This window comes from Streptomyces sp. NPDC000880 (assembly GCF_053599675.1).
This window is the reverse complement of sequence record NZ_JBSFMS010000024.1, coordinates 1-56300: the sequence shown is the minus strand read 5'-3', so window position 1 is coordinate 56300 and position 56300 is coordinate 1. Positions and strand designations below refer to the sequence as shown.

Below are 56300 nucleotides of genomic sequence, written 5' to 3'. Positions count from 1 at the left end.
GGTTTGGGTCTCGTCCTCAGTGTCCGGGTCGGTGTCGGTGTCGTACGAAGAGAGCTCCTGCGCGAGTGAGTCCAGCAGGGCCGCCGGGATCCGGCCGTCCATGGCGGTGGTCTCCCGGTGGGCGGCCGGCTCCGCCGGTTCCGGGATCTCGTCCTGCGCGGATGTCATCGGTCCGCTCCTCTCCTGGCGACGCGCGACGGAAGGCCGCGTGTCCATCATGCCCATGTGACGTCGGGCGGGACATCGGATTCGCCGATGGGTCATCTCCAGACCCGCCCGGCGCCCGGACGCCACGCCGTGCACCAGGCAGACGACGATGCTGTCCCGGTCACGGCAAGGACACCGACTACTGGCCTGGAAGGGCGGCCGGCTGTGCCGCCCGCTCGCACTGCGGCGGACCCGGCAGCGACGTGGCATTCGCCGTGCCGGGTCCGGGCGTCAGCCGCACCTACGGCCGTTATTGATGCAGCTCACTGCGTTCCTCATCAGCGACGAGGACATCACGTTGATGAAGTCGCCATGGTCCGTGACAGGCTTGTGCCACTGCTCAGGGAAGCTGTCGACGGCGAACACGGAGCCGGGCGAAAAGCGTGTCCAGTCCCTCCGGGCTGGTCGAGACCCGGTCGATTTCGGCGACGATACGGTCCAGAGTGCTGCGGCGCGGGGTCGACAGCGGATCCAACACCCGCGTACGCACCCAATTCTGGTCGGTTTCGCGCCACCCGCGGAGAGTTGCCCATAGGCAACTGCGACCTGGCTGTCCAGTTGCGCGAGTTCATTGTCCACAGCGGGCCGCGCCTCCTGCGGCACACTCGACAAACGGACTGCGATGTCAGGGCAGTTGATGGTCATCGGCACTTGCGCCGCCTCGCGTTCGCGTGCGAGCTCGCCCTCCAGGCGTACAGTGCCGCCGTAGTGGGCGACCGTGAGCGAGCCGGTCGCCTGCTGCAGTACAGCGCCGACACCGCACGAGGTGCCGTGTCACCGGCGCAACAGGTGTGCGAACTATACACCGCCCAGGACCTGGGAAGGATGCGCAGGGTCAGTCTCCTTCGTGTCCGGCCGTAGCCGGACCGTGATGCTCAAGTTCCCCTCAGATGTAATGACGGCGAGACAACAGAGTCCTTACTGTCCTGCCTACGCGACTCGCGCGCGACGCGACAACGATGATCGTCGTCACGCACGAGATGGGCTTCGCACGGTCCACCGTGAACCGGATCGTGCTCGTGGCCGACGGCAAGATCGCCGAAGAGGCTCGCCGGATGAGTTCTGCAACAACCCGCGCAGCGACCGGGCCAGGGACTTCCTGTCCTGGATCCTGACGCGCGACGTCCCGCGGCGACGCCCTTGTCCCCAACCGTCGAGTCTGCCGAATCTGTTGATATGAAGGATGTTTCAGGATGAAGCCCTGCAAGTCGGCCGTACTCGCGGCGATCGCTGTGCTTGCGGTCGCCCTCACGGCAACCGCCTGTGATGGCGAGTCCGGCACCGCCGGTGACAGGCCCACCGGCAGCCCGGACGGCGGGGACCAGCCGACGCTGCCCACCTACGAGGTCGCCACGGACGTCAGGATCGACTCCCCCACCCTGCGGAAGGCCCAGCAGGCGGGCAAGCTCGTCATCGGCTCCAAGAACGACCAGCCGTTCCTCGGCTTCGAGGACGCGGACGGCAAGCGGTCCGGCTTCGACATCGAGATCGCCAAGATGATCGCCGCCGACCTCGGGTTCTCGCCGGACGTGATCGAGTTCAAAACGGTCGACACCCGCAACCGCGAGGCCACCATCTCCAAGGGCGAGGTCGACCTGTACGTCGGCACGTACACGATCAACGACGAGCGCAAGAAGCAAGTTGGATTCGCCGGCCCGTGCTACACCGCGGGCGCCGACCTCCTGGTCCGCAAGGACGACAGGACGGTCAGCGGGCCGTACTCTCTCCAGGGCAAGACAGTCTGCTCGGTCAAGGGCTCGACCGCGATCCAGGAGATCAAGAAGCCCGATTACAACACCACGACCGTCGAGACGTCCAAGTACAACGAGTGCGTTCAGCAACTGCTGAACGACGAGGTCGATGCCGTCACCACGGACGATGCCATCCTCATGGGCTACGCCGCCCAGCGCCCGGAGAAGCTGAAGGTCGTCGGCAGCCCGTTCACCGAGGAACCCTATGGCGTCGGCATGAACAAGGATGACAAGGCGCTGCGTGACGCGGTTTCGGACGCCATCGAGGCGCACGACAAGAACGGCGATCACAAGAGGGCATACGACGCGACGCTTGGTCTGTCCGGCTCCAAATACGGCGGAGCGTCGATGGTCCAGCGCTACTGACACACCGACGGTGCCCATCGGCACCGTCGACGGCGACGGCGCCCGTCCCAGGCGCGTCGGGCACGCCAATGCCGTAGCCCCAGCGCGGCATTGGCCTCTGGACCTCAGCTGTTCGCGCTCCGCGTTCCACTACGTCGCCGGACCAGCAAGCCACCCAGAGCAGTGCGCTGGTGCAGGACCGCCCGTCCGGCGCGGACCGTGGTGATCAGGCCCGCGCCACGCAGCGCCGCGGTGTGGGCGGAAGCGGTGGCATTGCTGACGCCCAGCCGCCGGGCGAGCTCGCTGGTGGTGTGCTCCTCCGCGAGCAGGAGCAGTATGTCGACGCGGGTTCGCCCGAGCACCCCGGCCAGCGCGTCGTCTGTGCCGCCCGCCCCGGCCGGCGGGAGCAGCAATCCCGGACCGGCCGGGTAGGTCAGTGTCAGGGGGCGATCGGGCAGGTGTGTGATGAGGGGATGGCCGCTCCAGTGAAAGGTGGGCAGTAGCACCACGCCGCGACCGCGCAGTTTGATGTCCCACTCACTGGGCCCCTCGAACTCCCAGACGCCCTCGTGCAGTCGGGCGCCAGGGACGAGTGCGTCGAGTGCGGCGCCGATTCCGTACTCAGCCACGGCCAGGGCATGACGGGTGAACTCCGTCTGGTGCAAGTCCTGTACCAAGGGCCACACGGGGCGCAGTACCGTATCGAAGGCCGCATGCTGTGCGTGGCGGAGGAGTTGCCAGGCATCGGCGTCACCCCGGTGCAGGTCGCGGATCCACAGCGGAGCCGGGGACGGGCGTTTGGCATACACTTGCTCGATTTCGGAGCGGACCAGGTCCGGGCGCGAAGCTCGGACGGTGTCCAATCCCTCCTTCAGATTGTCGCTGATCACGTCGATGAAGTTGGGGGCCTCCCCCGCAGGGACCAGATCCCTCAGCGGCCCGACGGTGACCGGCAGGGACTGGAGCAACCGTCGTCTCCAGCGACCGAAAAGCAACTCGCCGTCGGGGCGGCACATCCTCATGAGGGCCACGTTCAGTTCTTGCAGCGGGGCCGGCCGGGACGCGAACCGGACCCGGGCTAAGTCGGCGGCCGTGAAATGGATCCGGATCACTAATCTCCCCAGCGGCGCTGCGCCATCCTTTCGGGCAGAGCCTAAATGATCGCCTGCACTCCCCGCTGGGCGCCAGCATTCAGGTCATGCCCTCTTCATTCACACGGGGGCCGCCTGAAGGCGCAAGGACTGAAGTCACAGAGTCACAAAGGGGAGCCATGTTCCGCAGAATGTTCGGCAACGGTGAGCGTGCAGGCCGAGCGTGTGCGCTCGAGCGAGGCATTGATGTCGTTCCCAGGGGTGAGGGTGGCGCCGAAGTGGACCGGCGGACCGTCACCAAGTCAGCTGTACTGGCCGCCGCGCTGCTGCTCGCGGGTGGCGGGGGCATCACCCAGGCGCGCGCCGCGGGCAACGTCACCGTGCGGTTGCCGGCGCCGACCGGCCCGTACCGGACCGGGGTCACCACGCTGTATCTGGTCGATCGCTCCAGGCGCGACCCGTGGGACAGCGCCATCCCGGTCCGCGAAGTAATGATCACGGTGTTCTATCCCGCCCGCACCGTCCGCGGCTGCGCGGTCGCACGACAGATGGCCAAGAAATCCGCGGAGTCGTTCACGGTGCTCGGCCCCATGGCGCACCCGGAGTTGCCGACGGCAGGTGTGAACTGGGCGGCCACCACGACGCATTCGCACAGGGGCGCGCCCGCACAGGCCGTACGGCGACCGGTGCTGTTGTACAGCCCGGGAGGCGGCGACCCGCGCACCATGGGCACCGGGATCGCCGAGGAACTGGCGAGCCACGGCTACGTGGTGGTGACCATCGATCACCCCGGGGATGCGACCGAGGTCGAGTTTCCCGGCAAGACGGCGTACAGGGACAACGTCCTCCGCGAGACAGTTTTCAGGGGAGATCCCGGGGCGGATCTGAAGCTCTTCCGCACCATGATCGACACCCGGATCGCGGATGCCCGGTTTGTACTGAACCAGCTGGAATTCCTGGCAGCCGGGCGTAACCCGGACGCGGAGGGACGCGCGTTGCCCCAGGACCTCGGCCGTGCGCTGGATCTGCGGCGGGTGGGCATCTACGGCCACTCGGCCGGCGGCACCACCGCGGCCGAGACGATGTACGAGGATCACCGCATCGACGCGGCGGTCAACTTGGAGGGCTTTCTGGACTACCCGCCGGAGACGCCCGGCCAGGAAGGGGAGCTGTTCCCGATTGCCCGGTACGGGGTGGACCGGCCGTTGCTCCTGCTGGGAACCGATGGCTTCCCCGACAAGAAGCGGTTGGAGCGTTCGTGGTCGGCCGTGCTCGCCCACCCGCAGGGACACGCCCGCCGGCGGCAGCTCAACAACGCTACGCACTGGGTGTTCACCGACTACGCAGCCATAGCGCCCCAGTTGCAAGCCACCGGGCTGATGACCGCGGACAACCGGATGAAGCTGGTCGGCGCGATCGACCCGGCCAAGTCGGTTCCCACGGTGCGCAACTACGTGCGCTCGTTCTTCGCCCGGCACCTGCCTTCACACTGACCGGCTTCGAGACTGTCCGCCGGACGCGGCGCGAACGGAAAATGCTGGTGCGCCAGGAGCCTTGCGGGCAACGCCCGCTTCACCGCGGCCGCGTCCGGGGATGATGGCGATCTTCCCCTGACCGAGGAAGAGTGGAACGGAGATCTTCGCCCCGAAGGTCACCAACCGCGGGCGACTGCGCGGACCTGGACCCGACGAAGCCCGGCCACAGCGAGGTCGGCAACGCCGCGCTCCACGACGACGTCCAGCGGGTACGCATCGACGGTTATCCGGTGACGCTGGAGAGCGCCGCCCAGGGCGCGTACCCGTACTGGCAGACCCAGTTCGCCTACGCCTACGGCGATCCGCCCGCCGACTCGGTCGCCGCCGGTTTCCTGCGCTACCTCGCCAACGAGGTCGGCAAGGACATCCTCCGCTCCCACGGAAACCGCCCCTGCTCGGAGTTGGCGAAGCCGCTGCTCTGCCGCCCCACGCGAGCCCGGTGCCCGGCGCGGTACGGTCGGCTGTCGGGGTGAACGGCCCCGCGTGAGGCCCTCACCACAGCCGCTCCGGAGGAGACTTCGTAGGCATGGAGAGCGATGAGCTCGTCATGTCAGAAAACTCGGTGAGGACCGCGATGAGAAAGATCATCTTGAGTATGTCGGTGTCCCTTGATGGCTTCATCGAGGGACCGGACCGCCAGATCGACTGGCACATGGTCGATGACGAGCTGCACAGCCATTTCAACGAGCAGCTCAGGGCGATGGGCGCCTTCCTGAGCGGACGTGTCACCCATGAGCTCATGGCCGGGTTCTGGCCGACCGCCGACACCGAACCATCAACTACGGGGCCCATGGTGGAGTTTGCCGGTATCTGGCGGGACATGCCCAAGATCGTGTTCTCCAGGACCCTGGAGCGGGCCGATTGGAACACCACCATCCTGCGGGACGTCGTCGTCGGGGAGATCATGGCGCTCAAGGCGCAGCCGGGCGGAGATCTGGCGCTCGGTGGTGCCGACCTCGCCGCGGCCTTCATGCAGCACGACTTGATCGACGAGTACCGCCTCTACATCCATCCGGTCCTCATTGGACGGGGCAGACCTCTCTTCCACGCGTCGGACGTCAAGATCCGTCTCCGGCTCGCCGAGACCCGGACCTTCGGCAACGGGGTCGTCCTCCTCCGTTACCAGCGCGCCGAGGCTTCCTCGCCGAAATGACCTGCGCGAAGCGGTGCCTCGCGCAGACTCAGGGTCAAGACGTCGGCGACCGCCGTGACCGGTGACGTGAGGCGTGCCTGTTCGGACGTGATGCTGCGGGCTGTGCGCACGAAGGCGTCACGGGTGGCAAGCGGTGGCCGTAAGCCCGCGCGAGCCGGCTGCGACACCGCAACCTCGATGTGGTGTTCCAGGGTTACGCCCCCGGGGCCGTTAGGAGAAGACCGCCACCGTCTGGGCCGCGCTCGCCCGGAAGATCGCCAGGGAGTGGTCGGCAAGCAGAGGCCCCCACGCCCCGGGGTGAGGTCATTGCGTGGACACACACCAGTCGACGAGTGATGTGCCGGATCACCCCCAGTCGGCGATCGGGTACGCGGGTGTGCTCCGCGACCTGCTTCCGATCGCGCTGTGGAGAGTCAACGCGGAGGGGCGCGTCGTGGAGTGGTCCCTCGCCGCCCAGGACCTGCTCGGCCACGTGCCGGAACAGCTGCTCGGCCGGTACGGGATCCCGATACTGGTCTCCCCGAGCCCAACTGGGAGCTGGCCGATCAGCTGACGCAGAAGGTCCTGGCGGGTGAGACGGTTGTCGGGACCCTCCCGGTGCGGCACCGCGACGGGCACCTCGTGACGATGGAGATGTGCATTTGCCCCTCTGCGGACCCGCAGGGAGGGACGGGCCTCCTGGCCATCGCCGTGGAGACCTCCGCGGTGCTGAGAATGCGGGATTCGCTGGCGGCCCTGGAAGGTCTGTTCACCCAGTCCCCCATCGGTCTGGCCACGCTCGGCCCCGATCTGCGCTTCTTGCGGGTCAACGACGCGCTGGCGCGGATGAACGGCGTCTCCGCGGCCGAGCACCTCGGCAAGCGGCCGGCCGAGGTCGCGCCAGGGGTCAACGCCGCGGCGCTGGAGACGGTGATGCGGCAGGTGCTGGACAGCGGTAAGGCGGTCGTCGACGTGCGCCGCACCGGTCGCACCCCGGCCGATCCCGATCACGACCGGACCTGGTCCTGCTCCTATGCTCCGCTGCTCGGCAGCGCCCGCCGGCCGCTGGGACTGATCGCTTCCCTCATCGACATCACCGAGGGGCAGCGGGCGCAGCTCGAGGCCGAGCAGGCACGGCAACGCTTCGTCCGGCTGGCCGAGGCCGGCGCACGGACAGGGACCACCTTGGACCTGCGGCAGACCGCCGAAGAAGTGGTGCAGGTGCTCGTGCCACAGCTGGCCGACTCAGCCGACGTACAACTGCTGGAAGAGGTACTCGACCCCGATGGGGTGGCCGCGTCAACCCACGGCATGGTTCGTCGTATAGCGGCCGCCTTCACCGATCCGTCCGCTCCCGCCGAGAAACTGACGGTAGGCATGACCTTCCAGGTCCCGCTCGGCTCGGTGTACGAGCAGGTCATCGCCGATGGGCATCCCATGAACCTCTACCTGGCCGACATCCCGGCGCTGATCAACGATCCCCACGCCGAGCGACTGCGTACGTACCTCGCTGCCCGTGTGCGCTCCGCCCGGCTGGTCCCGCTGGTCGCCCGCGGCAAAGTGCTCGGCGCCGTGGTGGTGACGCGTACCCGCAGCCGCGAGCCGCTCGACGAGCAGGACTGCCTGCTCATCGACGAGCTGGTCGCCCGGGCCGCTCTGAACATCGACAACGCGCGCATGTACACCAGGCAGCGAAAGGCGGCCCTCACTCTGCAGCGCAGCCTGACGAACAGCGCGCTACCGGAAGTGACCGGCCTGGAACTCACCAGGCGCTACCTCCCCGCCAGCGACCACGAGGTCGGCGGCGACTGGTTCGACGTCATCGCCCTGCCCGACGGCAGGACCGGGCTGGTCATCGGGGACGTCATGGGGCACGGAATCCATGCGGCGGCCGTCATGTGCCGTTGCCGATGACGTGGCTCTGCTCATCGCCCGTACCCGCGTCCTGGCGGCGGAGAAGGTGGCCACGTGGAAGCTGCCCGTGGAGGCAACCGCCGCTGCCCAGGCCCGGATGCTGACGGCACCCCAGCTGACCGAGTGGGGGCTGGAGGAGATGGCCTTCACCACCGAGCTGATCGTCAGCGAACTGGTCACCAACGCCTACCGGTACGGCAGCGGGCCGATCACCCTACGGCTCATCCGTGACGGCCACCTCATCTGCGAGGTGTCCGACACCGGCAGCACCTCACCACACCTCCGCCGGGCCCGCACCACCGACGAGGGCGGCCGCGGACTCTTCTGGTGGCCCAGCTCACCGAGCGGTGGGGCACCCGGTACACACGCGACGGCAAGACCATCTGGAGCGAACAGCCGCTTCTTACCGGCGCTCCAGAGAGCCTCGGATGAATGCTGCCTGGCCGGCGTGCTGCAGGTCGTCGGCGAGGACGCTGATCAGACGGACGCCCAGGGTGACCGGCGGGGACCAGGACTCGTCCACGACGCGGTCCAGCGCCACGTCGTCGAGCCCGCGCACGAACCGCATGGTCTGCTCGTGGACGGCATCGTAGTAGCCGAGCAGCAGCTCGGCCGACTGGACCTGCACCGCGGCGACCTGCCTGCTGGAGTGGCCAAACCCGGTCGCTCCCTTGGGAAAGGGCAGCTCGAAGCGGGCCGCCCAGTCCTGGGAGAACCACACCTGCTCCACTTCACTCGCATCAGCCACGTGATCGTCCTGGATGCGCGACAGATGCCACACGAGCCAGGCGATCGAATTCGCGTCGGCGTCCAGCCGGGCGTTGAGGTCATCCGGTGAAAGCCCCTCTACCGCGGCGTGTACTGCCTCCCGGACGCGCTCGAACGCATCTGCCAGCAAGTCTGCGCTGTTCATCCACTGATCCTTGGTCCTGGGCGGTCCCGGCGAGAGGTTGTGTCTCCCAAACCACCATGGACCGTCTCGAGTCCCGGCCATGCGGTCGACACGCGCACCGGCGCGCGCACAGGTGATCGCCAGACAATCGTCACCCGCCCGAGCGCGCCCAATGGCATCGTCGGGTCGGGTCGTCAAGGCAGTGGACGTCCGATCGGCGGTACGTCGGCGTACCGGGACGTGGTCCAGTGCCGGGCAGGGCTCACTGCTGTCCACGGGGGACGGCCAGGTCGGTGAGCAGCGCGGCGCCCGGTGCGAGAGCGGACCATGTGCCACGCCAGGTCAGCACGGCGATGGCGGACGTCGGGAACTTGGTCTGTGCGCGCTCCAGTGTGCCGCCGAGTGCCTCGCCGGCGAGCAGGAGGATCAGGTCCTGGAGGCCGGGGTTGTGTCCGACCAGTAGCAACGTCCCGACATCGGCGGGCACTTCGCGTACGACATCGAGAAGACTCTGGTCGTCCGCCGCGTAGAGGCGCGGCTCGTATCGCACCGGCGGGGTGGTGCCCAGCTCCACGGCGGCCAGTTCCCAGGTCTGGCGGGTGCGGCGGGCGGTGGAGCACAGGACAAGGTCGGGCAGGCAGTCGGCTTCTGCCAGCCAGCGGCCCGCGGCGGGGGCGTCGCGCAGGCCGCGCGGGGCGAGGGGCCGCTCGTGGTCGGGAACGCCCTCGGGCCGTGCGGCCTTGGCGTGCCGCAGGACGACCAGCCGCCGCAGCGGGCTCATGCCGGCGCTCCGGCGGGGTGCGGGTGGCCGGTCTCGCGGGCGAGTTCCAGGCCGAGGACGCGGTCCAGATGGGCGAAAGTCTCGAACTTCGCTCCGGCCGGCACGTCCGTCGCCGTCTCCAGATCCCGCAGCAGGTCGAGTACGGCGGGGGTGCCGAGCCTGTCCTCCAGCGCTGTATGGACCGGGCGCAGGCGGTCGGCGGGCATCGGCTTCGACGGCTGCTCTGCCCAATCGGCTACGGCACGCCGCCATCGAGCCAGCGTAAGGCGGGCCTCGTCGAGGTCTTCGGCACGCAGCGCGACCGGCTCATGATGGGCCCGGGAGAGCAGGAGCAGGCGTACGGCGAGCGGATCCTGCTCCTCAAGTCCCGCCTCAAGTCCCGCCAGGGACACGGAGGTATGTGCCTCCGCCACGTGGAGGGAGGCGCCACTTCCGCCCTCGTACGCGCGGTCGGTGAGGTGTACGCCGGGTGGGCCGCCGAGCATGTCGGCGATGTGGTCCGGGGTCCCCCGGGCGTCGGCCGGCCGGATGCCGGCAGCGGCGGCCGACGGGACCCTCGGGCCCGTCCGCCCCAGCAGGACCTGTCTGCCGCGCAGCTCGACGACGCGCGCAAGCACATCCGCGACCAGCAGCACGCGCAGACCGGTCAGGCTGCCCGGCCCGCCGCGCGGTGGCACGTGGGCGCAGATCCGCAGCGGCCCAGGGCCCGCCAGTCCGTCAACGATGCTCAGCACACAGCCGAGCCTAGGCGCCCCGACCCCGACTCCGCACCGCGAACGACGGGCCGGCTCCCCCCGGGGCGCCCGCGACGCCTCGCCCGCCGGTCCACGACGTCCCCGACATCGTGCCGCCCGCCCGCCGCTGCCCGCCTCCGCCGTCCGGCGGCGGGGCTGCGCGCGCGGCACTGGGTCCTGTCGGGTAACCGGGGGGCCGCGGGCCAGGTGGGCTTCGATGAGGAGGCCGCCCTAGCGGCTCCCTCGTTCGGGCCCACGGGAAGCCGAGCGCCTCGGCGTACTCGCGGCTGCCGCCCCCCAACCTCCGCGTAGGTCTTCGGGTCCGCCGTGGCGAGGCGCAGCGCGGCTGCCGCCCGGTCCTCGGGAGGGGTGCCGTCCTCCGGAAGGCTCCAGGTGAACTGCAGCCAGGGGCCGTCCTTGTCCCTCTGCCCGGCGGCGAGTCCCGGCCGGTACGTGAAGGACAGCACGGTCGCGTCCGGGTCGGTGAAGTCGGTGCCGATCCAGCCAGGCCGGGCGTCCCATCGGGTGAGGAGGTCCGGCCGGTCCCGCATGCCCGCGGCGATCAGCCGCGCGGTGCTCCGGGCCGGCCATGCCCATGAGTGGTCGCTCTCGGCACGCGCGATCTCGGCATCGTAGTCGGCCGCGTTGAAGCGGTACTCGGGGAGCTCGGGCGGGGGCAGCCGGGAAGGCGGCGGGGTCGGGCGGCGCCAGTCGCGCCACACGACGTGTTCCCCGTCGCGGCAGATGGTGCGCCCAGTTCGTGGAGGCGAAGTTGGACCTCGTCGGCAGCCCGGACTGTGTCCGGGGCGGTCAGCAGGGGGGCGAGGACCTCCCTTACGGCCGCTTGGGCCTCGGCCGGGCCGAGGCTGCCGCAACGCTGCGGCGGGTCGGGCACGGGGTAGCCGCCCCTGGGCAGGCGGCCGTCGGGCTCCGCACGATGCAGGCGCAGGGCGTATTCGTAGAGGGAAGGCTGACGGGTGAGCGCGCCGCGCTCTTCCGGGGCGCTCACCGGGTGGGGTGGGACTCGATTCCGTAGGTCATGCGGGGGATCCTGTCAGGCCCGTCCGGCCGTGCGCCAACGGATTTCACAGGTGAGGCGAGAGCGGGACCGTGGCGGCTGTTTCCGCTGGTTCAGCTCTGGGCGGTGGGCCGGAGGCGAGTTCGTTGACATCAACCTCCGTCCATCGGCTGATGGCCTCGAGTTCTGCGACGACAGACCCTAGCTAGGTCGCCGTGTCCGACCAGCTGTACGGCGGCCCGGCGCGCCCGCTCATCGATCCGGCGCCCACAGCCTCCAGGTCAGTGTCGGCCGCCCTCATCAGCTGCTGCGCGAGGTCCTTCATCGCACGGCTCGCCGAGAGTTCGTCGCCGATCGTGGGGATGTCCACGTCCTGAGGGTTGCAGCGGGCGACCCCATGACCGGTGAGCGTAACGGTACCGGTGTCCAGTACCGCGCGGGCTTTCGTCGTGCCGTCCTCCTCCAACAGGTGGAGGCGGACGCTCCACTCCAGCGTCCGAGTCATCGCACACCTCCTCGCCCGCGTCCGCCACCACGACGCGGTCCTGACTCCAGGATCCACCCACGGCCGCCCTCAGTGCGATGACCGCACGGGCCGAAGTCGCCGTCACGGGCCGGGGAGGCCGTGCCGTCGACGACCAGCGCCTGACGTGATCAAGGCCGTCGTTCCGATCCGCTGCTGGGGCGCAGTTGCGCCATATGCACGCAGCGGCAGGGAATCCTAACGAGTTCTTGATGCCTCTCTCCCCGTCGCAGTCGTGCTGCTGAGGGGGTGGCGCGACATACCCTCGCGCCGTGCTGAACGTGACGGGGATACTCAAACGGCTGGTCATCGGCCGGGCCATGCGCAGCGAGGAACTGGGCGGGACGCTGCTGCCCAAGCGCCTTGCTCTGCCGATCTTTGCTTCCGACCCGCTGTCCTCGGTTGCCTATGCCACGCAGGAGATCCTGCTGGTGCTCACGTTGGGCGGCCTGGCTTATCTGCACTTCACGCCCTGGATCGCGGCCGCGGTCGTGGCGCTGATGACCGTGGTGGTGCTCTCGTATCGCCAGGTGGTGCATGCGTATCCGAGCGGCGGCGGTTCGTACGAGGTCGCATCGACGAATCTGGGGCCGTCCGCCGGTCTGGTGGTCGCCGCCTCGCTGCTGGTCGACTACGTGATGACCGTGGCCGTCTCGGTCGCCTCCGGCGTGGACAACATCATCTCGGCGGTGCCCGCGCTGGTCGAACAACGGGTGCCGCTGGCGCTCATCTTCGTCGCCGTCCTGACCGCCATTAACCTGCGCGGCGTACGCGAGTCCGGCCGGGCGTTCGCGGCCCCGACGTATCTGTTCATCGGTGGCGTACTGATCATGGTCGGCACGGGCCTGTTCCGCTATCTGGTCGGTGACGCGCCGGTGGCCGAGAGCGCCTCGTACGGCATCGAGCCTGAGCCCGGGAATGCGAACCTGGCGGGACTGGCCCTGGTGATGCTGGTCCTGCGCGCGTTCTCCAGCGGCTGTACGGCGCTGACCGGCGTGGAGGCGATCTCCAACGGCGTGCCTGCCTTCCGCAAGCCCAAGTCCCAGAACGCCGCGGCCACCCTGGCCGCGATGGGCATCATCGCCATCACGATGTTCGTCGGCGTCACCACCCTGGCGATCGTCGCCAAGGTCCACATCGCCGAGGACCCCTGCCGGCTGACCGGCCTGACCGACTGTGACAACTACACCCAGCGCACCGTCATCGCCCAGCTCGCGGCCTCCGTCTTCGGCGGCGAGAACAGCGTCGGCTTCTACTTCATCCAGGCCGCCACCGCCCTTGTGCTGATCCTCGCCGCGAACACCGCCTTCAACGGCTTCCCACTGCTCGCCTCGATCCTCGCCCAACACCGCTACCTGCCACGCCAGCTCCACAACCGCGGCGACCGGCTCGCCTTCTCCAACGGCATCCTGGCCCTGGCAATCGTGGCCGGCCTGCTGCTGTGGGCGTACAAGGCCAACGTCACCAGCCTCATCCACCTGTACATCCTGGGCGTATTCACCTCCTTCACGCTCTCCCAGACGGGCATGGTCCGGCACTGGAACCGCGAGCTGCGCACCGAGACCGATCCGGGCCTGCGCCGCCGCCACCGGATGGCGCGCGTCGTGAATGGTGTGGGCGCGGTGATCACGGGACTTGTCCTGGTCATCGTGCTGGTCACCAAGTTCACCCAAGGCGCCTGGCTTGCGGTGCTCGCCGCGATCGTGCTCTGGGTGATGATGCAGGGCATCCGCCGTCACTACGACGCCATTTCGGCCGAGCTGGCGGTCACCGACCCCCGCAGCGAGATGGTGCCGCCCTCCCGCGTGCTGGCCATCGTCCTGGTCTCCACCATCCATAAACCGACGCTACGGGCACTGGCCTACGCCCGCGCCTTCCGACCGGACCACCTGGAAGCCCTCACCGTCGCGGTCGACCGCGACGCATCCGTCGCGCTCCAGCGCCAGTGGCAGGAGTACGGCATCGAGGTGCCGCTCAAGGTTCTCGACTCCCCCTACCGCGAGATCACCGGCTCCGTCCTGGAGTACGTCCGCTCCATCAGGCTCGACAGCCCGCGGGACGTGGTCGCCGTCTTCATCCCCGAGTACGTCGTCGGCCACTGGTGGGAGAACGTGCTGCACAACCAGTCCGCGCTCTGGCTCAAGAGCCGCCTGCTCTTCACCCCCGGCGTCATGGTGACCAGCGTCCCCTGGCAACTGAGCTCCTCCGCCCGCGCCGACCACCCGGCCGCCCGCGCCCCCGGCTCCGTCCGCCGCGGAGAACCCACCACAACACGCAAGGGCGAAGACGTCAGCACACACCGGTGACCAGAACGACGGCGAACAGGTCCCGGGCCTCGCGGCCGGACCCGGGTGGGAGGACCCTGGAGACAGGACCACGCGGCGATGCCCCGGCTGCGCACGCATGTACGCGAGGAGGTAGGCCATGAAACGGACCCTGGAATGGAAGGTCGGGCTGTACCTGTCCGAGGAAGACGGAACGACGAAGGCGCGGGCGGTGCTGGACACCGGGTCCTCGACGCTCACGGGGCAGGGGACCGCACGGTGCAGCGCAGAGGACGCGGACGTCCCCGAGATCGGTGACGAGCTCGCGGCGAGCCGCGCGTTCAAAGACCTCGCGGCTCATTTGATGCGGGTCGCGGACCGCGACATGGAGAGGGTGGGCGCCGGGACCGAAGCGCCCCTCGGCCCGCCGTACAGCTGGTCAGTGGGGACGTAGGGCCGGGCTCACGCCTGATGCCCGGCGGTTGTTGTGACGTTCTGACCCGTGGGCTGCTCCTGGGGCAGTGCGAGGGTGCACGATTCCCCGGGCCCGACGGAGACCATGCGGTCCAGCAGTGTGATGTCGATCGGTGACCGGTCGGAGTTGCGCACGGTGATCTGCAGCTCCCGCGCTCAGCCGGAGCCGTACGCCCCAGTGCCCCGGTAGCGGATCGCGAAGCCGTACTCCGACAGCTCCGGCAGCGGCATTGCCCTCCCGCACGGTCATGGTGAGGCTCTCCTTTGGCCAATACGGGACGGCTTTCAGCCGGTCCAGGTCCAGTCGGCGACCTCGGGCAGGTCGGTGCCGTGTGCGCGGATCCAGTCGTGGTGGCGGGTCCGGGCGTCGGCCATGTGCTGGCGTACGGCGGCAGCGCGCACGCCGAGGCCGGGGACGCGGTCGATGACATCCATGACCAGCCGGAAGCGGTCCAGGTCGTTGCGTACGACCATGTCGAACGGGGTCGTGGTGGTGCCCATTTCCTTGTAGCCGCGGACATGGAGATTGGCGTGGCCGGTGCGGCGGTACGCGAGCCGGTGGATGAGCCAGGGGTAGCCGTGGTACGCGAAGATCACCGGCTTGTCGCGGGTGAACAGTCCGTCGTACTCGAAGTCGGGCATCCCGTGCGGGTGTTCATCGCGCGGCATCAGCCGGGTCATGTCGACGACGTTGACGACCCGCACGGCGAGGTTGGGCAGGTGCCGGCGCAGCAACTGCGCGGCGGCCAGCGCCTCCTGGGTGGGGACGTCGCCCGCGCAGGCGAGCACGACGTCCGGTTCGCGCTCGGAGTGCGCCGTTCCGGCCCAGTCCCACACGCCGGCGCCGCGCGCGCAGTGGACGCGGGCCTCGTCCATCGACAGCCAGTCGAAGCAGGGCTGTTTGCCGGCGACAATGACGTTGACGTAGTCGCGGGTGCGCAGAACGTGGTCGGCCACGGACAGCAGGGTGTTGGTGTCCGGCGGCAGATAGACGCGTACGACCTCGGGACTCTTGTTGAGTACGTGGTCGACGAAGCCGGGATCCTGGTGCGAGAAGCCGTTGTGGTCCTGCCGCCAGACATGCGAGGTCAGCAGGTAGTTGAGGGAGGGGACGGGGGCCCGCCAGGTCAGTGCCCGGGACGTCTTCAGCCACTTGATGTGCTGGTTGACCATGGAGTCGACGATGTGGACAAAGGCTTCGTAGCAGGAGAACAGTCCGTGCCTGCCGGTGAGGAGGTAGCCCTCCAGCCAGCCCTGGCAGAGGTGTTCGGAGAGGACCTCCATGACCCGGCCGTGCCGGGAGAGATGTTCGTCGGTGGTGGTGATCCGCGCCTGCCAGGCCTTGCCGGTGGCGCCGAAGACGGCGCTCAGCCGGTTGGAGTCGGTCTCGTCGGGCCCGACAAGCCGGAAGTCGCGGCGCCCGGACGTGGCCTCCATGAGCTGTTCCAGGAGACTGCCGAGGACCCGGGTGGGCTCGTGCAGGGTCGAGCCCGGCTTGTCGACCGGCACGGCGAAGCGGTCGAGATCGAGGGTCGGCAGGTCGCGTACGAGAAGGCCGCCGTTGGCGTGCCGGTTGGCGCCGAGGCGCCGGGCGCCCTCGGGGACGCAGGCGAGGACGTCAGCGGTGGGGCGGCCCAGCATGTCGAAGAGCTCGTCCGGCCGGTAGGAGCGCAGCCATGCCTCCAACTGCCGCAGGTGCGCCCGGTTTTCCCGTACGCCGGACAGCGGGACCTGGTGCGAGCGCCAGGTGCCCTCGACCGGCTCCCCGTCGACCTCGGCCGGTCCGGTCCAGCCCTTGGGCGTGCGCAGGACGATGACGGGCCAGCGCGGCCGCTCGGTGACGCCCTCCTCGCGCGCGGTGCGCTGCAGGATGGAGATGTGCTCCAGGGCGCGGTCGAGGGCGGCGGCCATGGCGCGGTGGACCGGGAGAGGGTCGTCGCCGGTGACGTGGATCGGATCGTGTCCGTATCCCCGCAGCAGGTCGTCGAGTTCGGACTCGGGGATGCGGGACAGGACCGTCGGGTTGGCGATCTTGTAGCCGTTGAGATGGAGGATGGGCAGCACCGCCCCGTCGTGGACGGGGTCGAGGAACTTGTTGGAGTGCCAGGAGGCGGCGAGCGGGCCCGTCTCAGCTTCGCCGTCGCCGATCACGCAGGCGACGAGCAGATCCGGGTTGTCGAGTGCGGCGCCGTACGCGTGCGCCAGTGCGTAGCCGAGTTCACCGCCCTCGTGGATCGAGCCGGGGGTCTCCGGGGCGACATGGCTGGGCACCCCGCCGGGGAAGGAGAACTGCCGGAACAGCCTCTCCATGCCGGCGGCGTCCCGGCTGACGTTCGGGTAGGTCTCGCTGTAGCTGCCCTCGAGCCACGAGTTGGCCAGGACCGACGGGCCGCCGTGTCCGGGGCCCCAGATGCACAAGGCGTCGAGCCCGCGGGCCTTGATGACTCGGTTGAGGTGGGTGTGGACGAGGTTGAGCCCCGGGGTCGTGCCCCAGTGGCCGAGCAGCCGCGGCTTGATGTGCACGGGTTCCAGGGGCTCCCTCAGCAGTGGGTTTGTCATCAGATAGATCTGCCCGGCGGACAGATAGTTCGCGGCGCGCCAGTGGGCGTCCAGGGTGCGCAGCTCCTCGCCGGTCAGTACGGTGCTGTCCTGGTGCTTGACCTTGGGCATGAGTGACTCCGTTACGTCATCGAGCGGGGGAGGCGGAATGGCCGGCAAGAAGGCGCGGCCCGAAGCGCTGCCGCGTGCGCTGTACGAGCGGGAGCTCCTGCGGCTGCAGACGGAGCTTGTGAAGCTCCAGGAATGGGTGCGCGCGGAAGGCGCGCGACTCGTGGTGGTGTTCGAGGGGCGGGACGCGGCGGGTAAGGGCGGCACCATCAAGCGGGTCGCGGAGCATCTCAACCCCCGGGTCGCACGAATCGTGGCTCTGCCCACGCCCACCGAGCGCGAGCGCACGCAGTGGTACTTCCAGCGTTACATCGCGCACCTGCCTGCCGCGGGCGAAATCGCACTGTTTGACCGAAGTTGGTACAATCGGGCGGGCGTCGAGCACGTGATGGGCTTCTGCACGCAGGAGGAGCACCAGCGGTTCCTCCACCAGTGCCCGATCTTCGAGCGGATGCTCGTCGAGGACGGAGTCCTGCTGCGCAAGTACTGGTTCTCGGTGAGCGACGCCGTACAGGAGCAGCGGTTCAGGCGCCGCCTCGATGACCCCACCCGGCGGTGGAAGCTCTCGTCGATGGACCTGGAGTCCATCACCCGCTGGGAGGCGTACTCCCGGGCCAAGGACGAGATGCTGGTGCACACGGACGTCGCGGAGGCACCGTGGTTCGTCGTGGAGAGCGACAACAAGCGCAGGGCACGCATCAACATGATCGCCCATCTGCTCGCGTCCGTCCCCTACCACGATGTGCCCCCGCCGGCGCTCGAACTGCCGCCCCGGCCGCCGTCCACGGGCTATGTGCGCCCGCCGCGTGATCTGCAGACCTACGTCCCCGACCACGCGGCCGGTCTGACCGGCTGAGCCGGCTGGGGCGCTCACTGGCGATCACGCCCGCTGCGGTACTACAGCCACGGGGCAGGCGGAGTGGTGGAGCACCATGTGGGCGACCCCGGCCGAGCTGGAGCCCGAGGTGCCCGTGCCGCCGCTGGGCGCCGACGATCAGCAGATCGGCCGCTGCCGAGGCTTCATGAGCACCTTGCGGGCGGGGCCTTCGGCCGTCGCCCTGCGCAGTTCGACGGCGGGGTGGTCCGCCGCGGCTTCACGCAGCGCCTCTTCGAGGGTCTCCACAGCCCGGCTCTCGTGGTGGCGGGCCGCGTCCCCGGCGAGCGGAGGATGGTCGGCCGTCGTGCGCGGGACAGCGCCAGGCCCGGACGGCGTGCAGGGCAGCCCGGCGCGCCTGCGCCTCCTGAAACGCGAAGCGAACGGCGCCCAACCGCTTCAATCGCGGACCGGACGGTGCGCCCGCAGGACCGTCAGAGTGTCTCGGTCAACGAATCCGCCAGTCGGCGGCGCGCGGTCCGGGTCGCCGGTACCGCCGCGGCCGCGACGGCACCCAGCACTGCGCCGGCCACGACGGAAGCCAGCAACAGCGCGGGCGGGACATGGGCAATACCGGCGCCCATACCGCTGGAGCGGCCCTGGGTGTCCACCAGCCAGCTGCCGGACAGCACCCCCAGCCCCGTGCCTATCCCGGCGGCAAGCAGTGCCGTGAAGCCGGCGGCCGCCACGATCGCCGAGCTGATCTGACGAGGGGTCAGTCCAATCGCTTTGAGCGCGAGCAGATCACGGCCGCGGTCGCGGACGCCGGTGCCGATGACGGTCAGCAGCTCGGTGAGCCCGATCAGGGCCAGCACTCCGACCAGGGCCGCGATCACGCCTCGCGCCGGTTCCAGCCGGTCAGCCGGGTTGAGTGTCTCCCGGATCTCCAGGGCGCCTCCGGCCACCTCGGCGAGAGCGCTGCTCACCGCACGGGGATCCGCGCCAGGCCGCAGGACGAGATGGTAGAAGTCCGGCCGCAGTGCCGGGTCGCGTTCTTCGAGCGTGTCGATCGTCGTCGAGATCACCCGGCCGCCGGCTTCCGGTTCGATGCTGCGCCCGACGATGTGCAGGATCTGCGGCCGTCCCTCAACCGTCGTCCGAACCCAGTCTCCGACCCGTACGTCCAGCAGATCGAGCAGCCCTTGGCCGGCGACCGCCTCGTCAGGACCATCGGCGGGGCGCCCCTCGACAACGGTGAAGGGGTAGGGGGCAGGAGCGGTACCGAGCCCACGCAGCGTGATGGTGCCGGTCTGCCCGGGCACCAGCGCCGCGACCTCCACCCCCGGATGGACAGCGGCGACGTCCGGGGGCGCGGTCAGCGCGCGCTGGAGCTCCTGGCCGGTGAGGCTCCCGGGCTGCTCGGCCCGTACGGTCAGCGCTGCGGGCACTCCCATGTCCGCGGGACGGCTGCGGAACATGTCCAAGGTGGACCAGGTGACGAGCGCAACCGTGATCATGAGGAGCGGCAGCGCGAGCCGGGCCACGGTGATCAGGGTGCGCGACCGCCGGGGGAACGCCGCTCGCCACCCGAGTACCAGCGCGGGCGGCACCCGCATTCCGAGCGCCCGGCGGCCCAGCCCGGTCATCGGTGCGGCCGAGGGAAGTGCCGCCCGGGCAACCGGCACCGGCGGGACCCGGCCGGCCCGCCAGGCGGCGAGGGAGGTGGCGGTCGCGATCAGCAGCACCGCGCCGCTCGGTACGCCGATCATCAGGGCGGTGTGGCCGGGCAGGTGCTGCCACACCCCGGCCGCCTCCCCGATCCGGCCGGGTATGCGGGCACCCATGAACGCGATCGCCGCAGTGCCGAGGGTGACCCCGAGCAACGCGAAGGCGAGATGCTGGACGAGGAAGCCGCGTACCACCTGGCCAGGCGTGAACCCGATCGCCTTGAGGATCGAGATGTCCCTCAGCTGTCCGCGGATGCGAGCGCTGATCGCCCCCGACGCGGCGAGCGCGGCGGCCAGCAGAGCTCCCAGCCCGAACACGGCGAACAGCTGACCGAGCAGCCGTTCGTCCCCCCCGGCATCGGCGCGCGCCTGCTGCCATTTGGTCACCTGGGCGACACGATCGGCGCCGAGCAGAGTGACGGCCTGTTGGACGGTGAAGTCGGTGTCGTCCGGATCGTCCAGCCGCAGTCCCACGCTGTGGCTGGTGCTCTGCGGTGTGATGCGGTCGAGCGTGGCGGGCAGCACCCATCCGATACCGGGCTCGCCGCCCGGCCGGTAGTGGGGTTCCGCGGCTTCGGCGACCCCGGCCACCCGCAGGGTGCGCGCGGTGCCGTCCGATCCCCCGACGGTCAGGGTGTCGCCCGGCTCCGCCCAGAGCACCCGCGCGAGGGTGCTCTCCAGTACGACGCCCTCTGCCTGGGTATCGAGCCAGCTCCCCTCGGTGACCAGTGGCCGGGCGATCTCCGGCTGCTCGGTGCCCGCCGCGCGCAGGGCCACGCTCGCCCTCACCCCACGGGATTGAAGGGTGGCTTGACCGGTGCGGTACGGCCCCGAGACACCGGCGACACCATCCAGTGCGGACAGCGCCCCCATGTCCGCGGCGACCCGGGTGTGAAGCCAGACATGGGCGCCCTGGGACTGGGTGAAGATCCGCTGCCAGGGGTTGGCGGCATAGCTGAACAGCGCTACGGCCAGCAACAGCGAAGCGATGATGCCGGCGCTGGCCAGGACGACGAACACCGACTGTCCGCGGTGTGCCCGGAGATCGGCGTGCGCCCAGCGCAGAGTGGCCCGCACGGTCACTCCTTCAGTTCGAGTACGCCGGAGACGCCGCTGCCCGTGGTGCGGTGCCCCGCGCCGAGTGCCGCGTCGTCGGCTATTCGCCCGTCGAAGAAGCTGATGACCCGGTCGGCCGCGCTGGCCATCCGTGCGTCATGGGTGACCAGCAGGATCGTCTGGCCGCGCTGGTGGAACCGGGAGAGCAGCCGGAGCACTTCGCGGGTGCCCTTGCTGTCCAGGCTGCCGGCCGGTTCGTCGGCGAGCAGCAGCGCGGGATGGTTCACCAGGGCCCTGGCCAGGGCGACGCGCTGCTGCTCGCCGCCGGAGAGTTCGCCCGGCATGGACCGTTCCCTGCCTTCGAGGCCGAGTTCGGCGAGCAGTTCGGCCCTGCTGTCCCGGGCTGCCTTGGGCGAGGCGCCCGCGAGCAGCGCGGGCAGTTCGACGTTGTCGGCGACGGTGAGGTCGGAGACCAGGTTGAAGAACTGGAAGACGATGCCGATGCTCCGGCGGCGCAGCACCGCCCAGCGGGCCTCGCGGTACGCGTCCACCCGGCGGCCGTCGAGCCAGAGCCGGCCGCTGTCGGGTCGCTGGAGCCCGCCGATGAGGTGGAGCAACGTGGACTTGCCGGCGCCGGAGGGGCCGGTGACGGCAACGAATTCCCCGGACTGAACGGTCAGATCCACTCCGCGTACGGCGTGAACCGGTGCGCCTTCGCCGTGATGGGTCTTGGTCAGACCCTCGGCGCGCACGATCGGCACATTGCCCCCCTGACCAGGCGCCGCACCGGAAGCGCCCAGCGCGGCAGGAGCGGTGTCCTCGCTCATTCCAGCTCCTCCTGACAGCGTTCCAGCCAGTCGAGGTCGGCCTGCAGATGCAGCATCGCGCCCTCGATCAGCAGCTGGGAGACCCTGTTGTCCCGGTCCTCGGCCGCGGCCAGCTTCGACAGGTCACGCATGGTGTTCAAATACTGCCGCCGCTGTTTGTTGATCAGCGTGATTGGGTCGGCAAGACCGGATTGGGGCGCGAGGGCGACCTTCATGAAGAACTCGTCCCTGACTCGCGGCTCGTCCGTGGTCTCGTCGAACCAGGCGAGTACGGCCTCCCGCCCGGCGTCGGTGAGCCGGTACGTACGCTTGTTGGGCCTACCGGACTGCTCGACGTCCTCCCCGACGATCAGACCGGCCTTTTCCAGCCGCCCAAGAGTGACGTAGATCTGACCGACATTCGGCTGAGGGTACGCGGCGCCCAGGAGCTTCTCAAGGTCCTGCTTGAGCTCGTAACCATGCGCCGGACCACGGGTGAGGAGTGCCAGGAGCGGCAGCCGCACGCGCTCCCTCCCTCCCGTTCCGTAGTTTCCTGTTGGCTCGGATACGGGGTGTGTTTCGCGCCACCCGCCTTCTCCGCCTGGACGTCTAGTATCGCCCATGCCTAACAGGTATACATAGGCCACGTGGGACGGCAGCGCGGCCGGATCGGTGCACTGGGAGGAACCTATGCGGTGGATGCATGCCGCCGGTAGGGGGCTCCTCGTTGCCGCCGTGATCCTCGCGGGTTACACGGGCTTCGGCGCCCAGTCGGGAACTGCGGCTCCCAAGGGTCGCGGGCCCATGACGCTGGTGACGGCGGGGGATCTCACCGAGTATCTCGGTCCGCTGCTGGACGACTGGAATCGCAGCCACGCGAAGGAACAGGTCACGCTCGTCGAGTTGCCCGACTCCGCGGACGAGACCCGGGCCCAGATGATCAGCGAGCTGCGGTCCCGCAGCGACCGGTTCGACGTACTGAACATCGATGTGGCCTGGACCTCCGAGTTCGCGGCTGCAGGATGGATCTCCCCCCTGCAGCGGGACCGGTTCCCGCTGGACACCTTCCTGGCGCCCGTAGTGGACACAGCCACCTTCGACGGCCGCCTTTACGCCGTCCCCTATGTCACCAACGCCGGGCTGCTGTACTACCGCAAGGACATTCTTGAGCGAGCGGGCGAACTGCCGCCGCGCACATGGGCGGAGCTCGCACGGCAGGCCCGGGATCTGGCCCCCAAGTACGGCATGGACGGCTACGCCGGCCAGTTCCTGCCGTACGAGGGACTGACGGTCAACGCCACCGAGGCGGTGCATTCGGCGGGCGGCTCGATCCTGCGGGACGACGGCGCCCGGGTCACTGTGGACTCGGCCGCGGCCCGGGCCGGACTGGAGTTCCTGGCGGGCGGAGTACGGGACGGCTGGATCTCCCCACAGGCTCGCGGTTACAAGGAGGAGGAGTCCCGGCAGGCCTTCCAGGACGGCCGGTTGCTCTTTCTGCGGAACTGGCCCTACGTGTACTCGGTGGCCAACGCGCCGGGGTCGAAGGTGGCCGGCACATTCGGTGCGGTGCCACTGCCCGGACCGTCCGGACCGGGCACGAGTGTGCTCGGCGGCTCCAATCTCGCGGTCAGCAGCTACTCCCGGCATCCGGAGTCGGCCGCCGACCTGATCGCCTATCTCACCAGCGAGCGCGTCCAGCGGCAGGTACTCACCGAGGGCTCGCTGCCACCCGTACGCGCCGCGCTGTACGAAGATCCCGCCCTGATCCGGGCCTACCCGTATCTGCCCACGCTGCGGCAGAGCGTGCTGGCTGCCGAGCCGCGCCCCAAGAGCCCTCGGTACGACCAGGTGAGCCTCGCCGTGCAGGCCGTCGTCCAGGACGTCATGGCGCTGCGGCAGACGCCGCAGCAGGCCGTGGCACGGCTGTCCCGCGAGCTGGGATCGATCTCCCGCAAGGGCTGAATCTGCCTACCGCTCCCCTCCCGGTTCGCTACATACTTGTTAGGTAGTAGCTCACTCTGACATACCCTCAAATATCCGGGCATACCTGGGCTGTTTCTCGCCGCATCGTTGACACGTTGCCGTCACCCCTACTTAACATGCATGGATAACAGCGCACCCGCTCTGGGGCGCTCTCGCATCCTTCAGGAACGGGTCAAACGCGAGATGCTCACAGCTCTTCCGGCCGTCCTCGGCCACTCCTCCCGCACGGCCACCTCCTGGTGGCGCGATGCGGTGATCTACCAGGTGTACGTACGCAGCTTCCTCGACAGCACGGGGGACGGCATCGGTGACCTGGCCGGCGTACGGGCCGGACTGCCGTACCTCAGGAAGCTCGGTGTCGACGGCATCTGGCTCAGCCCGTTCTATCCGTCGCCGCAGCACGACCACGGTTACGACGTCGCCGACTACTGCGACGTCGACCCGGTCTACGGTGACCTGGCCGAGTTCGACCTGCTGATGGCCGACGCCCGCCGCCTCGGACTCAAGCTGCTGCTCGACATCGTCCCCAACCACTGCTCCAGCGAGCACCCGTGGTTCCGCGAAGCGCTCGCCGCCGACCCCGGCAGCGCCGCCCGCACTCGCTTCCACTTCGCCGACGGCCGCGGCCCGGACGGCGCGGAGCCCCCCAACAACTGGCGCGCGATGTTCGGCGGGCCGGCCTGGAGCCGGGTCACCGAACCCGACGGCACGCTCGGACAGTGGTATCTGCACCTGTTCACCCCGGAGCAGCCCGACCTGAACTGGCGCAACCCCGAGATCGGCGACTCCTTCGAGCGCGCACTGCGCTTCTGGCTGGACCGGGGTGTCGACGGTTTCCGCATCGATGTCGCCGCCGGTCTCTTCAAGCACCCCGAGCTGCCCGACTCGGACGACCCCGCCGCCGACGAGCGGTCCCGGGACTCGGTGAACCCGCTGGCCTGGAACCAGCCCGAGGTCCACCAGGTGTGGCGCCGCTGGCGGTCCGTGTGCGAGGAGTACGCGGACCGGGACGGCCACGAGCGGCTACTCGTCGGCGAGGTCTCCGTACCGACCGCGCGTGAACACGCCATGTACGTATGGCCTGACGAGCTGCACCAGGCGTTCTTCTTCGACCTGCTCAGCGCCCCGTGGGACGCCGAAGCCTTCCGGGCGACCATCACAGAGGCGATACGCGACATCGCCGGGACGGGCTCCACCGTCACCTGGGTGCTCAACAACCACGACCAGGTACGCACGGTCACCCGTTACGCGGGCGAGCCGGGCGTGGAGGCCAGCGGGCTCGGTGCGGCGCGTGCCCGCGCCGCCGCTCTGCTGATGCTGGCACTGCCCGGCGCCGCGTACGTCTACCAGGGCGAGGAGCTCGGCCTCCCAGAAGTCCTCGACCTGCCGGACGAGGTACTGACCGACCCGATCTTCCACCGCACCGGCAGCCGCGCACGCATCCGGGACGGCTGCCGGGTGCCGCTGCCCTGGTCGGGCCACGCGTCACCGTTCGGCTTCAGCCAGGGTGCGGCGGGCGCGCGGCCCTGGCTGCCACAGCCCGAGTGGTTCGCCGAACACGCCACCGACCGGGCGCTGGCCGACACCCGTTCCTTCTGGCATCTCTACCGCGAGGGACTTCAACTGCGGCGCAGCCTGCCGCAGTTGGGCGAGGGCAGCCTGCGCTGGCTGGAGGCACCCCCGCAGGTCCTGGCCATGACCCGCGGTGACGGGCTGATCTGCGCGGTCAACTTCGGAACCGAGCCCGTGCCCGCGCCGGTCGCGGGCACTCCGCTCCTCTCCAGCGGTCCCTGCCCGGACGGTGTGCTCCCCGGAGCGACCGCCGCGTGGTGGACGGGCGACTGCCCCACCCCCTGAACCACCGACCATTCCCACCCATCGGAAGGACTGTCACCATGCGACGACCCACGACGACCCGGCGGACCACGGCGGCCGCATCGACGGTGCTCGCCCTCGCCCTTGGCGCGACGGCCTGCGGCGGCTCGCCGGGCCCGGCCGGCGGCCAGGAACTCAGCGGCCAGACCGTGACCGTGGCCGGAGTCTGGACCGGCAGCGAGCAGAAGAACTTCCGCAAGGTGCTGGACGCCTTCACCGAACAGACCGGCGCCAAGACGGTCTTCGTGCCCAGCGGTGACAACGTCTCCACCTTTGTCGGCAGCAAGATCGAGGGCGGCAACGCACCGGACGTGGTGATGGTGCCTCAGGTCGGTGTACTCCAGCAGTTCGCCAAGGAGGGCTGGCTCGCGCCGCTGTCGCAGAAGACCGCGACGACCGCCGGCGCCAACCTCGCCGACGTGTGGAAGAACTACGGCACCGTCGACAAGACCTACTACGGCCTCTACTTCAAGGCGGCCCACAAGTCGACCGTCTGGTACAGCCCGAGCGCGTTCGAGCAGGCCGGAGTTGCGGAGCCCAAGAGCTATACGGACATGCTCAAGGCGGGCCGCACGCTCGCCGACTCCGGACTGCCCGCCTTCTCCGTCGCCGGTGAGGACGGCTGGACCCTCACCGACTGGTTCGAGAACATCTACCTCTCCCAGGCAGGACCGGAGAAGTACGACCAGCTGGCAGCCCACACCCTGCCCTGGACCGACGCCAGCGTGGTCAAGGCGCTCACCACCCTGGGCGAGGTGTTCAAGGACAAGCAGCTCGTTGCCGGAGGCTCGGCCGGCGCGCTGCGCACCGACTTCCCGGGCTCGATCGAGCAGGTCTTCGGTCCCGAGCCGAAGGCGGGCATGGTCTACGAGGGCGATTTCGTGGGCGGTATGGCCAAGGACGACTTCGGCAAGAAGCTGGGCGAGGACGCCAAGTTCTTCCCGTTCCCCGGAGTCGACAGCGGCAAGGCACCGGTAGTGAGCGGCGGTGACGCGGCCGTGGTGCTCAAGGACGGCAAGAACAACAAGGCGGCGCAGCGGCTGCTGGAGTTCCTGGCCACCCCCGAAGCGGCTTCGGCGTGGGCCGGCGCTGGAGGCTTCCTCTCCCCCAACAAGGACGTGGACCTCGCCTCGTACGCCGACGACACCACCCGCTCCACGGCCAAGTCACTGGTGGACGCCGGTGACTCGGTGCGCTTCGACATGTCCGACCAGGCCCCCGCCGCGTTCGGCGGAACCAAGGGCGCGGGCGAGTGGAAGCTCCTCCAGGATTTCCTGCGCGACCCCTCGGACCCGAAGGCCACCGCGGCCGCGCTCGAAGCCGCGGCCTCCAAGGCGTACAAGAGCTGAGGCCGCACACCATGGCTGTCACCAAATCCGCCCCCGCCGCGAACCCGCGGCGGCGGGCGCACCGCAGGAGGCGGAACATCGCGGTGGTGTTCGTCCTGCCCGCCCTGCTGCTGCTCGGCGCGCTGGTCGTCTACCCGGTGCTGTTCTCCGCCGGACGAAGCTTCTTCGACGCGAGCGGCGACCGCTTCGTCGGCGGCGAGAACTACGCCGAGATATTCAGCGATCCCGCGACACTCAAGGCGATCCGCAACAGCACCATCTGGGTTGTCGTGGCTCCGGTTCTGCTGACCGGTCTCGGCCTGGTGCTCGCGGTGCTCACCGAGAAGGTGCGCTGGGCGACCGCCTTCAAGCTGGTGCTCTTCCTGCCCATGGCGGTGTCGTTCCTGGCCGCCGGCATCATCTTCCGGCTCGCGTACGAGGAGGACCCCAACCGGGGTGTACTCAACGCCGTGGCCGTCGGCGTCCACGACGCCTTCGACGACCGTTCCGCGTACCCCACCGCCAGAGCCCGTCAGGGCCAGGGCCTGACCGGGGATCCGGGCGGTGCGTACCGTACGACCGACGCGGTCAGCCCCGGAAAGTCCGTCAGCCTCGGCTTCGTCGGAGTCGCGCCGGACAAGATTCCGTCCGGCGCCCGGCCGGCACATGCCGCGTCCTTGGCCGCGCCCGCCGCGGACGAGGTGAAGGGCGTTGTCTACCTGGACTTCACTCCCGGCGGAGGCGGCAGGCCGGGCAAGGCCGACCCGGCCGAGAAGGGTCTGCCGGGGATGTCGGTCGAGGCGGTACGGGACGGAAAGGTGGCGGCGAAAGCCACCACTGCCGCGGACGGCTCGTTCAACTTCCCCGGCCTCGACGCCGGTTCGTACACCGTCCGGCTCCCGGGGGAGAACTTCGCAGCCCCCTACCAGGGGATTTCCTGGCTCGGTCCCGCTCTGGTCACCCCGGCGATCATCGGTGCCTATCTGTGGATCTGGACCGGCTTCTCGATGGTGCTGATCGGGGCAGGACTGGCTGCCATCCCCCGGGACGCTCTGGAGGCGGCCCGGATGGACGGCGCCAATGAGTGGCAGATCTTCCGGAAGATCACGGTGCCGCTGCTCGCTCCGGTGCTGACGGTGGTCTTTGTGACTCTGGTGATCAATGTGATGAAGGTCTTCGACCTCGTCTGGATCATCGCGCCGGGGCCGGTCCAGGAAGAGGCCAATGTCCTGGCGACCCGGATGTGGCTGGTCTCCTTCGGCGGCGGCAACAACCAGGGACTCGGCAGCGCCCTCAGCGTGCTGCTCCTGCTGCTGGTCGTACCCGCCATGATCTTCAACGTCCGGCGCTTCCGAAGGAGCGGAGCATGAGCGGTCACAGCACCATCGAGCGCAATCCGTCCCAGCCGGTCGCCAAGACCTCCGTCCGCGTTCCTGTCCAGCCACCCCGGCCGCGCCCGCGGCCCGTGGGCGTGTTGACCAAGTGGCTCGGCAGCGGACTGGTCCAGGCCGTTCTGCTCGTCGTCGCACTTGTCTGGATCACCCCGCTGGCCGGGCTGTTCCTGTCCTCGATGCGCTCCGAACAGGACAACGCGGCCGAGGGCTGGTGGACGGCGCTCACCGATCCCGGGCAACTGTCCCTGGACAACTACACCGCGCTGTTCGAGGACTCCGGCATCACCCAGGCCTTCTGGAACACCGTCCTGATCTCGGTGCCCACCACAGCGCTGGTCGTCGGCATCGCGGCGCTTGCTGGATACGCCTTCGCCTGGCTGGAGTTCCCCGGCCGCAATGCGATCTTCCTGGTGGTCGTGGGCCTGCTCGTGGTACCCGTGCAGATCGGGCTGCTGCCCGTGGCCAAACTGTTCGGCGCCGTCGGGCTGTTCGGCACGATCCCGGGCGTGATCCTCTTCCACGTCGCCTACGGGCTGCCCTTCGCGATTTTCCTGCTCCGTAACTACTTCGCCGAGATCCCGCGCGAAATGCTGGAGGCCGCCCGGATGGACGGCGGCGGGGAGTGGCGGATCTTCTCCCAACTGGTCCTGCCACTGGGCCGGCCGGCCTTGGCCAGCCTGGCCATCTTCCAGTTCCTCTGGGTCTGGAACGACATGCTGGTCGCGCTGCTCTTCGCCGACAGCGAGTCCCAGCCGCTCACCGTGGCCCTCCAGTCCGAGATGCGGCAGTTCGGCAGCAACATCGGAGTACTGGCACCGGGTGCCTTCCTCTCCCTGGTGGTGCCGCTGATCGTCTTCTTCGCCTTCCAACGGCACTTCGTCCAGGGGGTGATGGCGGGCTCGGTCAAATAGCCGGCGCATCGGCGCGGCCGCAGCCGCAGCCGCAGCCGCAGCCGCAAACAGCACCATCGCCGACCTCAGCACGTGATCGCCCGGGCCGTTCTGCGGTCCGGGCCTTCATCGTTGAGGGGCGCCCGCTTCAGCTCCCGCGCCCGGGATTGGGGCGCGGCGCCGCGTGCTGCAGGCCGGACCTTCCGCAGGGCGGCCATGGATGCCGCTACTTGTCGTTGTCCGCGCACGACCGCGCCCGCGGCGAAGACGCCTGGGATGTTCGTACGGGTGGAGGGGGAGGCGACTTTCAGGTAGCCGTCCTCTTCCAACTCCAGCTGGCCCTTGACCAGTTCGGTGCGCGGGTCGTGGCCGACGGCCATGAACAGGCCGCTGGCCGGGAGTTCGGACATCTCGCCGGTCCTGGTACTGCGCAGGGTGAGTCCGGCCAGCCTGCCGTCCTCCTCGTGGATCTCGGCAACTTCGCTGTCCCAGGCGAACGAGATCTTCGGGTCCGCGAAGGCACGCTGCTGCATTGTCTTGGAAGCACGCAGCGTGTCGCGGCGGTGGACGACGGTGACGGAGCGCGCGAACCGGGAGAGGAACTGCGGAGTGGTTCAGCGCGGGTGGGCGGACAGAGTGGTTCAGCCGGGCAAGAAGTCGAGCAGCACGGGCCTTCCACTCAGTCCGGACTGGTATCAGCTCCAGATGATGTGAGAATATCAGCCCACGATGACGTCAGTCGACACTGACCTGATTCGGGTGCTGGCGTCATCGAGGCGCTCGCCGGTTCGTTCGCCCGGCTCGCCACCACTGCCCGTACGACCGTCGAGACCGACCGAAAGCGAGGTTGCTGACAACCGCGACCGAACCCGGCACCGCGTCACCGCCACGGCGGTGAGGATGCCTCGATCGTCCGCCAAGCTCTGCCCGCCCGCCGGCGGATGAGGCCGGCAGCCCGTCAGGGCCCGCCGCGGCGCATTCCCCTGTTCCTCGTGCCTTCGCAAGCGCGGCGAGCGCTTGGGCGGCACACTGCTGCCATGGCTGCGAGTCAATCGCTTGATGTACTGGTGGTGGGTGCCGGGCCGACCGGGTTGGCTCTTGCGGCGCAGTTGCATGCGTACGGGGCGCGGTTCCGGATCATCGACCGGCACCTCGACCGGGCCCGGGAATCACGAGCGCTGGCCATCCAGCCCCGGACCCTGGAAGCCCTCTCCCCGTTCGGCGTGACGGACGAACTGGTCGCGCGCGGGAACCCGGCCGTGCAGCTGCGGATGCATCTTCCGGGTCGTACCGTGCGGCTGCCGCTGTTCGACATCGGCGTCGCCGACACCCCGTACCCTTTCCTGCTGTTCCTGTCCCAGGCCGAGACGGAGAGCGTGCTCGGCGGCCATCTCGCCGCGGCGGGTACGACGGTCGAGCGGGGCACCGAGCTGGTGGACATGACGGCCGAAAACGCCTATGCAGCATGCCGGTTGAGGCATCAGGGCGGGGGCGAGGAGGAGGTGACCGCCCGCTATGTCGTCGGCTGCGACGGGGCGCACAGCACGGTCCGCGATCGGGCCGGTATCGCCTTCGAGGGCTACGCCTACCCGCAGACGTTCGTACTCGCGGACCTGGAGGTGGACGGTCTGGAAAAGGGCGCTGCGCACGCGTACCTGACCGAGGCCGGGGTGCTGTTCTTCTTCCCGCTGGTCTCACCGGCGAGCTGGCGGATGCTCGCGATGCGGCCGCCGGGAGAGACTGACGCCGAAAGCCCGGTGGAACTCGGGCAGTTGGGGGCGATCGTCGACCGCTACGTCAGCGACCGGCTGCACCTGCGGGACCCCGTATGGATGACCGACTTCAAGATCCACAACCGCGGCGCCAAGAACTACCGCGCCGGCCACGTCTTCCTCGCCGGCGACGCCGCCCACATCCACAGCCCCGCCGGGGCCCAGGGCATGAACACCGGTATCCAGGACTCGCTCAATCTCGGCTGGAAGCTCGCCCTCGTCTGCCGTGACGCGGCGCCGGACGCCCTGTTGGACACGTACGAGAGCGAACGCGCCCCGGTCGGCCGGAACGTGCTGCGCTTCACGGACCGCGCGTTCACCATTGCCACCAGCCGCAATCCACTGCTCAAGCTGGCCCGCGCCCACGTCGCACCCCGCCTTGCACCGCCGGCCCTACGCCTTCCCTTCCTGCGCGCCGCGGCCTTCCGTACGGTCTCGCAGCTGGCCATCCACTACCGGCGCAGCCTCGCCACGACCGAGGGCCCGCATTCGCCCAGGCACGGCCCGCGGGCAGGTGACCGGCTCCCCGACTCCCCCGGCGACCTGCACGCGATGACGGCCGCTCCCGGGCACCACCTGCTCCTGTGCGGGCGCCAGGTGTGGGACACCGACGGGATCGCGGCCGCCACCAGCGGTCGCGACCGCCTCCTTCACGTCCACACGCTCGGTACGAGCGGGCCTTGGCGGGGCATCACCCACTGCCTGGTCCGGCCGGACGGCTACATCGGATACCGCGCCGGAGGAACGGACCTGACCGGTCTTCTCGGATACCTCGACCGGTGGCTGCCGCGGGCCGATCAGGCGGCGGACAACAACCGCTTCATCGGATCTCGCTCTCGGCGAGTTCGCGGAAGCCGCGGGCGGGGCGGCCGGTGATGCGTTCGACGGTGTCGGTGACGCGGTCTTCCGCTCCGGCATGGCGCGAGCTGCAACATCTCCTATTTGTTCGGTACTTGGGTGGGGCGGAGACCGATTCACTCGGTGCGCAACCGTTCCGGTGCGACGTCCACGGCCGGCTCGGCGAACTCCGGTCGCGTGCCGCTCTACGGCACGCCGTGCCGCGAAGAGCTACAGTAAGGCCAGAAGTGCGCTACTGAGGAGTCCCTGGATGCGTAACGTCCTGAACACCCTCCGGGTGCTGGAGGAGGTCGCGACGCGACAGCCGGTCGGCGTCGGCGAACTGGCACGGATACTGGAGATGCCCAAGAGTTCCGTGCAACGCGCGCTGCACACCCTCAACACGGCGGGATGGATCCGTCCCGCGAAGGGCGAGGTCACCAAGTGGCTGGTGACCACCAAGGCACTCTACGTAGGCCGGCACGCGAGTGGGGACCTCGGGCTGCGCGACGCGGCAATGCCGATCATGGAGGACCTGCGCCGTCGTACCGAGGAGACGATTCACCTAACGGTTCCCGAGGGCGACAAGGTGGTGCTGATCGAACGGCTGGAAACGTCCAAACCACTGCGCATCAGCATGAACTTGGGGCATGCCCTGCCCCTCCATGCATCCGCCAACGGCAAGGCGGTACTGGCGAACAGCCCCGCCGAGATCGTTGACCGGCTGCTCGCCGAAGAGCTGCCGTGCTACACCGACACGACGATCACCGATCCGGACCGGTTGCTCGCCGAGCTGGATCAGATCCAGGCACAGGGATACGCGACCAACCGCGGCGAGTGGCGCTCCGACGTCGGCTCGGTCGCGGGCGCCGTCATGGGCAGCGGCCAGGAGCCGGTCGCAAGCCTCAGTGTCAACGTACCGATCACCCGCCTGACCGACGAATCCCAATCCTTTTACGGCAGCGTGGTGAGCGAGGCCGCAAGAACCCTCACCGCCCGGCTTGGGCACCTGCGCGACCCGGCCCCGCGCACCTCCGCATGACGTCAACGCCTCAGTGCAGTGAGCCGGAAAGCTCTCGCAGATGGGCGTGCATGCCGCCGTAGGCCTGGACGCGTGGCAACACGTTCTTGGCGACCTTGACCACGGCGGAGAAATTCGGATCCACCATGTTCGCGATGGGCGACTTGCTGATCTGGGTGAGCAGTTGGTACGCGTCCATCTTCGCCATGCCGAGCAGCTCCTGCAGCCAGCCGATCATGTCGACTTGGCCGACGCGCCACGCGTCGTCCAGCGGCCGGCCGGAACCGACCACCATCAGATGCTCGTCATCCTCGATCCGCGGCCAGGCCGGGGCTCCTCCCTTGATCAACTCCACGATGAGTGTCACGTCCATCGCCGTTTCGACGGCGACCCCACAGGTTTCGCCCTCGCCTTGGCGGGCATGCCCGTCGCCGATGGAGAACAGCGCGCCCTCGACGTTCACCCCGAGATAGCAGGTCGACCCGGCCCGCATTTCGGGGGTGTCCATGTTCCCGCCGAAATAGTCCGGCACGGCCGTCGTCCTGACCTCCTTCAGCGCAGGCGCCAACCCTACGGTGCCGAGCATCGGTTCCAGCGGCAGATCAATCCGGTGCTCGGTTTCCAGGGCTTGGAACGTCACGATCTTCTTGTCCCTGTTGATCTCGTAGACCCAGGTGAGCTCGGGCAGCGGCTCCTGCAGCGTGGCGGTGCGGTCCGTCCCGGTGAGCGCGCCGAACAGCGGCAACGTGGTGGACACTCCCCAGTCCCGGGCTGGTTCGATGGACACGAAGTGCAACGCGAGCGTGTCGCCCACCTCGGCGCCTTCCACGTAGAACGGCCCTGTCTGCGGGTTGGTGTACCGAATATCCAGCAGTTGGGAAGGGCGGTCCTGCGGCCGACGGAGCCGACCGGCGAACGCATCGTCGGTCCACAGTTGCAGCACCGTGCCAGGCATCACCCGCCGAATAGGCGCAGTGCCGCCGAAGGTCCACCCGTACTGTTCGAATTGCGGCGTGAATTCGATGATTTCCATCGTGTGCTGTCTCTCCTGGAAGATTGTGTCGGGTCTGTCACCCAAGGACCGCTCATCGTGCCGGGACACCGAGTTGGGCATCGAGCCGTCCGTAGTGTTCCGAAAAGCCGAGCAGTTCCTCGACGCCGGCAGCCAGTCGCAGAAGCGCGGCATCCGCCCCTCGGGGGCCGACCAGCTGGACGCCCATCGGCAGGCCGGTCGGGCCGAGACCGGCGGGCAAACAGACCGTTGGGACCCCGGCCAGGCTCCACCGGGTGCAGAACCGGGGGTCTCCGTTGTCGCCGGCGAGCGGTGCTTCACCCGCCGCCGGAACCGTGATCAACGCATCCAGCTCGGCGAACTGCGCATCGAACCGTGCCAGCAGCTCGCCACGCCGGCGCAGCGCCGATCCGTATTCCGTGGCGCTGACTCGGGCCGCATCCCGAAGGAACCCGGCGATGTGGTCCCCGAGCAGATCGAGCCGTTGCAGTCCGAGCCCTTGCAGGCTCTGATGGCCCTCGAACTCGAAGATGGTCTTGTACACCACCAGCGCTTCCTCGTCGCACAGTGCGGTGACCACCTCTTCGGTCTTCGCGCCCTGGTCGGCCAATAGATCTACGGTGCTGGTCAGCAGGGTTTGCATGGGTTCGGTCACCCTCGACCAGTCGCTGGTGCGCACCACGCCGATCCGTACACCACGCAGGCTTGGCGGGGGCTGCGCGGCCACCTTCCGGTAGCCCAACTGCCCGCCGGCCATGACGTCCGTGGCGACCCCGGCGAGCTGAACCGAGCGGGCGAAGCTGCCCACAGTGTCGAAAGACGGGGCGAAGCCGAGCATCCCAGCTACGGGAATGGTGCCGTAGCTGGGTTTGACACCCACGACACCGCAGTAGGACGCGGGCCGAATCACCGAGCCGTTGGTCTGACTGCCGATGGCCAGTGGCACCTCACCCGCGGCCACTGCCGCGGCCGAGCCGGTTGAGGACCCTCCTGGGCTGTGGGCCAAGTTCCACGGATTCCTGGTCATGTTCGGGCCGAAGTAGGCGAATTCGGAGGTGACGGTCTTGCCCACTACGACCGCTTGCCATTGCTGCAACGCGGCCACCGCGGGTGCGGTTCGGGTTGCCTTTCGGGCCGGCAGGGCAACCGTGCCGAACGCGGTCGGAAGGCCTGCCACGTCGAACAGGTCCTTCACTCCGAGCGGAATCTGGTCCGGTGAGTCAGATGCCGACGCGTCGCTGCTGCCTACGCAGGCGAAGGCACGGAAGCGGAGATCCTGTTCGGCGATTCGCAGTAGGTGCTCAGTGATGAGGCTCATATGCAGTCCTTTCGACGCCTCTGGACCGGGCGGTGGCCGTAGGCATCAGCCCGGTCAAGCGGATAGTGCCAGAAATCGCCAACGCAGGATCCAGCGTTCCACTCGGCTGATGGCACCCAGTAGAAGCAGTGACATCGTCCCGACTACGAGGAGGTTCGCCAGCACCGTGGACACGTCGTAGAGGTTGCCGGCGATGAGGATCGCGTGACCGAGCCCCGCGCTGGAGGAGATGAACTCGCCGATGATCGCACCGATCAGGGCAAGGCCTGCTGTCAGCCGCAGCCCACCGCAGATATGCACCACTGAGGAGGGCAGCACGAGCAGGCGGAAGATCCTCGAGGTGGGAGAGCCGAGCGAGCGCAGCAACCGGATCTGCAGCGGGTCCGTGCCCCGGGCGCCGTCGAAGGCCAGCACCAGCGCCGTAACCACCACTGAGGATGCGGACATCACCACCTTTGAGGTGGTGCCGGTGCCCACCCAGACGATGATGATCGGGGCCAGGGCCGCGATCGGCGTGGCACCAAGGAAGGCGATGACCGGCCGCAGCATCTGCTCCACCAGCCGCGAGTACCACAGAGCCACGCCGACAGTCGCGCCGATGAGATTGCCGATGACAAAGCCCAGTACGGCCTCCATCGCGGTGGTCAGGGTGTTGGTGATCAACTCCCCCGATTGCAGGCTCGACAGCAGCACCTGGGCAATCGCCTTAGGACTGCCGTAGAGCAGACCGGCGTCCGATCCGTTGTCCACCGCGTACTGCCACGCGGCGAGACCGATCGCGACGAGGACCACATCCAACACGATGGCCACCGCCAGGGAACGGTGCCGCCGGCCGGCCGAGTCCATCCTGGGCCCAGAGGGTTTCGGCGCCGTGCCCATGGCCGGCGGCTCGGCCATAGCCGGCCGGGACAACTCCTGCTCAGTACTCACGACAAGTCCCTTCTACGAGCGAGCGGCTGCGCAGCAGCGGCAGTCCTCACGACTCGATCTCCCGCCAGATGTCGCGGACGTAGTGCCCAAAGCCCTCGGCATCGCGGACCTCGAACGGCGCGAGTCCCGATGCGGCGAAGGGCACCTCGTGGATGGCTGCGACCCGCCCTGGCCGACCGGTCATCACCAGGACCACATCGGAGACTGCGACGGCCTCGTCGATGTCGTGGGTGACCATGATCGCGGTCCCGCCCGAGCGGCGAAACGGCGCGAGAAGTTCCGCTTCGAGTTTGAGTTTGGTCTGGTAGTCCAGGGAGGAGAACGGCTCGTCGAGCAGCAGCAGCGGCGGATCGGTGCTCATGGTGCGCGCGAACGCGGCGCGCTGGCGCATGCCGCCGGACAGTTGGCAGGGGTAGAGGGATTCGAACCCCTCCAGCCCGTACGCGGGTAGCAGGTCGCGCGCCTTCTGGCGTGCGGCCCGACGCGGCTGCCCCTGGGCCTCCAGACCCAGTGCGACGTTCTGGACGACATTTCGCCAGTCCAGCAGGAGGTCCCGTTGAAACATGTAACCCATCCGCCGGCCCCGCTCCAGAATCGTGTTGCGGACCGAGCCGGCAGCGGGCGTGCTCAACCCGGAGACGAGGTTGAGCAACGTCGACTTTCCGCAGCCGCTGGGGCCGACGATCGACACAAAACTTCCCGTCGAAACCTCGAACGAGACGTCCTGCAGAGCTGTGTAGCTCCCGAACCGCACCGTGACGTGCTCCAGTGCCACGACGACGTCGGCGGATTCGACGGCGGCGCGTTGGGTGGTGGGCGTTCCAGCCGCGACATGTGTGCCAACTTCACTCATGCGGGGTCTCCCTCAGTTCACGTGCACGTCGGCAGCGGCCTTCTGGGCAAAGGAGTTATCGACGATCTCGCCGAAGCTGATGTCGCAGGAGCAGTTGCCCAGCTTCCGGCCTAGGTCCATCAGCTTGTTCCAACCGGCCTGTGGTACCACCAGCGTCTTGGACGGGATGCCGTTGTCGAGCTCGCGCTGGATAGCTGCGTCGATGACTTTCGCCGGCAGTGAGGGGAATTCCGCGCGTGCGATCGCTTTGGCGGCATCCGGGTGGGCGTAGGTGTACTCGGCGCCCATCTGCAGTGCGTTGACCACCTTCTGCACCACGGTGGGGTTGGCCTTCACGTAGCTGGACCTCGCCTGCAGACCGGTGTTGGTGAACTCACCGATGGCGTCGGACCAGCTGTACAGAACGTGAGCGCCGTTCTGGACGACGGCCGTGTCCACGTTGGGCTCCTGGGCAACGACAACATCGGCTTGTCCGGCCAGTACGGGCCCGAGCTCTGTGCCGGGGGCCACGGTCGTGATCTTGACATCCTTCGCCGGGTCCAGCCCAGCCTGCTTCAAGCTGTTCGTCAGCACGTTGTAGTTGGTGTTCGGAGGCGGATTGGTGACGAAGGTATGGCCTTTGAACTGCGCGGGATTGTCAAACGGCGTGCTGATGTTCTTCGACACCGCGAAAAACTGCGCCCGCGACACCAACTCCCCCAGGACCACGCCGTCGCCGTGCTTCTCGCGGGAGATCTCGGCCATCGTGGCGTCACCCAACGCGAACTGCGCCGAGCCGCCGAGGACAGCGGCGAATGCCTGGGAATCGCCACCGGCCGCGCTGAGGCGCAAGTCGATTCCCTGTTGCTTGAAAAAGCCCTTGTGCTGCGCGACGTACAGGTTGATGTAGCCGAGGTTGTGCACTGCCTCGACGAGGCTGACACGCGTCGTTCCGTCCGACGATGCCGTTACGGAACTCCCAGAACCACAGGCCGAGAGAGAGGTCACCAAGACCAATGCTGTCAGGCCTGGCATCACCAGCCGCGATCCCGTCGGGGTGGACCTGAACCTGTGCATTCAAACCTCCATGGGGGGCATCGCTTGTGGGTCAGCGGGAAAGGAACGGGTTACTGCGACTTCTTCGCCGGCGGCGTCGCATCTGAATCGAGGGCAGCGTGTGCCGCATCACGGCACGATGTGCCGTTAGGAGGCACCAAACTGTCGTTCCGCCCAAGCTGGGGAGTCAAGCTTTGAGCTGCTAAGAAGATGTAACGTAAAGTTACGAACGCATGGCGGCGGCGTAGTCAACTTGTCTGCCGCGTGGCCGCGTGAGGGTGCGTCAGGGCACGGTTCGCGCAGGTCACGGTGTGGTGGTCAGGGTGCTGTGGGCAGGCCTATGGCCTGGGTCCAAGTGGTGAATGGGTCGGTCTTCCGGTCGCGGTACCGGGGTGCGGTGAGGCGCCACCGCCGTCGCCGTCAGCGCCGACTGGATCACCGCCGCCGAGCAAGACGAGGTGTACGATCCGATCGGCCCGAGGACCGAAGTCGTCGACCTCGCCGGGAGGTTGCTGATCGCCGCGCAGCTCTCAAGTGAGGGCCGCAGGGTTGGGCGGTGGGCGGCCGTCTCCCGCGAGTTCGGCCGCGTCTGCCCCGACCAGGTCATCGGCGTGCACCTGAACCTGCTGCCCGGCTCGGCCGCGGCCGAGGAGCCGGACTCCGACGAACTGGCTGCGCTCAGCCCGGCGGAGCGCGGGCGACACACTGGCCTCGTGGGAACGGAGTCGGCAGTGGGGCGCCGCGACAGCCAGGGTTACGCCGACATCCAGTCCACCCGGCCACAGACACTGGTCTACGGGCTGACCGACTCGTCAGTCGGCCAACTAGCCTGGACAGCCGAGAAGTTCCAGGAGTGGACCGATTCGCGGGGACCGCCCTGACGCCGTCGACCGCGAAGGACGGTCCACTGCACCAGAATCCGGCTCTTTGGCGAGATCCGGGCATACGCCCCTCACCTGCTGTCCCGGGCCGGCGGGACCGAGCGCGCCTGAGCGAGCGCACCTTCGCCCGTCGGTTCCGCGCCCCCCTGGGCACCACTCCGCCGCAATGGTTCCAGCAACGGGTATGGCTGGCACAGGAGTTGCTGGAAAACCACCGACGATGGTGGAGCTCATCGCCGGGCGGGCGGGCTTCGGCACGGCGGCCAATCTGCGGCACCACTTCCGGCAGATCACAACGGTGCCCCGCAGACGTACCGCCACGTCTTCCGCCATCGCGCGGGCCGGCGACTTGCCTGGAAGGCCGCTCCGTTGAGCTGAAGGCGAGTTGCGCGTCGCCGGGGCGGGCTATGCGCCGGGCGGCCGCCGGTCGACCGGGCGCAGGATGCCCAGAAGCAACTGCACGAGCTCGTCGACGAGCTGATTGAGCGTCGCGTCCACCCAGCCGGCCCTCCAGTCGTGCAGGAGACCGTTCACGCTTCCGATGAAGGCCGCCGCGGCGACGCGATAGTCACGAGGCGCAGCCTCGCCTCGCTCGACCGCCGCTGCCGCCTCGGCGCAGATGAGGTCCACCCACCGGGAGCGCCGGGCCAGGCGCTGCTCCTCCAGCCGCGGACCGACACCGATGATCTCGACGAAGGTGATGCGGATACGACGCGGGTCGCCGGTGACGTTGGCGGCGTAGGCACGGAAGGTCGCCGTGGCGCGTTCCGCGATCGGCAGACCGTCGGCAGCTGCGAGCGCGGTCAGGGCGGCTTCCTCCGCCCAGTCGTTGACCTGCAGGTGCAGAGCGGCCAGTACGTCTTCGAGGGTGCGGAACTCCTCGTAGAACTGACGGGTGGACAGTCCCGCGGCCTCGCTCAACGCCGCCACTGTCGTGGCACGGTAACCGGGGCTGTCGCCGAAGAGCTGGAGCCCGGCGTCGAGGAACCGCTGACGCCGGTCGGCCTGCCGCTCCTCGGCGGACCTGCCCCCGTAGCGGCCGGTCGGTTGTCTGAGCCTGCCCGCCACTGGCCCTCCCTCCCTCGTCGATCCTGGCATTTTCTCGTGCCGTGAGCCTTGTGGAGTGTCCCGCCTCTCGTTACTTTCCAGTAGCTCAATCTGAACGCAGGCGTATTCAGATTGGGCTGCTGGCACCGCTCTTCGCACAAGCCGCACCCGACTCCCCCACGGAAGGAACGACGATGTCCTTGCCCACAAGCCGGCGTTCACGGCGGATCGTGCCCGTGCGCGTCCCCCGGCGCCGCACGTCCCTGCGCATACTCAGTGCTCTCGCCGCAGCCTTCACCATGGCAGGCGCGGCCTCCGCGACGGCGGCAGCCCCACGTGACGGCGCCTTGGGCCTCAAGGAGGTGATGTTCGTGGGCAACAACTGGGACGGCACCGCCGACGTCATCGCGTCCACAGGCGACTTCTCCAAGATCGGCCGCATCAACGTCATTCCGGACAAGGACCAACGGCTCACGGAGATCTACCTCAACCCGGTCAAGCTCATCTACTTCCTCGGCGTCCGCAACGGCCCCGGCGAGGGACACGACCAGTTCGTCGACGACATGTACTCCACGCCCGACGGCTCTGCCATGGTTGTCTCCCGCCCGAGCTTCGCCGACGTCGTGTCGATCGACCTCGCCACGGGCCGGATCAACTGGCGCTTCCCCGTGTCGGGTTACCGCTCCGACCATATGGCGGTCTCCCCCGACGGCACACGCGTGGCCGTCTCGGCATCCACGTCCAACACCGTGCATGTGCTCGACATCCGGACCGGCAAGCAGGTCGGGTCGTTCAAGACTGGGGACAAACCGCACGAGAACGTCTTCACCGACGGCGGCAAGTACCTCTGGAACATGTCCATCGGCGAGGTCACCACCGCGCTCGACGACCCCGCGATGGACTGGACGAAGGGCGACCGCCGCATCACCGTCGTCGACGCCACCACCTTCAAAGAGGTCAAGGTCATCGACATGCGCGGGCGCCTCGACGCCTTCGGCCGCGAGGACCTGTCCGACGCGGTCCGGCCCGTCGCCTTCACGCCGGACGAGTCGAAGCTGTACTTCCAGGTCTCCTTCTTCAACGGCTTCGCCGAGTACGACGTCGCCTCCGACCGGATCACCCGGGTGAAGACGCTGCCGAAGAACCCCGCGACCAGCGAGGACCGCACCACCTGGGTCAACGACTCCCGCCACCACGGGATGTCGATGAACCCGGCGGGCGACAAGCTGTGCGTCGCCGGCACGATGGACGACTACGCGACGATCGTCGACCGGGCAACGCTCCAGGAGGGGCCGCTGGTGACGGCCTCGAAGCCGTACTGGGCGACCGTGAGCGGGGACGGCGCATCCTGCGTCATCTCGGAGAGCGGCGCGGACCGCGTCACCGCGATCGACTTCGCCACCGGCAAGAAGGTCGCGTCCGTGGCGGTGGGCGACCATCCGCAGCGCGTACGCATCGCCCATGTGGCAGCCGACTGGACCGGCCCCAGGGCGGACTGATCACCCGTCAGCCTTTCGGGCGTGTCTCTGCGAGTCGACCGTGTTGCGGCAACCCCGAGTTGACGTCGTCGAGTCGCCTCTCGAACCAATGGTGGGCATACGGGCTCGTCGTTGAAGGGGGCGACCTCCGCCTAGCCGCCGGAACGGTAGAGGGGATGGCCTCGCCCAGGGTCTTGTTCGTCTCGAGCCGCACAAGGTGCGCGCCCCGTCGACGGGCGTGCTCTTCGAGCTCTACGAGGAGGCGTCGACCGACGCCGGGGCCCCGGGCCGACGCCGCGACCCTACGTTTGGACTCCGCTGCGCAGCGCTCAACGGGGCCAGCGGCGATCGGGCCGGCTCATCGCCGCGCTGGTTCAGCACCTCGTGTCCGAGGCGTCCGACCTCCGTCGCCACCAGGCCGTCCGCCCACGCTACGCCGTGGGCGGACACCCTTCCCTCCACCGACCCAGCTGCCTAATCTGAATTACATGATTACAACCGAGCAGGAACAGGCGCTGCGCGGCTGGTTCGCCGGGCGGATACCTGAAGGACTCTTCAGTGAGCTCCTGGACGTGACCGTGGACCGTGAGGAGATCACTGTCGTCGGCCGGATCCCGGAGCCTGACCTCGGCGCCGAGGCGACCGAGGCGGAACGCGAAGCCTCTCTGGAGGGACGTGTATCGGAGTTCAGGGAACGTACCCGCGAGGAGCGCATCGAGGTGGCGCGCGAGGCAGAGCGGCGGTTCAGGCGCAAGGTCTCGTGGGGCGTGGAGTGCGGTGACAGGCGGGCCATGTACACCACCGTCTCCGCACCGGTGATGACGCGCCTGCGCCAGCCCGAGCGCCAGGTGCTGGACACGCTGATCGCCGGCGGCGTCGCCCGAAGCCGCAGCGAAGCACTGGCATGGTGCGTCCGCTTGGTGCAGCGCAATACGGACACCTGGCTGAGCGACCTGCGTGACTCCCTCCAGCATGTCCAGGAGGTGCGCGCGCAGGGGCCTGACACCGAGTAGGACACACCCTGGAACAGGCGGCCACTGTGCCGGTCCGTGTTTCCAACCCGCTGACCAGGTACGGCACCTGACGGTGTCACAGCTGTGACGAGGGCCCGTGACAGGCGGGCATCCGTCACGATCAACCATGTCGGCCGACCAGGGTTTCACCGGCACGAAAATGTCGTGCGATGTGACGACCGCCGAGGTAGCGTCGGCGCCCATGACGCCTCCCCGCATTCGCCCCCCTTTCGTCGCGGACGAACGGACGCAGCTTGTCGGCTGGCTCGACATGCAGCGCGCGATCATCCAATGGAAGTGCGAAGGGCTGTCCGACGCGGAGGCCCACCGATCCGTCCTTCCGACCTCGCCCCGGATGACGATGGCCGGTGTCCTCTCCCACATGCGATGGGTGGAGAACTGCTGGTTCGAGGTCCTCTTCCTGGGCCGGCCCGCCAAGGGGCCTCAATTCGAAGACGGGCCCGAGGACGGCGACATGATCGTCGAAGGCATCCCCCTCGCACAGCTCCTCGAGGAGTACGACCGGCAGTGCGCGGTGTCGAACGAGATCATTGCGACCCATTCCCTGGATGAGGTGGGCAGGCATCCCGACTTCGATTCTGCTGCCGCGACCCTGCGGTGGATGTTGATCCACATGGTCGAGGAGACCGCCCGGCACGCGGGTCACGTGGATACCATCCGGGAGCTCCTCGACGGCGAAAGGGGCTACTACTAAGCCCGTTCAGCGGCCGCCGCCGGGCGCGCGAGCGCCGTTGTCAGTGCCGCGCGAGATGCTTGACGGTCTGACACCTTCAAAGGAGGCAACCGAGATGACCGGTCCTGAGCTCGCCGCGGCCCAGGCGTACGTACGGCTGCTGGAGACCACCCGGGCTGTCCTCGCCGACGCGCGACAGGCACCGCCCGCCCTTCCGCTGCTGACCGTCCCGATCGCCGAGGCCGACGAGGCGTTGCGCGCCATCGGTCTGGCGGGGAACGAGGCTTCCTTCTTCGGCCTGGTCGCCCGGCTTCGGACCGTCCTGCCCGAGGAGAGGGGGCAGGACAGCCAGGCGGCTTGATGCGCGGTCCGGGTTCCAACCCGCTCTCGCCCAGGGTTGCCGAGTGATCATTCCTGGCCAGGAGCAGGTTGCGGGGTAGTCCCGGCGTCCGGTGCTCCGTCGGCCTCGTGGGGGAAGCCGTTGATGTGGATGATCTTCCTGAGCTGGTGGCCCGGCTGGAGTTTCGGCGATCGCTGGATTACCACCATGGCTGCGTCGTCGCCCAGGCGCCCGCCGACGTGGTCGATGAGGTTGTCGCGGATGTGGTGCAGCAGTGCTCAGGACCGCTGCGGGTCCATTGCGCGACGCGTTCGGCGAGCGGGTAGAAGGCCCCGTCGGGATCTCTGGCCTTGATCACGCCGTCGGTGTAGAGCAGGAGCGTGTCGTCCTCCTCGAAGGTGAACGCCTCGAGAGTGCAGCCGGTCCTCGGCAGATCACACATGCCCAGCGGGGGCTGGGAATGGCGAGCGTGCACGGTGGTCACGCGACCCTTGCGCAGCAACAGGGGCGGGGGGTGTCCGCAGTTGATCATCTGCGCCATGGGGTACTCGTCGGGGATGTCGAGCATCAGGACGGTGACGAAGTGCTCCCCAAACTCGTCGTCTGCCTCGGGGTGATAGGAGGGCTCGACGTGCTCGGCCAGGTGCCTGCAGATGCTGTCCTCCAGGGTGTCGACGAGTTCGAGAAGAGTGGCGGACCGGTGGGCGGCTTCCCGGAAGGCGCCCATCAGCACAGAGGCGTCGCTGAGGTCAGGCCTTTGCCCCGGACGTCCCCGATGATCAGACGCGTTCCTACCCTCGTGCGCGTCGCCGCGTACAGGTCCCCGCCGATCTGCGCCTCGTCCTCGGCGAGCCAATCGCTTCTACGGTTGCGCTGCGAGCTGCTCGGGCGCCGCCGGGTGGTGTCCCAGCGGCGCCCGGGGCCGGTGTCAGTTGGCGGCTACGGGACTCTCCGCCGGCTGGATGTGGGCTGCCATGGCCGGGTCGCTGATGCCGTCCCCGCCTGTTTCCACGCGGCCCGCGAAGCGGCGCTCGAGCGACGAGCCGTCCACGGTGACGGTGAAGTCGTACCAGTGACCGCTCGGGTTCAGCGACCAGCGCCGCACGACTTCCTTGCGGGACGGCACATGGATCGTCCGGGGCTCGGTGAAGCGGTAGGCGTGGGGCTCGACGTGCAGCGTGACCGCCTTCGGTCCGGGATTGTGCACGGTGAGGACGACAGACTTGCTGTGACGGTCGTACCGAACCCGGAGCTCGGGGCCGGCCGTGGAGGCCGTATTCCCTGTGAAGGAACGGAAGAAGCCGCCCGGACCGTGGACCTCGAGGTCGTACGCGCCCGAGTCCGTCGCCATGGCGTCCCACACATCGGTGAGCTGCTTCCCGGCCTCGACGGTGTAACGCCGCGGGATCCGGTCGAGATGAAGCCTGTCGTACACGTGGAAGACGGCGCCCTTGTGACCGGTGTTGAGGAACCGGAGGGTGACCGTGCCCGCCCCGTGGTCGGTGGAGGCGTCGGTGTGGAGTTCATACGGCAGCGCGCGGGAGTAGCGCGTCCCGCGCTCCTGGAACAGCGGCTCCGGTGCCGTCGGCGCCTTCGGTGCCGGCAGGGTGCGCTGCTGGGCGTCGGAGTCGGCCCAGTCGCTCTGGTCGGGAAGTGTCGGGAACCGCTGGGCGTTGGGGTGCTTGAAGTCGAAGGCCGAGGTGAGGTCCCCGGAGACCGCGCGGTGCCACGGACTGATGGCGTTTATCCGGACGTCGAAGCGCTGTTCGAGGAACATGCCCACCGAGGTGTGGTCGAACACCTGCGAATCGACCCAGCCGCCCCGGCTCCACGGGGATACGACGTAGAGCGGCACCCGCGGGCCCAGGCCCCACGGCCGGGTCGTCCCGCTGATCGTGTCCTGGGGCTTGAGCCACGACGACGTCTGGACAGAGGCGTCGAAGTACTCACCATCCAGCGGGACCGTCGACTTTCCGGCGAGCGTGCCGTCGAGGTTGTAGGACGGAACGGCCGGTGCGGGCACGTGGTCGAAGAGACCGTCGTTCTCGTCGTAGGTCAGCAGGAAGACGGTCTTGCTCCACACCTCCGGGTTGGCAGTCAGCGCGTCCAGCACGTCAGCCGTGAAGTTGCCGCCGTGCGTAGGGCTGGAGCCCGCGCCGGGGTGCTCGGAGTTGCTCTTCGTCGTCAGCACCCAGGAGACCTGCGGCAGCGTGTCGTTGAGCACGTCCTCCCGGAGCCGGTCCAGGAAGTCGGGGCCGCCGGTCATGCCGTGCTCGTACACCGGGGTCCCGGGCCGCGCGGTACGGAAGCTCTCGAACGCCAGGCCGCCGTGCATCGCGCCGGTCCAGTTGTCGTTCATGTCCTGGTAGATGTGCCAGCTGACGCCCTCACGCTCAAGCACGTCGGGGATGGTGTCCCAGGTGAACGCGTTGCTCGCGTACTTGTAGGTCTGCGGCCACGCGCCGGGCACCCATTCACCGCTGATCCAGGATCGGAGGTTGTTGGGCTCGGACTGGTCGGGCTGGGCGTTGATGCCCTGGCGGCCGAGTTCGGGGTTGAAGTTGGAACCCGCCCAGAACGTGATGCGGTTGGGGTCGGTGCCGGTGGTGATGGAGCAGTGGTAGGCGTCGCAGATCGTGAACGCCTCGGCGAGGGCGAACTGGAAGGGGATGTCGTCCCGCCGGTAGTACCCCATGGAGTACTCGGTCTTGTACTTGGGCCAGTAGCCGAGTTTGCCCTGGTTCCAGGCGGCCTGCGAGTCGGAGAACGAGTGAGGGGTCGAGGGGACGAGGAGTGCGCTGGAGCGCTCGGGGTCGAGGTGGTACGGCGGGATCTCGCGCGAGCCGTCGGACTGGTACCAGACCGATTTCCCGCTCTCGAGCGGGATCGGGAACCGGTCACCGAAGCCGCGCACGCCGCGCATCGTACCGAAGTAGTGGTCGAAGCCGCGGTTCTCCTGCATCAGGATCACGACATGCTCGACGTCCTTGATGGTTCCCGTGCGGACGGCCGCGTCGACGGCGAGGGCCCGGCTGATGGATCCGGGGAGCACGGACGCGGCGGCTGCTGCCCCCAGAGTCGTCGCCGACCGGCGGAGAAAGTCGCGTCGACTGGTTGGTGAGGGCATGGCACATTTCCTTCGCTCGGCCGAGTGGCTGCACCCGGACAGGGACCGTCTCCGGAAGCACTTCGGCCTCCGGGGCCGGGTGTTTCCCGTGTGGTGACGGCTGCAGCCAGCACAACCTAGGAAGGCATGATGAACCCGGAGCGACCGTGCGGAAGATCGGCATGAACAGTCTGGTGGCCCGCCTGCACGAAGGTACGGGCATCCCAAGGACCGGCGGGTGGACCTGAAGCAGGTCCAGGCCGGGCTCGCGGTGTCCGCCGACGGCGGTATCCCCGTCCACGCCCGTGTCTTCGGCGGCGGAGGTCAGCAGGTCGTCGGGGCGCTGAAGGACCTCCAGACGATGGCCGGCGAGCAGGAGTTCTTGATGGTCGCCGATTCCAAGCTGGTGTCCTACCCGAACATCGCCGCACTGCTGGCCGCGAAGGTGCCCTTCATCGCCCCGGTCCCGGCCGCGCAGATCAAGGACGGGGTCTACGCCGCCCTCGACCTGGACCAGGCGGCGGTCGTGGACTGGCTGCCGGAGCGGGACGCGGGCAAGGCGACCGGTGAGCGCGAGGTCTACCGGGTACTGGAGGACGTCCACACCCTGACCGGCCCTCGCACACGGGACCCGGTCCTGACGGTGCGGCGCATCCTGGTCCACTCCACCGGGAATGCGGCCGGCCAGCAGGCGGCCCGCGCCAAACGCCTGGCCAAGGCCGCCGAAGACCTGGACAAGCTCGCCCGCGCGGCGGGCGGCCGACATTACAAGACCGGTGAGAAGGTCGCCGCCCGCATCGGAGTGATCACCGCGAAACGCCGCGTCGTCTCCTGCCTGCGCTGGCACACATCGTGCAGGACGGGTCCGGCGTCCCGTCGCTGAGCTGGCGCTTCGACCAGGACGTGCTCGACGCCGAGGCCGCGGTCGACGGCTGGTACGCACTGCTCACGCCCCTGACAGCCGAGCAGGCCGACCCGGCGGACGTCCTGATCCGGTACAAGGGCCAGGGCGCGGTCGAGCCCCGATACCACGACTTCAAGGGCCCTCTCGTGGTCACCCCGGTGTTCGTCCAGCACAACCACCGCGTGGCCGCCCTGATCCAGGTGATCTGCCTGGACCTGCTGGTCTTCAGCCTGATCGAACGCCAGCCATGGTGGCCCCGCCCCGCCATCCCCCGCGATCCGGACTGCCCGGCGCGGAGGGCACCTTGTCCGAGGTGGAGGACCGGACCGACCGGGCTGCGGGCCATCGGTCGCGCGCCGACAATGGACGAGGACGCACGCCCGACAGCCCCGTGACGACGGGCAACGGCTGAGAGGAATGTGCCCTTGTGCCCAATGTGCGCAGAGCCGTCCTTCGCCGCGCCGGCGCCCGGCAGCAGCCGTGAGGCGCAACAGTGACCGGCGCGCGTACCGCTGAACCGCCCCGGCGGCACCGTCCCGATACGCGAAAGCCGGGGCGTACGGCGATCGTGCACCGGGCGATCCGGGTCACCTTCGCCGCGTGCGCCGGGTTCTATCCCCTTGTGTACGGGCTGAACCAGCCCCATATGGCGATCTACGCCCTGTTCGGACCGGTGGCGCTCGGAATGCTGTCGCCGATTCCCGGGTCCGGGCGACAGCGGGCCGCCGTCATGCTGCGGGCGCTTCCGGCCGGCCTGGTGCTGGTCGCCCTGGGGACGACGCTGGCCGTACGGACCTGGGCAGCGGTTCTCGGGATGCTGGTCGTCGGATTCGTGCTCGCCTTTGCGGCGGTGGCGGGTCCCCGCCCGGCCGGGGCGGCACCCGGCCTGCAACTCTTCTACATCCTGGCCTGCTTCCCGCCCTACGCCCCGGACACCCTGGGGGCGCGGCTGGCAGGCCTCACCCTGGGCGTGCTGCTGCTCGCGGCCTGCGAAGTGTTCCTGCTGCCTGCCGCGCCGACCGTCTCGTACAGGGAGAGCCTGGCGTACGCCGTCGAGGCCGCGGGACAGGCCGCCGCCGGGGCCGCGGCGGCTTCCGCGGGCACCGCGGCGCCGGACGCCGGCCCGCGCGACGGCACGCCCGGCGGCCCGGTCGACAGCGCGCCGGGCAGCCCGGACAGCAGCCCGGACAGCAGCCCGGTCAACGGCCCGGTCGACAGCTCGGCCGACCGGCTGCGCGCGATCGGGCACCAGCTGCGCTTCTCCCGTGTGCCGCCCTCCGAGCGCCCCGCCGGGGCCGGGCGCGTGGACCGTGCCATGGCGCAGGCGGGTGTCGCGGCCCGCACGTTGCTGAACCAGTTGGCACGGCTGGGCAACACCTCGCCGACCGCCACGACTCGGCGAGGCGCGGAATCCGGCGCCGCTTCGGCCGATCTCCTCAGCGGTATCGCGGCGCTCTGCGCCGCAACCGCGGCAGCCCTGCGCACGGGACGGTCGCACGCCCTGCCCGGGTCTATGGAGCAGGCGATACGGGACTTCCAGGCACTGCGCATCCGGCAGGCGACCGGCCCACCGGAGGCCGTGCCGCCTGTTCCGGAACTGCGCCGCCAGGCAGCGGTCCTGGGCATGGCCGAGTCGGCCAGGATGCTGGAGACCGCCGTACGCGTCGGGCTCGACGGCAGGCGCACCCAGCCGATCCCTCCGCGGGAGCTTTTCTGGTATGCCGACACCAGTGCCGCCCGCCTGTGGTGGCGGCGCCTCGTCGGCAATATGACGCTGCGCTCAGTCCAGTTCCAGAACGCCGCCCGGACCGCGCTGGGCCTGGGCGCGGCCCGGCTGGTGGCCGGTTCCCTGGACCTGTCCCATGGCTTCTGGGTCCTCCTCGCCGTACTTACGCTGGGCCGCACCACCGCGGGGGAGACCTGGGCGGCAGTACGTTCGGCGCTGGTCGGCACGCTCGCGGGCGCGGTGGCGGCGGGGGCGCTGCTGCTCGTCCTGGGGCGGCACACCGTCGCCTACGCGGCCGTGCTCGCGCCCGGCATGCTGGCCGCTTTCGCGCTCGGGCCACTGCTCGGGATCGCGTGGGCGCAGGCGCTGTTCACCCTGGTGGTGTCCGCCGCGTTCGCCCAACTCGCCCCGGCCTCCTGGCAGCTCGCCGAGGCCAGGATCGTGGATGTGGTCACGGGCAGCGCGATCGGACTGCTGTGCGGGCTGCTCGCCTGGCCGGCCGGTGCCCGGCGCGAGGTGCGAAGAACCGTGGCCGACCTGCTGGACTCCTACGGGCCGCTGATCACCGGCACCGTCGGCGCGCTGCTCGCCGCCCCGCCGGGCGCGGCGCCCCTGCCGTCCACGTACCCCACCCTGCACAGACTGAGCCTCGCGGAGACCGCGTACGCGCAGTACCGGAGCGAACCGGGCGATCACTCGGTTGCGCATGGCGACTGGCATGCCGTGCTCATCACCGCGAACCACGTCCTGGTCGGTTCCCGCTGGCTCCCCCGCTTCGACCTGCCCCCGGCCGCCGTTACCCCTGACGCCGCCGCCTGGGCCCGTACGACCGCGGACCGGCTCGCTCTGACCACGGCTCGGATCGCCGCCCTCTGCGCGGGAAACAGACCGCCGCAACCTTCTGCCCCACCGGCACCCGCCGCGCCCGCCGAGGTACCGGGCAGCCCGCCGCTGCCCATGCTGATCGACCTCGAACAGTGGCTGAGCAGCCTCACCGCGGAGCTCGGCCATATCGAGCGCTCGGTGCCGCCGCTCAGGAGCGGCACACCTGGAAAGTCCCGCTGGTAAAACGTTCGACCAGCTACGTCTGGCTGCTGCGCCTGCCACGCACGGCCGCGGCACCGAACAGGACGATCCCGGTCAGCCTGGTACCCGATGGGCCGCGAGCCGCGGAGGCGCACCCAGGGGCGCCGCCTTACGCTCATGGTCATGACCATCGACCGGCGCATGGTGCTGCGCGGCATGGGCAGGGCGGCCACGGCAGGCCTGATCGGTGCCGCACTGGCCGCGGGTGACACGGGCAGGCCGGCTACGACGGCCCGCCACGCCCGCCCCACCCACCCGCGGGCCGAGCCCGCCGCCCCGTGGGCCGCGGCTCAGCCGACCGTCGTACCACGCACGGCCTGGCAGGCCGCCCCGGTGCGTCGCCACAAACCGACTCTCACCGCGACCGCGGTCAAGGCGGTCTTCATCCATCACACCAATAGCGGTAACGACTACACCCGACGAGAGGTCCCCGATCTCATCCGCTACCTCTCCGGCGACCACACCGAGAACCGGGACTGGGACGATGTGGGCTACAACTTTTTCGTCGACCGGACCGGCACCATCTACGAGGGACGTGCCGGGGGCATCGCCAACCCTATCGTCGGCGCACACACCCTGGGCTTCAACGTCGGCACCGTCGGCGTAGCGGCGATCGGCAGTTTCGGTAATGGCTCGACCGTGCCGGCGCCCATGCTGGAGGCGATAGCCCAACTCTCCGCGTGGAAACTCGGCCTGTACGGGGTGGATCCACGCGGCAGCACGGTCCTGGTGTCCACCAACGACGCCAGCAAGTATCCGGAGGGAAGGCGGGTCGTGTTCCATACGATTTCCGGGCACCGCGACGGGTACTGGACGCGGTGCCCCGGCGCCGCGCTGTACGGGCTCCTCCCCCAGATCCGCGACCGCGCCGCCCGCCTCCAGTCGCGACCCGCCGGCCTGGCATCAACCCTCTGACGCCTTCGGCCTCCGTTCAGAACCGGACACAGAGCCCGCGTGTACGAACGGTGGCGAATTACGCATAGCGCTGCGCGTCGCGGCCCCCCGCCGCCAGGTGGTGCTGGTGAGGTGGCCGTCGCCTTGTGTGCTTTCACATCTCGACGCGGGGCCGCGCCGGACGCCAGCCATCCGCCCCTCGGTCACGTCCCGGAGGCGCGCGTGTGCAGGAGCCACCACAGCGGTACGGAGTCCGGCGGCCGGCCGCCGACGGGAGCCAAGGCCGGTGCCGCGCCGGTCCAGGGCTCCCTCCCGTCAGACCTCGTCGACTCTGAGCAGCAGAAAGGGCGAGGCCTCTGCCAGCTACGGAATCGGGAGCTACGGTGCTGACCTCTCCCCATCGCCTGACTCGCGAGTCAGTTGACAGGGCGTCAGCAAACGACTGAGACTTTGCCGCTTCCCCAAAGGACTCACCCGCACCGGCACTCCGGCCACCGCAGCCTCAGCACACGACGACCGGCGGGACGAACCTCGCGCCGCCGTCCGTCAATTGTCACCGATGGACGCGCGTAGAGCGGCTGAAAGGCGCCCTTGTCGCCAATGCAACCGGAGCCCAGGATTCCTACCGGCGCAGGTTGTCAGGATCATGACCGTTACAAATGGCCATATCCCGGCTTCCGCGCGCTGACGGGCCCGCCCACCCAGCGGGCCCCGGATTCCCCCACCGGAGGATGTAGTGAACTTCAAGCGGTTCTCCCCCCTCGGCGGCGTCGCGAGACGTGCACGGCTGATCGCCGTCGCATCAACTCTGCTGACCGTCTCCGCGCTTGCCGTCCCGACCGCTGTGGCCGAATCGGGCGCCGACGTACGGGCCACCACCGCCCAGCTCGCGCAGGCGAGCGACGCCGTACTCGACACGGACGTGGCCGGCACCGCCTGGTACACGGACGCCGCATCGGGCAAGGTCGTCGTCACCGCTGACGACACTGTCTCGGCCGCCGAGATCGCCGAGATCAAGAAGGCCGCGGGCGCACGGGCCGGCGCCCTTGAGATCAAGCGCACACCCGGGACGTTCAACAAGCTCATCGCGGGCGGCCAGGCCATCTACACGGGCGGCGGACGCTGCTCGCTCGGCTTCAACGTCCGCAGCGGGAGCACGTACTACGCCCTCACCGCCGGCCACTGCACCAACATCGGCAGCACCTGGTACACCAACTCGGCCCAGACCACGGTTCTGGGGTCCACCGCCGGTTCCAGCTTCCCCGGCAACGACTACGGCATAATCCGGCACTCCAACGCCTCGGCCGCGGACGGCCGGGTCTACCTCTACAACGGCTCCTACCGTGACATCACGAGTGCCGGCAACGCCTACGTCGGTCAGTCCGTACAGCGCAGTGGCAGCACCACCGGCCTCCGCGGCGGCACCGTCACCGGCCTCAACGCAACCGTCAACTACGGCGGCGGGGACGTCGTCTACGGCCTGATCCAGACCAACGTCTGCGCCGAGCCCGGCGACAGCGGCGGCGCCCTTTTCGCCGGCAGCACCGCGCTCGGTCTGACCTCGGGCGGCAGCGGCAACTGCTCCTCCGGCGGCACCACGTTCTTCCAGCCCGTAACTGAGGCGCTGAGCGCCTACGGGGTGAGCGTCTTCTGACGCACTGACACCGTGACGCACTGACGCGCTGAAAAGAGCCGGCGGACCCCCTTCGGGCGGTCCGCCGGCTTCATCCCGCTGCACGGGAGCACGCCGCCGCCGTCAGCCGTTCGGGCCGATCCGCAGTTCGTGCTCTTCCTCGCCGGAGCCGACGTCGCGGTGACCCTCGTCAGTCACGTCGAAGTACATCTGAAGGCCGCGGACGAGGCGCTGGATGTCGTCCGGGCGGCCGTAGACGAGAGCGTGGACGACCTCGGGCAGCGGGACGGGAGTGCTCAGAGGACGGCTGGTCCGCACGTCGAAGGACCTGGTCGACACCACCGGGCGCCCGTCCGGAGGGGACGTGATTGCGCCGGTCCCAGGCAGCGCAGGGGTGAAGATCGCAGCAAGCGTCTCGTACACGACTGAGGCCGCTGCGCTCCCGTCCATGTGCACCCCGACCGTTCCCGGCCGGCGGCTGCCCACAGCTGTCTCACCGCTCACTCGATGCCGCATTCCCTCAGCATCAGGGCAGCCGCGTGCATCCGCTCGGGGAGCGAGCCCGATTCAGAGCACCTTCCACCGAACCAGCGCCCCCAACACCATGGCCCCGGGAAGCAGCGGCAGCCACACCGTGATGATCCGGAAGCCAAGTACCGTGGCCGTGGCCACGGTGATCGGCACCCCTGACGCGACGAGCGTCAGGACCAGGGCCGCGTCGACGGAGCCGATACCTCCCGGGGTGGGCACCATCCCTGCCGCGATGCTCGCCGCCAGGTACGCGATGGCCACATGGAGCCCGGGCAGCGGCACGTCGAGAGCCACCGCCACCGACGCCAGAACACAGGCCTGCAGCGCGGGAAAGGCCAGCGCGCCGCCCCACAGCGCCAGCACCCGGGAGGGCCGGCTGTGCAAGGCGCGGGCGTCGGTCAGTGCTGTGTGCAGAAAGCCGCGGACGGTGCGGCGCAGCGGGCGTATGGCGAACAGGGCCAGTGCCAGCACGGCTAGCACCGCGGCCATCACCAGGAGCAGGACCAGCACAGTGCGTCCGTCAGGGGTAATTTCGTCCAGTGGGAGGGCGCTGGGGACCACTGCCAGCAGGGCGAACAACAGCACGAAGCGGGCGATCGGCTCAACCAGGGAGTAGAGGGCGAGCGAGGCCGTCCCCCGGGACAGTGGTATGCCGCAGTTGCGCAGGAAACGCAGCGTCACGGCATGCGCGCCGAGGCCGGCGGGCAGCACATGATTGGCGGCGCCCGCGGCGAACTGCGAGGCAAGCAGCCGCCCAGCGGGCAGCGGCTCGAGGATCGCCCCCTGCCGTACGCAGGAAGCCGCCACCCAGCACAGTCCTGTCACTGCCACCGCGATCAGCAGCCAGACGGGGTCCGCACCGCGCAGCCTCCCCGCCCCCTCGGCGATCACCGACCAGTGCGTCACCACCCAGATGGTGATCAGGGCCAGCGGGATCAGACACGCGATCTGACGTAGCGGCACCCTCCGCAAGACCGGCGTCACGGACAAAGCCACAGCCAGCCGTCCTTCCACATTCATCAGGCCGCCCGAGGCGAGGCGCCGGGCACATAAAGACACTGCCCGCCGTTTGCAACGCACTGGTGTCCAGCAGCCGACGAAATGGCAAGGCGCACGTGACTGAAACGGCGCACGGCCGGGGAGGTCGATGTGCGCGGGCACCCGGCTAAGGTGACCCGCCATGACGAACCTTGATCAAGCCGCCGCTCCGGATCCGGCTCCCGCGTCCTTCGCCGTGCACATTCCGGACGCCGACCTGGAGCCGGAGCCCCTCGACCCGGCCCAGATCATCTCCGGCGAACCCGTCGTGACCGGGAAGGTGCTGTGGGAGTCCGCCGACGGCAAGCAACTGCGGGTACCGGTAAGAACCGTGTCAGTGCGCCACGAGGCGCTGTTGTTTCGGACGGAGGGGTGGAAGACCACCGTCGCTTCGCTGTCGTAGCGGTGGGGTGAAGCTGGAGGCAGCCTGAACCGGGGATCGCCGGGGAGGGCGAGATTCCACTCTCTCACAGCGAGCCGACTCGCTGGAGAGCACCTATTGACATCACGGAGCTGGCTTGGAGGGCGGCGACGTCGGCATGCGCTTGTTCGGACCGAGCCGCCGACGCCGCCAGCGTCCGCGGCTCCACCTCGAGCGCACGTGGACGAACGTTGACTCTCATCCGCACCGGCACCCTGCTGCTCATGACCCGTTCCCCTCGCTCGCGCGGGCACCGGGGGCGCGTCCGGCACGGGACCCTGAGGGTCCGCAGGTACTGTGGCGGCGATCGCGGTGGCCCGCACGTCCGGCGAGGCCCCCGGCCACCGTTCTTGAGGAGACGCGAGATGAACCTGCTGGAGGAGAAGTACGAACGCTGGAACAGCCGGGACTTCGAGGGTGCCGCCGCGTGCTACACCGAGGACGGCACGCACCACGACCAGACGCTCGGCGTCACGTGGACGCCGAAGGAGGTCGCGGAGTTCACGAAGCTGATGTTCGACGTCATCCCCGAGCTGCGCTTCGAGATCGTCAACAGCTTCCAGACCGACTCCTTCGTCGCCGGCGAGCTGGTCATGTACGGCCGCTTCGAGAACGACATGGGCGACGTGAAGGCCACCGGCAAGCCGCTGAAGGTCCACTTCGCCACGTTCGGCGAGATCCGCGACGGCAAGATCCACCGGATGACGGACTACTACAACAAGCTCGAGCTCACGGGCGAGGTCTAGGCGGCGCGCCGCCCGGCCCGGGACGCCCGCCCTGCGCTACGGGCCGGTCCGCTCGCTGGGCATCTCGAGGCCCGCGCCGCCGACCCTCCCCTCCTCGACCTGGAGGCGCTCGAGATCGGGGTCGGACACTGCGTCCACCGCGTCGCGGCCGGGCACGAGCCAGGCGATCAGGCCCCGGACTCCTATCTCTGACCCACGGCGCAAAGTACCCGCGGCGCCTCCTGATGACCCCGTTTCTTCGTAGTCGGCCGATTCGTTAGGCCGAACGAGTTGTCGGCAGAGGCGCGGGAGCGTTCATGCGCCGGGAGTGGTTCCCCGAGGACGTGGTGGCGTGCTGGACGCCGGTGGCCGATGACTGGGAACTGGTAGCGAACAAGTCCGGGCCGACCAGGCTCGGCTTCGTTCTGTTGCTGAAGTTCTTCGAGCTGGAGGGCCGGTTCCCGCAGTTCATCGAGGAGTTCCCGCAGGCCGCCGTCGAGTACGTGGCCGACGTGGTGAAGGTGCCGGCGGAGGACTTGGCGAAATACGACATGTAGCCGATGACGCCCCGCCCGGCTGGCCGGCCCTGGGTGCCTCGCTAACGCGGCCAGTCCGCTGGGAGCTGATCGAGCAGCAGTACGACCAGATGGTCAAGTACGCCACCGCCCTGCGCCTCGGCACTGCGGAGGCCGCTCGCCCGCGGCGTGAGCATGTCCGCCGGGCACCTCAGCCGCCAGTTCCGGCTGGCCTACGGCGAGTCGCCGTACGCGTACCTGATGACGCGTCGCATCGAGCGCGCGACGG

General features: G+C 69.0%; 49 protein-coding genes and 8 pseudogenes (1 of these 57 running past the window's edge). 34 read left to right on the top strand and 23 right to left on the bottom strand.

Going from position 1 to position 56300, the window contains the following annotated elements:
- Positions 1 to 168 carry the 5' portion of a hypothetical protein gene (locus ACWDO5_RS11220; RefSeq protein WP_450530056.1) on the bottom strand. Its footprint begins 9 nt before the window's first position, so 168 of the gene's 177 nt are visible here — the first part of the coding sequence; the start codon lies at positions 166 to 168; its stop codon lies beyond the left edge, outside the window.
- A gap of 947 nt (positions 169 to 1115) precedes the next feature.
- Here ACWDO5_RS11220 and ACWDO5_RS11215 point away from each other — a divergent pair.
- Positions 1116 to 1321 (top strand): annotated as a pseudogene (locus ACWDO5_RS11215) (amino acid ABC transporter ATP-binding protein); the annotation flags it as partial.
- A 79-nt stretch (positions 1322 to 1400) separates the two neighbouring features.
- Positions 1401 to 2324, top strand: a complete 924-nt coding sequence (locus tag ACWDO5_RS11210) for a glutamate ABC transporter substrate-binding protein (RefSeq protein WP_450530055.1) — start codon at positions 1401 to 1403, stop codon at positions 2322 to 2324.
- Between the two features lie 104 nt (positions 2325 to 2428).
- On the opposite strand, the gene ACWDO5_RS11205 is transcribed toward ACWDO5_RS11210, so the two are convergent.
- Complete coding sequence (locus tag ACWDO5_RS11205; RefSeq protein WP_450530054.1) at positions 2429 to 3415, bottom strand: ArsR/SmtB family transcription factor; 987 nt, start codon at positions 3413 to 3415, stop codon at positions 2429 to 2431.
- Positions 3416 to 3672: 257 nt separating this feature from the next.
- On the opposite strand from ACWDO5_RS11205, the gene ACWDO5_RS11200 reads away from it, so the two are divergent.
- The 6 genes and pseudogenes from ACWDO5_RS11200 (at position 3673) to ACWDO5_RS11175 (ending at position 8407) form a co-directional block, all read left to right on the top strand.
- Complete coding sequence (locus ACWDO5_RS11200; RefSeq protein WP_450530053.1) at positions 3673 to 4887, top strand: alpha/beta hydrolase family protein; 1215 nt, start codon at positions 3673 to 3675, stop codon at positions 4885 to 4887.
- Between the two features lie 131 nt (positions 4888 to 5018).
- Complete coding sequence (locus ACWDO5_RS11195; RefSeq protein WP_450530052.1) at positions 5019 to 5402, top strand: hypothetical protein; 384 nt, start codon at positions 5019 to 5021, stop codon at positions 5400 to 5402.
- A 101-nt stretch (positions 5403 to 5503) separates the two neighbouring features.
- Positions 5504 to 6082 carry a dihydrofolate reductase family protein gene (locus ACWDO5_RS11190; protein WP_450530051.1) on the top strand — a complete coding sequence of 193 codons (579 nt, stop codon included), beginning with the start codon at positions 5504 to 5506 and terminating at the stop codon, positions 6080 to 6082.
- A gap of 310 nt (positions 6083 to 6392) precedes the next feature.
- On the top strand, positions 6393 to 6635 hold the full coding sequence (locus tag ACWDO5_RS11185; protein WP_450530050.1) for a PAS domain-containing protein: 243 nt from the start codon (positions 6393 to 6395) through the stop codon (positions 6633 to 6635).
- 74 nt (positions 6636 to 6709) lie between these two features.
- Positions 6710 to 7120: pseudogene (locus ACWDO5_RS11180) on the top strand (PAS domain-containing protein); the annotation flags it as partial.
- A gap of 153 nt (positions 7121 to 7273) precedes the next feature.
- A pseudogene (locus ACWDO5_RS11175) lies at positions 7274 to 8407 on the top strand (ATP-binding SpoIIE family protein phosphatase).
- Here the strand turns inward: ACWDO5_RS11175 and ACWDO5_RS11170 are convergent.
- The 3 genes from ACWDO5_RS11170 to ACWDO5_RS11160 all read right to left on the bottom strand — a co-directional run bounded on the left by ACWDO5_RS11170 (position 8379) and on the right by ACWDO5_RS11160 (position 10382).
- On the bottom strand, positions 8379 to 8888 hold the full coding sequence (locus ACWDO5_RS11170) for a mycothiol transferase (protein WP_450530049.1): 510 nt from the start codon (positions 8886 to 8888) through the stop codon (positions 8379 to 8381). The pseudogene ACWDO5_RS11175 and the gene ACWDO5_RS11170 sit on opposite strands and share 29 nt — an antisense overlap.
- Positions 8889 to 9129: 241 nt before the next feature.
- Positions 9130 to 9648, bottom strand: a complete 519-nt coding sequence (locus ACWDO5_RS11165) for a SixA phosphatase family protein (RefSeq protein ID WP_450530048.1) — start codon at positions 9646 to 9648, stop codon at positions 9130 to 9132.
- A complete protein-coding gene (locus ACWDO5_RS11160) occupies positions 9645 to 10382 on the bottom strand; it encodes a hypothetical protein (RefSeq protein WP_450530047.1) in 738 nt (245 codons plus the stop codon). Before ACWDO5_RS11160 ends, ACWDO5_RS11165 begins: the two co-directional genes overlap by 4 nt.
- A 760-nt stretch (positions 10383 to 11142) precedes the next feature.
- On the opposite strand from ACWDO5_RS11160, the gene ACWDO5_RS11155 reads away from it, so the two are divergent.
- Positions 11143 to 11418 (top strand): hypothetical protein, encoded by a 276-nt coding sequence (locus ACWDO5_RS11155; protein WP_450530046.1) that lies wholly within the window; start codon positions 11143 to 11145, stop codon positions 11416 to 11418.
- A 187-nt stretch (positions 11419 to 11605) separates the two neighbouring features.
- On the opposite strand, the gene ACWDO5_RS11150 is transcribed toward ACWDO5_RS11155, so the two are convergent.
- Positions 11606 to 11905: a DUF1876 domain-containing protein gene (locus ACWDO5_RS11150; RefSeq protein ID WP_450530045.1), complete on the bottom strand. Its 300-nt coding sequence runs from the start codon at positions 11903 to 11905 to the stop codon at positions 11606 to 11608.
- 338 nt (positions 11906 to 12243) lie between these two features.
- Between ACWDO5_RS11150 and ACWDO5_RS11145 the strand changes: the two genes are divergently transcribed.
- Complete coding sequence (locus ACWDO5_RS11145; RefSeq protein ID WP_450530068.1) at positions 12244 to 14229, top strand: APC family permease; 1986 nt, start codon at positions 12244 to 12246, stop codon at positions 14227 to 14229.
- Positions 14230 to 14347: 118 nt separating this feature from the next.
- Positions 14348 to 14641, top strand: a complete 294-nt coding sequence (locus ACWDO5_RS11140; protein WP_450530044.1) for a DUF1876 domain-containing protein — start codon at positions 14348 to 14350, stop codon at positions 14639 to 14641.
- Positions 14642 to 14946: 305 nt separating this feature from the next.
- Here the strand turns inward: ACWDO5_RS11140 and ACWDO5_RS11135 are convergent, their stop codons facing one another.
- Positions 14947 to 17331, bottom strand: coding sequence for a phosphoketolase family protein (locus ACWDO5_RS11135; protein ID WP_450530043.1), 2385 nt, complete (start codon positions 17329 to 17331; stop codon positions 14947 to 14949).
- 37 nt (positions 17332 to 17368) lie between these two features.
- Between ACWDO5_RS11135 and ppk2 the strand changes: the two genes are divergently transcribed.
- On the top strand, positions 17369 to 18184 hold the full coding sequence (ppk2, locus tag ACWDO5_RS11130) for a polyphosphate kinase 2 (protein WP_450530042.1): 816 nt from the start codon (positions 17369 to 17371) through the stop codon (positions 18182 to 18184).
- A gap of 24 nt (positions 18185 to 18208) precedes the next feature.
- On the opposite strand, the pseudogene ACWDO5_RS11125 reads toward ppk2, so the two are convergent.
- The 4 genes and pseudogenes from ACWDO5_RS11125 to ACWDO5_RS11110 form a co-directional block, all read right to left on the bottom strand.
- Positions 18209 to 18590 (bottom strand): annotated as a pseudogene (locus ACWDO5_RS11125) (universal stress protein); the annotation flags it as partial.
- A gap of 46 nt (positions 18591 to 18636) precedes the next feature.
- Positions 18637 to 20946 carry an FtsX-like permease family protein gene (locus tag ACWDO5_RS11120; RefSeq protein WP_450530041.1) on the bottom strand — a complete coding sequence of 770 codons (2310 nt, stop codon included), beginning with the start codon at positions 20944 to 20946 and terminating at the stop codon, positions 18637 to 18639.
- Positions 20947 to 20948: 2 nt separating this feature from the next.
- The gene (locus ACWDO5_RS11115; protein WP_450530040.1) at positions 20949 to 21752 is read right to left on the bottom strand and encodes an ABC transporter ATP-binding protein; all 804 of its coding nucleotides are present in this window, start codon (positions 21750 to 21752) and stop codon (positions 20949 to 20951) included.
- The gene (locus tag ACWDO5_RS11110) at positions 21749 to 22255 is read right to left on the bottom strand and encodes a PadR family transcriptional regulator (protein WP_450530039.1); all 507 of its coding nucleotides are present in this window, start codon (positions 22253 to 22255) and stop codon (positions 21749 to 21751) included. The genes ACWDO5_RS11115 and ACWDO5_RS11110 overlap by 4 nt, the downstream gene beginning before the upstream one ends.
- 166 nt (positions 22256 to 22421) lie before the next feature.
- Here ACWDO5_RS11110 and ACWDO5_RS11105 point away from each other — a divergent pair, with 166 nt between their 5' ends.
- The 5 genes from ACWDO5_RS11105 (at position 22422) to ACWDO5_RS11085 (ending at position 29222) form a co-directional block, all read left to right on the top strand.
- Positions 22422 to 23693, top strand: a complete 1272-nt coding sequence (locus tag ACWDO5_RS11105) for an ABC transporter substrate-binding protein (RefSeq protein WP_450530038.1) — start codon at positions 22422 to 22424, stop codon at positions 23691 to 23693.
- Positions 23694 to 23897: 204 nt separating this feature from the next.
- On the top strand, positions 23898 to 25571 hold the full coding sequence (locus tag ACWDO5_RS11100) for a glycoside hydrolase family 13 protein (protein ID WP_450530067.1): 1674 nt from the start codon (positions 23898 to 23900) through the stop codon (positions 25569 to 25571).
- 38 nt (positions 25572 to 25609) lie between these two features.
- Positions 25610 to 26938 carry an ABC transporter substrate-binding protein gene (locus ACWDO5_RS11095; protein WP_450530037.1) on the top strand — a complete coding sequence of 443 codons (1329 nt, stop codon included), beginning with the start codon at positions 25610 to 25612 and terminating at the stop codon, positions 26936 to 26938.
- An 11-nt stretch (positions 26939 to 26949) separates the two neighbouring features.
- On the top strand, positions 26950 to 28287 hold the full coding sequence (locus ACWDO5_RS11090; protein ID WP_450530036.1) for a carbohydrate ABC transporter permease: 1338 nt from the start codon (positions 26950 to 26952) through the stop codon (positions 28285 to 28287).
- Positions 28284 to 29222: a carbohydrate ABC transporter permease gene (locus tag ACWDO5_RS11085; protein ID WP_450530035.1), complete on the top strand. Its 939-nt coding sequence runs from the start codon at positions 28284 to 28286 to the stop codon at positions 29220 to 29222. The genes ACWDO5_RS11090 and ACWDO5_RS11085 overlap by 4 nt, the downstream gene beginning before the upstream one ends.
- A 191-nt stretch (positions 29223 to 29413) precedes the next feature.
- Here the strand turns inward: ACWDO5_RS11085 and ACWDO5_RS11080 are convergent.
- A pseudogene (locus ACWDO5_RS11080) lies at positions 29414 to 29803 on the bottom strand (NAD(P)/FAD-dependent oxidoreductase); the annotation flags it as partial.
- 435 nt (positions 29804 to 30238) lie between these two features.
- Between ACWDO5_RS11080 and ACWDO5_RS11075 the strand changes: the two are divergent.
- Together ACWDO5_RS11075 and ACWDO5_RS11070 are read left to right on the top strand one after the other, a co-directional pair.
- Positions 30239 to 31849, top strand: coding sequence for an FAD-dependent monooxygenase (locus ACWDO5_RS11075; RefSeq protein ID WP_450530034.1), 1611 nt, complete (start codon positions 30239 to 30241; stop codon positions 31847 to 31849).
- Between the two features lie 232 nt (positions 31850 to 32081).
- The gene (locus ACWDO5_RS11070) at positions 32082 to 32852 is read left to right on the top strand and encodes an IclR family transcriptional regulator (protein ID WP_450530033.1); all 771 of its coding nucleotides are present in this window, start codon (positions 32082 to 32084) and stop codon (positions 32850 to 32852) included.
- A 10-nt stretch (positions 32853 to 32862) separates the two neighbouring features.
- Here the strand turns inward: ACWDO5_RS11070 and ACWDO5_RS11065 are convergent, their stop codons facing one another.
- From ACWDO5_RS11065 to ACWDO5_RS11045, 5 genes are all read right to left on the bottom strand, one after another.
- Complete coding sequence (locus ACWDO5_RS11065; protein WP_450530032.1) at positions 32863 to 33864, bottom strand: acetamidase/formamidase family protein; 1002 nt, start codon at positions 33862 to 33864, stop codon at positions 32863 to 32865.
- Positions 33865 to 33916: 52 nt separating this feature from the next.
- Positions 33917 to 35038 (bottom strand): amidase, encoded by a 1122-nt coding sequence (locus tag ACWDO5_RS11060; protein ID WP_450530031.1) that lies wholly within the window; start codon positions 35036 to 35038, stop codon positions 33917 to 33919.
- Positions 35039 to 35215: 177 nt separating this feature from the next.
- Positions 35216 to 36058: an ABC transporter permease gene (locus tag ACWDO5_RS11055; RefSeq protein WP_450530030.1), complete on the bottom strand. Its 843-nt coding sequence runs from the start codon at positions 36056 to 36058 to the stop codon at positions 35216 to 35218.
- A 79-nt stretch (positions 36059 to 36137) separates the two neighbouring features.
- Positions 36138 to 36944: an ABC transporter ATP-binding protein gene (locus tag ACWDO5_RS11050; protein WP_450530029.1), complete on the bottom strand. Its 807-nt coding sequence runs from the start codon at positions 36942 to 36944 to the stop codon at positions 36138 to 36140.
- 12 nt (positions 36945 to 36956) lie between these two features.
- A complete protein-coding gene (locus tag ACWDO5_RS11045) occupies positions 36957 to 37931 on the bottom strand; it encodes an ABC transporter substrate-binding protein (protein WP_450530028.1) in 975 nt (324 codons plus the stop codon).
- A 506-nt stretch (positions 37932 to 38437) separates the two neighbouring features.
- On the opposite strand from ACWDO5_RS11045, the gene ACWDO5_RS11040 reads away from it, so the two are divergent.
- Entirely contained in the window at positions 38438 to 38860 is a 423-nt protein-coding gene (locus ACWDO5_RS11040; RefSeq protein ID WP_450530027.1) for a hypothetical protein, read from the top strand.
- Between the two features lie 405 nt (positions 38861 to 39265).
- On the opposite strand, the gene ACWDO5_RS11035 is transcribed toward ACWDO5_RS11040, so the two are convergent.
- Positions 39266 to 39928, bottom strand: coding sequence for a TetR/AcrR family transcriptional regulator (locus ACWDO5_RS11035; protein WP_450530026.1), 663 nt, complete (start codon positions 39926 to 39928; stop codon positions 39266 to 39268).
- Between the two features lie 278 nt (positions 39929 to 40206).
- Here ACWDO5_RS11035 and ACWDO5_RS11030 point away from each other — a divergent pair, with 278 nt between their 5' ends.
- Complete coding sequence (locus tag ACWDO5_RS11030; RefSeq protein WP_450530066.1) at positions 40207 to 41406, top strand: YncE family protein; 1200 nt, start codon at positions 40207 to 40209, stop codon at positions 41404 to 41406.
- Positions 41407 to 41413: 7 nt separating this feature from the next.
- Here the strand turns inward: ACWDO5_RS11030 and ACWDO5_RS11025 are convergent, their stop codons facing one another.
- Entirely contained in the window at positions 41414 to 41734 is a 321-nt protein-coding gene (locus ACWDO5_RS11025; RefSeq protein ID WP_450530065.1) for a GNAT family N-acetyltransferase, read from the bottom strand.
- Positions 41735 to 41873: 139 nt separating this feature from the next.
- Here ACWDO5_RS11025 and ACWDO5_RS11020 point away from each other — a divergent pair, with 139 nt between their 5' ends.
- The 3 genes from ACWDO5_RS11020 (at position 41874) to ACWDO5_RS11010 (ending at position 43453) form a co-directional block, all read left to right on the top strand.
- Positions 41874 to 42398 (top strand): hypothetical protein, encoded by a 525-nt coding sequence (locus tag ACWDO5_RS11020; protein WP_450530025.1) that lies wholly within the window; start codon positions 41874 to 41876, stop codon positions 42396 to 42398.
- A 202-nt stretch (positions 42399 to 42600) separates the two neighbouring features.
- The gene (locus ACWDO5_RS11015) at positions 42601 to 43113 is read left to right on the top strand and encodes a DinB family protein (RefSeq protein WP_450530064.1); all 513 of its coding nucleotides are present in this window, start codon (positions 42601 to 42603) and stop codon (positions 43111 to 43113) included.
- A 94-nt stretch (positions 43114 to 43207) separates the two neighbouring features.
- Positions 43208 to 43453, top strand: coding sequence for a hypothetical protein (locus ACWDO5_RS11010; protein ID WP_450530024.1), 246 nt, complete (start codon positions 43208 to 43210; stop codon positions 43451 to 43453).
- Between the two features lie 178 nt (positions 43454 to 43631).
- Here ACWDO5_RS11010 and ACWDO5_RS11005 read toward each other — a convergent pair whose 3' ends face one another.
- Positions 43632 to 44159 carry a PP2C family protein-serine/threonine phosphatase gene (locus ACWDO5_RS11005; protein ID WP_450530023.1) on the bottom strand — a complete coding sequence of 176 codons (528 nt, stop codon included), beginning with the start codon at positions 44157 to 44159 and terminating at the stop codon, positions 43632 to 43634.
- Between the two features lie 201 nt (positions 44160 to 44360).
- The gene (locus ACWDO5_RS11000; RefSeq protein ID WP_450530022.1) at positions 44361 to 46559 is read right to left on the bottom strand and encodes a phosphocholine-specific phospholipase C; all 2199 of its coding nucleotides are present in this window, start codon (positions 46557 to 46559) and stop codon (positions 44361 to 44363) included.
- Positions 46560 to 46776: 217 nt separating this feature from the next.
- Between ACWDO5_RS11000 and ACWDO5_RS10995 the strand changes: the two genes are divergently transcribed.
- The 5 genes from ACWDO5_RS10995 to ACWDO5_RS10975 all read left to right on the top strand — a co-directional run bounded on the left by ACWDO5_RS10995 (position 46777) and on the right by ACWDO5_RS10975 (position 52802).
- On the top strand, positions 46777 to 47421 hold the full coding sequence (locus ACWDO5_RS10995) for a hypothetical protein (protein ID WP_450530021.1): 645 nt from the start codon (positions 46777 to 46779) through the stop codon (positions 47419 to 47421).
- Complete coding sequence (locus tag ACWDO5_RS10990; protein WP_450530020.1) at positions 47391 to 47837, top strand: hypothetical protein; 447 nt, start codon at positions 47391 to 47393, stop codon at positions 47835 to 47837. Before ACWDO5_RS10995 ends, ACWDO5_RS10990 begins: the two co-directional genes overlap by 31 nt.
- 98 nt (positions 47838 to 47935) lie before the next feature.
- Positions 47936 to 50236 carry an FUSC family protein gene (locus ACWDO5_RS10985; RefSeq protein ID WP_450530019.1) on the top strand — a complete coding sequence of 767 codons (2301 nt, stop codon included), beginning with the start codon at positions 47936 to 47938 and terminating at the stop codon, positions 50234 to 50236.
- A 141-nt stretch (positions 50237 to 50377) separates the two neighbouring features.
- Positions 50378 to 51169: a peptidoglycan recognition protein family protein gene (locus ACWDO5_RS10980; RefSeq protein ID WP_450530018.1), complete on the top strand. Its 792-nt coding sequence runs from the start codon at positions 50378 to 50380 to the stop codon at positions 51167 to 51169.
- Positions 51170 to 51884: 715 nt separating this feature from the next.
- A complete protein-coding gene (locus ACWDO5_RS10975) occupies positions 51885 to 52802 on the top strand; it encodes a S1 family peptidase (protein WP_450530017.1) in 918 nt (305 codons plus the stop codon).
- A 102-nt stretch (positions 52803 to 52904) separates the two neighbouring features.
- On the opposite strand, the gene ACWDO5_RS10970 is transcribed toward ACWDO5_RS10975, so the two are convergent.
- On the bottom strand, positions 52905 to 53285 hold the full coding sequence (locus ACWDO5_RS10970) for a hypothetical protein (protein WP_450530016.1): 381 nt from the start codon (positions 53283 to 53285) through the stop codon (positions 52905 to 52907).
- A 63-nt stretch (positions 53286 to 53348) separates the two neighbouring features.
- Positions 53349 to 54308: a lysylphosphatidylglycerol synthase transmembrane domain-containing protein gene (locus ACWDO5_RS10965; protein WP_450530015.1), complete on the bottom strand. Its 960-nt coding sequence runs from the start codon at positions 54306 to 54308 to the stop codon at positions 53349 to 53351.
- Between the two features lie 184 nt (positions 54309 to 54492).
- Between ACWDO5_RS10965 and ACWDO5_RS10960 the strand changes: the two are divergent.
- The 5 genes and pseudogenes from ACWDO5_RS10960 to ACWDO5_RS10940 all read left to right on the top strand — a co-directional run.
- Positions 54493 to 54666 (top strand): annotated as a pseudogene (locus tag ACWDO5_RS10960) (cupin domain-containing protein); the annotation flags it as partial.
- Positions 54667 to 55136: 470 nt separating this feature from the next.
- A complete protein-coding gene (locus tag ACWDO5_RS10955; protein WP_450530014.1) occupies positions 55137 to 55517 on the top strand; it encodes a nuclear transport factor 2 family protein in 381 nt (126 codons plus the stop codon).
- 296 nt (positions 55518 to 55813) lie between these two features.
- On the top strand, positions 55814 to 56053 hold the full coding sequence (locus ACWDO5_RS10950; RefSeq protein ID WP_450530013.1) for a DUF4158 domain-containing protein: 240 nt from the start codon (positions 55814 to 55816) through the stop codon (positions 56051 to 56053).
- 29 nt (positions 56054 to 56082) lie between these two features.
- Positions 56083 to 56184, top strand: a pseudogene (locus ACWDO5_RS10945) (Tn3 family transposase); the annotation flags it as partial.
- A gap of 4 nt (positions 56185 to 56188) precedes the next feature.
- Positions 56189 to 56300, top strand: a pseudogene (locus ACWDO5_RS10940) (AraC family transcriptional regulator); the annotation flags it as partial.

Bases quoted from the DNA above. Each gene is read 5' to 3' on its own strand.
- ACWDO5_RS11105 (WP_450530038.1), top strand. From the start codon at position 22,422: ATGCGGTGGATGCATGCCGCCGGTAGGGGGCTCCTCGTTGCCGCCGTG.
- ACWDO5_RS11135 (WP_450530043.1), bottom strand. From the start codon at position 17,331: ATGCCCAAGGTCAAGCACCAGGACAGCACCGTACTGACCGGCGAGGAG.
- ACWDO5_RS11150 (WP_450530045.1), bottom strand. From the start codon at position 11,905: ATGACTCGGACGCTGGAGTGGAGCGTCCGCCTCCACCTGTTGGAGGAG.
- ppk2 (WP_450530042.1), top strand. From the start codon at position 17,369: ATGGCCGGCAAGAAGGCGCGGCCCGAAGCGCTGCCGCGTGCGCTGTAC.
- ACWDO5_RS10950 (WP_450530013.1), top strand. From the start codon at position 55,814: ATGCGCCGGGAGTGGTTCCCCGAGGACGTGGTGGCGTGCTGGACGCCG.
- ACWDO5_RS11095 (WP_450530037.1), top strand. From the start codon at position 25,610: ATGCGACGACCCACGACGACCCGGCGGACCACGGCGGCCGCATCGACG.
- ACWDO5_RS11115 (WP_450530040.1), bottom strand. From the start codon at position 21,752: ATGAGCGAGGACACCGCTCCTGCCGCGCTGGGCGCTTCCGGTGCGGCG.
- ACWDO5_RS10955 (WP_450530014.1), top strand. From the start codon at position 55,137: ATGAACCTGCTGGAGGAGAAGTACGAACGCTGGAACAGCCGGGACTTC.
- ACWDO5_RS11005 (WP_450530023.1), bottom strand. From the start codon at position 44,159: ATGGGCGCCTTCCGGGAAGCCGCCCACCGGTCCGCCACTCTTCTCGAA.
- ACWDO5_RS11070 (WP_450530033.1), top strand. From the start codon at position 32,082: ATGCGTAACGTCCTGAACACCCTCCGGGTGCTGGAGGAGGTCGCGACG.
- ACWDO5_RS11210 (WP_450530055.1), top strand. From the start codon at position 1,401: ATGAAGCCCTGCAAGTCGGCCGTACTCGCGGCGATCGCTGTGCTTGCG.
- ACWDO5_RS11190 (WP_450530051.1), top strand. From the start codon at position 5,504: ATGAGAAAGATCATCTTGAGTATGTCGGTGTCCCTTGATGGCTTCATC.
- ACWDO5_RS11165 (WP_450530048.1), bottom strand. From the start codon at position 9,648: ATGAGCCCGCTGCGGCGGCTGGTCGTCCTGCGGCACGCCAAGGCCGCA.
- ACWDO5_RS11145 (WP_450530068.1), top strand. From the start codon at position 12,244: ATGCGCAGCGAGGAACTGGGCGGGACGCTGCTGCCCAAGCGCCTTGCT.
- ACWDO5_RS11055 (WP_450530030.1), bottom strand. From the start codon at position 36,058: ATGGCCGAGCCGCCGGCCATGGGCACGGCGCCGAAACCCTCTGGGCCC.
- ACWDO5_RS11100 (WP_450530067.1), top strand. From the start codon at position 23,898: ATGCTCACAGCTCTTCCGGCCGTCCTCGGCCACTCCTCCCGCACGGCC.
- ACWDO5_RS11050 (WP_450530029.1), bottom strand. From the start codon at position 36,944: ATGAGTGAAGTTGGCACACATGTCGCGGCTGGAACGCCCACCACCCAA.
- ACWDO5_RS11030 (WP_450530066.1), top strand. From the start codon at position 40,207: ATGGCAGGCGCGGCCTCCGCGACGGCGGCAGCCCCACGTGACGGCGCC.
- ACWDO5_RS11010 (WP_450530024.1), top strand. From the start codon at position 43,208: ATGACCGGTCCTGAGCTCGCCGCGGCCCAGGCGTACGTACGGCTGCTG.
- ACWDO5_RS11020 (WP_450530025.1), top strand. From the start codon at position 41,874: ATGATTACAACCGAGCAGGAACAGGCGCTGCGCGGCTGGTTCGCCGGG.
- ACWDO5_RS11000 (WP_450530022.1), bottom strand. From the start codon at position 46,559: ATGCCCTCACCAACCAGTCGACGCGACTTTCTCCGCCGGTCGGCGACG.
- ACWDO5_RS11090 (WP_450530036.1), top strand. From the start codon at position 26,950: ATGGCTGTCACCAAATCCGCCCCCGCCGCGAACCCGCGGCGGCGGGCG.
- ACWDO5_RS11170 (WP_450530049.1), bottom strand. From the start codon at position 8,888: ATGAACAGCGCAGACTTGCTGGCAGATGCGTTCGAGCGCGTCCGGGAG.
- ACWDO5_RS10980 (WP_450530018.1), top strand. From the start codon at position 50,378: ATGACCATCGACCGGCGCATGGTGCTGCGCGGCATGGGCAGGGCGGCC.
- ACWDO5_RS11015 (WP_450530064.1), top strand. From the start codon at position 42,601: ATGACGCCTCCCCGCATTCGCCCCCCTTTCGTCGCGGACGAACGGACG.
- ACWDO5_RS11065 (WP_450530032.1), bottom strand. From the start codon at position 33,864: ATGGAAATCATCGAATTCACGCCGCAATTCGAACAGTACGGGTGGACC.
- ACWDO5_RS11140 (WP_450530044.1), top strand. From the start codon at position 14,348: ATGAAACGGACCCTGGAATGGAAGGTCGGGCTGTACCTGTCCGAGGAA.
- ACWDO5_RS11085 (WP_450530035.1), top strand. From the start codon at position 28,284: ATGAGCGGTCACAGCACCATCGAGCGCAATCCGTCCCAGCCGGTCGCC.
- ACWDO5_RS11075 (WP_450530034.1), top strand. From the start codon at position 30,239: ATGGCTGCGAGTCAATCGCTTGATGTACTGGTGGTGGGTGCCGGGCCG.